Genomic DNA, 57,671 nt, shown 5'->3' on the forward strand with positions numbered 1-57,671 from the left:
AGCATTTCAGTTGTCGGTTCCATTTTCCAAGAGCAGATCCACAGCTAATCTAGGCTATAGCCAACAATCCAGTGGTGATTATTCTTATATCAACTATAACCGTAGTGCACCGTTGGATGGTGGTGTTGGTGTTGATTTAACTCGACGTTTTAATGAAAACAGTGATGACTTTAATCAGGCACGAGTCAGCTACCGTAACCAATATTTTAATACCGATGTCGGCATGTCGGGTAGCAATGATTACAACTATTGGTTTGGACTGTCAGGTTCGGTGGTGTTGATGTCAGGTAATGTCTTTGCTGCCAATCGATTGGGTGAGTCGTTTGCTTTGATTGATACCAATAAAGTTGCAGATGTCCCTGTGCATTATGAAAACAGCTTGGTGGGGCGGAGTAACGCGAAGGGCTATGTATTTGTACCGTCAGTGACCCCGTATTACGCGGCTAAATACAGTATTAACCCGATCGATTTACCTTCAAACTTTAATGCAACCCAAGTTGAAAATCGGATTGCGGCAAAACGCGGTTCAGGTGTGGTGATTGGCTTCCCAATCAAACAGTCTTATGCGGCCAATGTGTCTTTAGTGCAAAGCAATGGGCAAGCGATTCCTGTGGGTGCGGTGGTACATCGTGCGGATCAAGAATCGAGTTATGTGGGGATGGATGGGATTGCTTATCTTGAAGATCTGAGAGCAGAGAATAGCATTAGAGTGCAACTGCCAGATCAGAGCGTATGTGAAGCAAACTTTTCGTTGGATTTAAAACAAGCGCAACAACAGATTGCAGTGATTAAGTCGGTTGTTTGTCGTGAGGTGGCTAAACCATGATTACTTTAAAAAAAATAATACCCGCAGGTCTATTATTCTCTGGGTTGATATTGATTACAACTCAGAGTCAGGCTGATTGTAGTGTTAACTCAAGTGGTGATGTTTCCATTGGTAAGATTCCTTCAATCACCTTGACAGAAAGTGGAATACAGTCGAATCAGTTTAGTGCAGGTTTAAGGTGTCAGGCATTTCTGACCTTTGCAACATTAAATTATATAAAATATCGGGTCGATCAGATGCCAGTAAACTATATCAATAGTGTCACTGGTGAACGTCTTATTGTGAATTATTTAGATACCGCAGACAACCCAATTTCACTTGGTAAAGAAGTTGAATTGGGTGGATTTTCACTGATTAATTTATTTAGTGGTCCATCTGGCGCATTACAATTTAAGGCGAAAATTAATTCAGGTCAGGTTGTATCACCTGGGATATACCGAGCTGAATCACCATTTAAAGTCAAATGGTATTATTCTGTGCCAGCTATTGGAATTGGTCCAATTTCTCTCTATTTTCAAAGCCCTGGTTTGAAACTTAATTTTTTAGGGTTCTTGACTGACTGGGGGACTGGTAGTGATGCTTCATTAAGTTTGAGTGTTGAAGTTTTACCAGATTGTCGCATTTCGACTAATGATGTGAACTTTGGGACAGCTGCTTTTGCGTCGGAATTTCAACCAGTGAAAACCTCGATGGGAATACGTTGTTCAGTCAAGACCCCTTATAAAGTGAGCCTGAATGATGGTCTTTATCCACAAAATGGTAATCAACGTGCAATGAAGTCAGAAACGGGGAATAACTATATGAGTTATGAAATTTATAAAAACTCAACCACAGAACGTTGGGGAAGAAATAACGAGCAGTGGTCGAGTGATGTAGCGACTACAAATCCTGGTATTTATGATGCAAATACGCAGCAAGGTTATGCTTTCACGACAAAAATTCTCGATACAAACTCACTGAGTCTGCCTGCTGGTAAATATAGTGATACTGTAACTGTACAGGTCGAATTTTAAGAGATACTCACAATAACATCATGATTTTTTATCATGATGTTAATTATAAAAAAGAATACATATAATTAAATTATTAATTTACACTATTAAAAACACCTAAATTATATTTTTTTATTTATTTAAGTGGTTTTTTATATTAAAGGTTAGTGAAATAAATAATTATTTTTTTGAAAAAATTCTTACATCATATTATTTATTTTGTCGCTAATTTATTGTATTTGTTTATTAAATGATTTTTTTATTTCGTGTGCTTAAATTAATTCTGCTATTTTTTTATGTTTGTTAATAATTAATGTGATTTTATGTTTTTAAATGATTAATAGTGTTTAAAACACCAATATAATTTTCAACAGATGTTTTTTTTATTAGTGTAAGATTATAATAATTGTTTTTAATTATAAGAGGGTTATTTGTTGTGCGAGTCTATGCATATTTTAGAGTTGATGATTTGTCTATAAAAGACAGTAACTATGTCTCCTATATTTCAAACGCTGGTTATGAAATACCAAATAAGCGAGTAATTTTTGAAGAGGTCGAAGCAGGTATATCATTAAAATATAGAAATAAATTTATTAATTTAGTGAATTATGCGATGGAAAGCGGTGATTTATTGTTAATCAATGGAATTGATTCATTAGGTGGTAACTTTAACGAAGTATCTTCAAGTGTAAATTTGATTTTTAAAAAAAAATTCGATTAATCTGTTTAGATTTTTCTAAAAAATGAAATTGTGGGAGATCTTAAGAAATTATTTATGCATTTTTTAAAGTTATGTTCTGATTTTGAAGAAAAATCTAGTTTTTCTAAAAAGAGCATTATGAATAAAGCAAAAAAACGTGTTGGTCGTCCTGAGATTTTAACTGATAAGCAAAAGAAAGAAGCCTTGGATAAGTTTAAAAAAGGCCATACTGTTTATTCAATTGCTAAGCATTATTCAGTTACTCGAACAGTCATCCAACGTTTAATTTTAAAATCTTCTGATGTCATTAATAGTGATGAAAAGTAAATGAGGGGTGTGAAACTTCAAAAAAATCATATAAGTAGATTTGCAATTGCGCAAAAAAGATCTGATTTTAACAAAACAATTATTGTCCAATTGGTTTATGTGTTACGACAAGTAAATCCCAAAAAAGCAAAAAAATTGATGAGTCATTATAGTATTGAAATAAAGTCGATAAATGGTTTGATCAACTATAGGGTTCAAGGGATTAAACATGAGGGAAAATGATTATTTTTTTATATGGTTCTGATTTATATTTTTTGGATCTAAATAAGTCATTGTTTGATCATGAATTTTGATTTGTTTGTGGTGTGATAAAGTATATTGTTGTAGTTGATTTGTTTGTTGCCTAAAAATAAAATTTAAAATGTTTTTTTGATATCATATTGGTTTGTTTATTATTAATGTATTTTAAAGTTTATTTTAAATGAATCGATTTTCAATCAGTTTTTTCTAAAGTGAGGATTTTATTTTGTAATTTTTTAAATATTATTATTGAGTTATTGTATGTTTTTTAAATTAAATTTTTCTTGATTTAATGATTCGTAAAAGGAGGGTGGGTATTTATATTTTGAATTTGATGAATTGTATTTAAGGGGTTAAAGTATTTATTAGGTTTAAAATATTTTTATTAAAATAATATTTGTATGTGATTTAGAAAGTTACAAGCTCAATTTAAAACTTAAATGTCAAAACATTTGGGAAGTATTAAAAAATAGTGTTGAATACTTCCCAAATAGCCAGAGACGCTTTATAGATAAATAAACCGTCTAGATTTGAATCATCTTAATTTGAATAGTCTTAGTTTAAAGTCGGCATTGAAAATTGTTTGTTTTCTCGGATGTTAGCTGACGGCCAGCGTTGAGTAATTGTTTTTCGACGTGTATAAAAACGTACACCATCTGGACCATACGCATATAAATCACCAAAGAGTGAACGTTTCCAACCACCAAAACTATGATAAGCAACAGGTACAGGCAAAGGAACATTGATACCTACCATACCTACTTTAATATGGTCTGAGAAATAACGTGCTGCTTCTCCATCACGGGTATAGATGCATGTTCCATTACCATATTCATGATTATCAATCAGATCCATGGCTTGTTGCATGGTCTCTACCCGCATAATTTGTAAGACTGGGCCAAAAATTTCCTGTTGGTAGCTATGCATATTCGCGGTAACTTGATCAATTAAAGTGGGCCCCACAAAAAAACCATTTTGATAATCGCCAACGCTTGCTTGTCTGCCATCCACAACAATTTTTGCACCTTGTTGCTCCGCACTGTCAATAAAACCAATCACTTTAGCTTTATGTTCAGCCGTAATCACAGGTCCAAAATCATTATTTTTATCAGCATAATGCCCGAATTTTAATTTACTGATTTCATTTTGAAGTTTAACAATGACGGTATCTGCAATTTCGTCACCGACTGCAACCGCAACAGAAAGCGCCATACACCGTTCACCTGAGGAACCAAAAGCAGCACCAAGGAGGGAATTCACCACATTATCAACATCTGCATCGGGCATGATAATGGCGTGATTTTTTGCCCCACCTAAAGCTTGACAGCGTTTGCCGGCAGCTGTGGCCGTTTTATAAATATATTCAGCAATTGGTGTTGAGCCTACAAAACTAACCGCTTGAATACGCTGATCATTTAAAAGTGTATCTACTGCAACTTTATCGCCATTGACCAGATTAAAGACACCATCGGGAAGTCCAGCTTCTTTTAGTAATTGAGCAATATATAATGTTGAAGATGGATCACGCTCAGAAGGTTTTAAAATAAAGCAGTTGCCACAGACAATTGCCATTGGGAACATCCAAAGTGGCACCATCACAGGAAAGTTAAATGGGGTAATTCCTGCAACGACACCTAAAGGTTGAAATTCACTCCAAGAGTCAATATTCGGCCCAACATTTTTGGAGAATTCACCTTTTAAAAATTCGGGTGCACCGCAAGCATATTCAACATTTTCAATCCCGCGCTGTAATTCCCCAGCTGCATCATGGCAAATTTTACCGTGTTCTAAACCAATCAGCTCACAGATTTTATCGGCATTTTTTTCCAGCAACTCTTTAAACTTAAACATGACTCGCGCACGTTTGATCACTGGGGTATCACGCCATGCCGGAAAGGCATTTTCTGCTGCCGCTATTGCATCAAGTACCGTTTTTTGGCTGGCAATGGCCACTTGAGAATTTGATTCACCTGTTGCTGGATTAAATACTTTTTGGCTACGACTCGCTTCTGTTGAAAGTTGTCCATTAATAAAATGCCCGATTGTATTCATTGAGATCTCCTGATTTATTTTGGTTAAAAATTAAGACCATAATTGCTGATAAAGTTTTACGATTTCTTCTTTGGTTGGAAGACGAGGGTTATTACTTGGTGAGCCTGAAGCAAGTGCTTGTTCTGCCATAGTATTTACAACTTCGTCAAAATATTGCTTATCTGCTCCAAAAGCTTCTAAAGTTGGCACTTGAAGGGATGTATTAATGTCTTTTAATGCTTCAATTAACTTGGCATTGGCAGATTCAATAGAATCATTTTGCTGCGCTGCCCCCATGGCCTTGGCACAGTTCGCATATTTTTCAGGTTCAGCAGGTATTGAATATTCAATAATCATGGGCAATAACATGGCATTCGATAAACCATGCGGGACATGGAAAAACGCGCCAATAGGCCGACTCATGCCATGAACTAAGGCAACAGATGCATTATTAAAAGCCACACCAGCCAATGTTGCACCCAGCATCAATGCTTCTCGGGCAGCTTCATCATTTGGATCAAAATAGACTTTTTTAAGGTTTGGGCCAATTAAGCGCATGGCCTCTAATGCTTGAGTATCGCTATATAGATTGGCTTTTTTGCTGGTATAGGCTTCAATCGCATGGGTTAAAGCATCTATACCCGTATCTGCTGTGGTACGGGCAGGTAAACTTAACGTCAGTTCATAATCCACAATCGCAGCAATGGGCATAAAACCAGCACCGACACAGAGCATTTTTTCATTACTTTCATCATCGGTAATGATCGTGAATTTGGTTGCTTCAGAACCTGTACCTGCTGTTGTTGGAACAGCAATAATTGGTAAGCCTTGTTCATTGACTTGTCTAGGGAACTTATAATCTCGGATTTTTCCACCATAGCGACCTAAGATGCCAATGGCTTTTGCACTGTCAATCGGACTACCACCACCCACAGCAATAATTGAATCATATTGATGTGCTTGAATAAACTGAACCCCAGCTTCAATAGAACTTGAGGTGGGTTCTGGAATGGTTTGATCAAAAAAGTCTGCTTCAATATTTTCATGTTTAAGAATCTTTTGAATATCCGCGATATAGCCTAACTTCACCATCATTTGATCAGTGATGATCAGTGGTTTATTACAGCCTAAGCTTTTTAAAATGTGAGGAATTTTCTGTCGGGCATTTTTTCCGATTTCAAGAAATCTGGGCAATAAAATTGTATGTGACATAAGCGAACTCCATTTTAGTTTCATTCCATTTACATGCATTTTGTATTTAAAAAAAGACCAAGTTGCATGCTGTAAATTAGCTTTATAATATTTGTATATTGATATGTATCGTATCAATATAAAATTATATGTAAACAGGTTTTTTATGAATTTTATTTAAATAAAATTATTTATCTATAAATAACAATAATTTGATCTGTTTTTTAAAGTGAAAAAGAATTTTGTCTAGATTCCTCATTCAAAATTAGATATACATATATAACGATACATTATGTATCAATATAATTAAATAAATGGAGTTTAGAATGATAGGACTATTTGGAATAGTAGTGTCCTTGGTATTGCTCATGTATTTAGCTTACAAAGGTTTTAGTGTCATTATTTTGGCGCCTTTACTCGCACTGTTTGCGGTCATTTGGAGTGGGATGACGCATGAATTATTAGGGTTTTATTCGCAAGTATTTATGAGTGGTCTAGGTGGGTACATCATTAAATATTTTCCACTTTTTCTGTTAGGCGCTGTCTTTGGCAAACTCATGGATGACAGTGGATCAGCTCGCACAATCGCAATTTTTTTTGTTGAACGCTTAGGGCATCATCGCGCGATGTTATCGATTGTGATTTCCTGTGCAATCTTAACCTATGGTGGTGTTTCGCTTTTTGTGGTGGGCTTTGCTGTATTTCCAATTGCTTCGGCATTATTTAAAGAACTGGGTATTCCTAAACGACTCATTCCTGCGGCAATCATGCTGGGTGCATTAACCTTTACAATGACCGCATTGCCTGGTACGCCTGCGATTCAAAACGCAATTCCAATGCCATATTTTAAAACAGACCTATATGCTGCGCCTGTGCTTGGCATCATTGCCTCGATTTTTATGTTAATCACGGGGATGTGGTGGCTGAATAGAAGAGTTGAACATTCGATAAAACAAGGCGAAGGTTATGGTAATCATATTGAACATCATAAAGAAATTTTAACCCATTCAGATCCTAGCCTACTGATTGCAATGATCCCGATTGTATTGGTGATTTTATCGAATTTAATATTATCTAAAGTGATTTTTCCAAGTATGGATACTTCATATTTGGCCACGGCTCAATTTGGTCACACCAGTCTAAACTCTGTGATTGGTCTTTGGTCGATTATTACTGCATTGGTGATCGCATGTATTGCCATTATTGCGCTCAATTGGAAACGGATTAATGATATTCGAGACAGTATTCAAAATGGTGTTTCTTCTTCATTTTTACCTATTTTTAATACAGCCTCAGAAGTGGGATATGGGTCAGTTATTGCATCTTTAGCTGGTTTTGTTATTTTAAAAGATTTTTTAGTCGGTTTAGCGCCAAGTAATCCGCTGGTTTCAGAAGCAATTTTGGTCAATGTACTGGCTGGGATTACAGGTTCTGCGTCTGGAGGTTTGAGTATTGCATTGAATACGATGGGTGAAACCTATATGAATCTAGCACAAGATTTTGGCATTTCACCTGAATTAATGCACAGAGTTGCCTCTATGGCTTCAGGTTCTTTAGATTCTCTTCCACATAACGGCGCAGTGATTACAATTATTGCACTTTGTGGTCTTACGCATAAGCAATCTTATTATGACATGTTTGTGGTCGCAGTTATTTTTCCACTACTTGCGTTGATTGGAGTGATTACACTTGGAACATATTTTGGATCATTTTAAGACTTGAGTTTTTAAAGCTAGAGACTTGGGTATTCTAAGTCGCTAGCTTTTATTATTTAATCGATTGAATTTTTTATATAGATGTTTAAATCATTGGCTGCATCTCTTAATGCATCTTGATAGCTGATTAAGTCATCTAAGGATTTTCGAATACTTGGCGCATGGGTATATAAGCAGGCAATGATTTCACCATTGGGGTGGAGTATAGGCACTGAACAGGCCACCATCCCTGCGATAAACTCTTCATTATCGGTGCCTAAATTTGTCACGCCAATACGCTGAATTTCAGATTCCAGCAAATTAAGATCTGTAATGGTGTTTTTGGTGTACTGGGTGATTGGAATATTTTTTAGAATATTTTTCCTTTTTTCTGCGGATAAATGGCTTAAAAAAAGTTTGCCACTTGATGTACACCAGACAGGCACTGTTGAACCGACGGGTAAATATACCTGTAATGGCCAGTTTGTCTGTATACGGTCTACATACAACATATGATTATCTTGTAGGATTGCTATACCACAGGTTTCGCCAATCTTATTTGACAGTTTTTCTAAAATAGAAAACCGTTCAATTCTAAATTTTTCATTTTCCCAAACATTAAATAATAGTTGTTTGACTCTTCCACCCACCAACAAGCCACCATGTAAATCTACTTTGACATAACCTTCTTTTTCTAATAGTTGGATGAGTCGATGAATACTGGGCTTTGGAATATCAAGGGCTAAAGAGAGATCAAGTGGGGAAGGGGGATGTTTTGCTTCACTAATGGCTTCTAAAATCTCAAGTACTCGTGTGATCGATGAACCTTTATTTCGTTTTGTATCTTGTGTCATAAAATTTTCCAAAAGACCCTGCTTCATTCATACCCACTTGAGCTTATGGATATTAACATTTGAATGTTATAGGTATGAAATGTCAACAGATCCTAAATAAGCCTTTAAAATACTAACGTGATTTATTCCAACTCAAAATTTTAAATAATCCAAACATCACAATAATCCAGATTGGAATCAAAATGACCGATTCTTTAAAGTTTTGCACCCACATGATATATAGGATCATACTGATAAAAACTAAAACAATATAATTGCTTACGGGTGAAAACAATGAGGGAAATTTTACCCTTGTCCCTTCCAACTTTTTAGCACGTTTAAATTTTAAATGGGTAAAACTAATCAGTGCCCAGTTTAAAACCAGAGCAGCAACAGCCAAATACATCAGATGACTTAATGCTTCTTCAGGCACAAAATAATTTAGTAATACACAACCAAAAATCAGTATAGAAGAGAAGATCACCGCAGTGATTGGTACACCTTGTTTGCTGACTTTTGCAAACATCTTCGGTGCATTGCCTTGTACTGCAAGCCCATACAGCATACGACTATTGGCATACATACCACTGTTATATACCGAAAGTGCGGCAGTTAGAATAATAAAATTGAGTAAATGTGCTGCCCAACCTAAGCCCAGTTGGCTGAAAATCATTACAAAGGGACTTTTATCTAAACCGCCAAGATCAAGTTGATTCCATGGAATTAATGACATGATGATGGCAAGAGAAGCCACATAAAAAACCAAAATACGGAAAATCACGCGATTGACTGCTTGTGGTATGCTTTTTTCAGGGTTTTCTGCTTCGGCAGCCGTCATCCCAATCAATTCAATGCCGCCAAATGCAAACATTAAAAAGGCCAGCATATAAAATAGCCCTGAAAAACCATGTGGGAAAAATCCGCCATGTTGCCAGAGGTTTGCCACAGTTGCAGTTGAATCCGCACCTGCTGTGAGCAAAAGATATAAACCAAACACAATCATCGAAATCACAGCAACAACTTTGATAATGGCTAACCAAAATTCTGATTCACCATAAAATTTAACATTGCCTAGATTAAAACCAGTCACGATGACAAAGAAAAATAAAGCGGAGACCCAAGCGGGAATATGCGGCCACCAATAATGCACATATTTAGCCACCGCTGTAAGTTCAGTCATGGCGACTAAAATATACATTACCCAGTAATTCCAGCCAGATAAAAAGCCAGGAAATTTTCCCCAATATTTTTGTGAAAAATAACTGAATGAACCTGCAACAGGTTCTTCTACAATCATTTCACCCATTTGGCGCATGATTAAAAAGGCAATCAAACCGACAATGGCATAGCCTAAAATAATCGAAGGACCAGCAGATTGGATGACTTGTGCAGAACCTAAAAATAATCCTGTACCCACAGCGCCACCCATAGCGATCAATTGGATATGACGATTTTTAAGTCCACGTTTTAATTGGGAAGATGAGCGATTCAAAATATGCTGTGCTGAATAAAAGAAGCCATTGTAATAGATTGGCTATAGATAACCTAGTTTGAAAACGATGTTGTTGAGGCAATTTTAAAAGATATTGAACACTGGAATATTAGAACGCTTCCATCTATTAAAATATGGTCATGTTGAGTGAATCATATTGTTATTGAAAGAGCCTTCTCCCAGTGGGAGAAGGGACTTTCAATAGCAAAATGATTTACGCCATATAATCATTTTTTGATTTATGAAAGATCTATTGTTTACGCAAATTAAATTTAAACTTTGCAACTTAGGCTGGGCAGTGTAAGTACCTTTTCTTCATTGAATCCAACAAGGCGTAGCTATCGTGGCGTATAGGAGTATCCCTTGCTCAACATTAGCAAAAACAAAGTACTGCTTTGTTTGTAGTGCAAAGACAAGACCGTACAAGAGTAAGACATTCGGCTTCTTTCATTCGGCCTTTTTAAAACCGTAAATCAACATAAAAGCCCCTCATCCTAGCCTTCTCCCAGTGGGAGAAGGGACTTTCAATACCAAAATGAATTTGCTCCACATGATCATTTTTTGCTTTATTAAAGTTCTATTGCTTACACAAATGAATTAAAAATTTTCACTGCAATAGAATTACTTAAGCTGTTCTAAATTGATTAAGGCATTGCCAAAATATTTAAATGCATTCAGTGCGCCTTGAATAACTTCGTCTTTTTGGCTAGGGCTGAGCTCGGCTTGATCTAATGCTTGAACAAATCGTTTCCAAACCTTTGCTCGACCTTCAGGGTAAGCTGCCAAATTGCGCGCACCATTTTCAGCACTTAAGCCTAAACGTTGCTGCGCTTGTTTAAATAAAAATGCCGCGCCTAAAGTTGATCCTTCTGAAACATAAATCCAGCCTAAAGCAGCAGGGAACGTTACATTTAAACTTTCTAAAGTTTGGCCTTGGGGTTGAATGCCTAAATCTTGTAGATCTAACAGTGCTTGTGCAGAACGACCACGGATATCAAGGTCGGTAATATGTAAAGCCACTTGATCTAGTTGAAATAAATGCTCGATTTCAAGTTGAAAATAATACTGAGACAAGGTGAATAAAGCGTATTTTTCTAAACTTGAAAATACGTCTGCTTTTGCCATCAGCGTATGCATTCTTTCATGCTCATCTGCGGTCTGTAATTTGAGACGCATAGCTAAACTGAGTTCTTGTTGCGCATTGGCATTGGGTTCAGTGATCAGTGCTTGATTCATGTAATTCTCTTATTTAAAAAAGTCTATGAAAAAATGGGTTATATGAGAGATGACGAATGAACTGGATAAAAACCGCAACAGAGCTTACAAAAAAGTTCTTTAGGATAGCATTTACAAATCACAAAATGTAAACGATAATTATTATTGTTTAGAATTTTTATTTAATTTTATGATTCCAATTCTCCCCACACCATCGCGGCAACAAATCTTGCAAGAGATGTATTTGGATCACCATGATTGGCTGAAACAATGGTTGAACTCGCGTGTTAGATATCCTTTTACTGCCGCAGATCTGGTTCAAGATACTTTTGTCAAATTGCTGCAAACCAAACAGCTTTTTTCAATTCAAGAACCGCGCGCATATTTGGTCAATGTGGCAAAACATCTGCTGATTGATAAGCATCGTCGTTATATTTTAGAGCAAAATTATTTAGAAACACTCAAACAGCATACGGAAGATCAAGATCTTTTAGTCACTTCAAATCAAATTGAAGAGGCTGTACTTATTTTAGATTTTCTCACCATCGCTTTACAGGATACAACAGCACTGACTCGAAAAGCATTTATCATGTATTACTTTGAAGGCTATAGTCAGAGTGAAATTGCCACTGAGATTGGTAAATCATTACGCACGACACAGCTCTATTTAGCTGAATGCTTACAGTTATGTTATGAGGCGAAAAACAATTTGCTTGAGCTAGGGCTAAATGAACGCTAAACAGCTACAGAAAGAGATGGCTTTATGGATTGTTCGTTTAAATACCGATGATTTGCATGAACGTCAACAAGCACAAATTGAGTTTGAGGCATGGCGAAGCAAGTATCCTGAACATCATGATCAACTCGATCAAATGCTTAATTTTTCTGAAACGATGCAACAGTTTTCGACAACGCATGGCATATCCAGCCAAAACGTTCGAAATTCAATGAAAGTCAGCCAACAAAGTAAAAAACATATTTTACAACTGTTTAGCAAAGTATTGGTATTCTGTGTGAGTATCGGTGGTGTTGTTTATTTCACTGCTCATTCAACAATGATGTCTTACTACATGGCTGATTATAAAACTGAGATAGGGCAAATGCATTCCATTACCTTGGAAGATGGTTCCAAAGTGACTTTAGCTGCAAAATCTGCCATTAAACTTGATTTTACCGCTGAAAAAAGACAAATCAATTTAGTCCAAGGGGACATTTATATTGATGTTGCTAAAGACCCACAACGCCCTTTAATTGTTCATACAGCTCAAGCTGATTTTAAAGCGCTCGGTACACGATTTATCGTTTATCAGTACTCAAATAGTAGTGTGTTAAATATGTTGCATTCAAAGGTAGAAACTCACTCATTGGCTCAAAATTCTCAAGTAAAAGTGGTCAAACAAGGTGAAAAAATTAGCGCTGATCCACTTGGTTTAAGTCCGATTTCTGAGTTGGATATTGCATCTACCGAGTTTGCTTGGGATAAACATCAGATATTGGCAGATCAACTTCCTTTAGCTGATTTACTGACCAACTTGGGGCGTTATCATCATCAATATTTAATATTTAATCATTCGACCCTAAAAGATTATAAAGTCAGTGGGGTGATTAATGCGAAGCAGGATTTAGATCAAACGCTACGGTTATTGGTGACTCAATATCCAATTAAAATCACTAAGCTTGGTGATCATGTGATTTATATTACTTCAAAATGACAAAAATGTTATTTTGGTTGAATTAAAAATATATTAATAAAAATAATTTTATTTATTTTTCTCTCATTGTTGTATGTTAAAAATACTGTTTAAAACTAAAATAATGACTTAAATTTTACCATTTTATTTGTTTATAATATTGAATTTTAAAAATAAAATTTATACATGATTTTATGTAATGTATTTATATGATAAAAAGTTAATTTATAAACTATTGTGATGTTGATGTATTTTTGTAAGGATAAGGTTTTATTTTAAATTGGTCGAGATTTAAAATAAAAATAAATAGTGATTGGTTAAATTTTAAAATAATTTTACGTTTAAATTAAACGATATTTTAAAGTGAGTAGGGTTTTAAAATAAAAGGGATTTAAAATGAATAGATGCTTAAAACAAACAGTAACGCAGTTTACCTATGTTTAATAGTGTTTATTTATATCGAGATTTTCTTTTCTATAATGTGAATAAAATAATATTTATCGCAAATTATTGATTCAAACTTTATAAAGGGGTAATTCAATGCAGAAACTGACTTTAGCAACATTGAGTACTTTGGCTTTAACTTTAGCGTGTACCCAAGTTTTTGCGCTAGATGGAACCCTTACAGTCAATGGTGTTATCACTGATGAAACATGTACCTTAAAAGCTAGTCTTGATCCAATAACTGGCTTAAAAAATCTAACAGTTAACTTACCCACGCTGCCTAAATCGACATTTACGCCTACAAACCCAATACCAAGAGTGCGGTACGGTATTCATATGTTTTTAACCAATGCTACAGGTACAGCTAACTGTGATGCAGCAACAACTCAAGCCTTTAAGGATACACCTCAGTGTAACTTCACCAACAACTGACCTAGATGACACTGATAAAACTTTATTGGTTAATCAAGCCATAGGTACTATTACTGCAAATCCTGTTTTTATTCAACTATCCAATATGAATTTTGAACCTGTAGATCTTTCTGCACCTTGGGGAAAACAGGCGAAAAGTCCAATCCGTACTAGTGGAGGTAGAATATATCTACAATACTTTGTAGGACTCGCTTCCAAGACTGGAATTGTAAATGCTCAAAATGTGCAAGCGGTTGTCAATTATACATTGATGTATAACTAATTTTTTGTGTGTTGGTTTTAGTAGAGAAGCATAGGTTTATTGGTGATTGAGTAACTTAAAAAAATATAAAGCTTTATGGGGGTAATTCAATGCAGAAACTGACTTTAGCAACATTGAGTACTTTGGCTTTAACTTTAGCGTGTACCCAAGTTTTTGCGGTAGATGGCACCATTACAGTCAATGGTGTTATTACTGATGGAACATGTACATTACGAGCTGAAGAAAATAGCATTCTAAGTGGTCTAAAAGATCTAACGGTTAGCTTACCCACGCTACCTAAATCAACCTTTACACCGTCAAATCGAGAGCCATTTCTTATGGGCTTTAATATTTATTTAAGAGATGCGACGGGTTCAGACTTCTGCGACATAGCAACAAGAAGAGCATTTAGAGGTATATACCTCAGTGCGATTTCGCCAGATCACTTGGATACAACCGATAAAACTTTATTGCTCAACAAAGCCTCTGGTGCTTCTGTTGCGAATCCTGTTTTTATCCAATTTTATACGGTGGATTCAATGCCTGTGGATTTTTCTGCGTCTTGGGAAGCTCAGGCAAAAAGTACAGTTCAGCATCTTAGTAGTCATACATTTGTCTATTACCGTGTACAGTATGCTTCCAAAACAGGGATTGTAAATGCTCAAACTGTGCAAGCAAAGATAAATTATACATTGATGTATAACTAATTTTTTGTGTTGGTTTTAGCAGGGAAGTCAGTGTTTGCTGATGCTTTAGAAAGTTGAAATTTGAAAAAACTGCAATTCATTGCGGTTTTTTTGCTTCATCACTAGGCTGCTTTCATAAGTTCTTTTTAGAACCATAAATCAACATAAAATCCCCCTCATCCTAGCCTTCTCCCAACGGGAGAAGGGACTTTCAATACCAATATGATTCATTCCATAGGATCATTTTTTGATTTATAAAAGATATCTTATAAAAAGCAAAACGGTTTAATTGATATTCAGTGAATGCTGTTGATTGGCATCACTTTGGATGCGTATAGAAAATCTCAATAAGAAAGCTTGTTAATCCTCTGATCTGTATTGCTGAAATCGACAAAAATATTATTTTGGTCGATTTAAATTTATAGTGAGGAAAATGATTTTATTGATGTTGAGTCATATTTTGATATGTTGTAAATGGTGTTTAAAATTTAAATAAAATTAAATTTTTTATCATTTGTTTTATTTAAAATATTGAATTTTAATGTTTAATAAGTATTCATGATTTTTCGTAATGTATTTTCATGAGAAAAAGTCAACTTAAAAATATTGTGGTATAGATATGTTTTTGTCAGGATATGATTTTATTTTAAATTAGCGGAATTTTAAAATAAAAATAAATATTAAAATCGGCGAAACCTTGAAATAGGCAGCAGCTTAAAGTAAACAGCAACAGCGTTTATATCTTTAGATGTATCTATTTCCGTGGAAATTATCATGTCTCGTAATGTGAATAACAGAATCGTTAAATTATCGCATTTATTAAAGCTTCATAAGGCTGATTTAATGAATAAACTCACTTTACCCACATTGAGTGCTTTGGCCTTAAGTTTGATATGTAGCAATGTATTTGCTGTAGATGGCACCATTAGAGTCAATGGTGTTATCACGGATGGAACATGTATATTACAAGGTAGTAGTGGTGTAAGTGGTAATAAAGATTTAACGCTTACCTTACCCACTGTACCTAAATCAAAGTTTAATACAATGTCAGTGTACTTTATGATGGAATTAAGAAATGCTGATGGTACTGGTGCCTGTGATGCCGCAACAAGTTATGCTTTAAAAGGGATACATCTCAGTGCAATTTCACCAACTGACTTGGATGTAGATGATAAGACTTTATTGGTCAATAAAGCTGCAGATGTATCCATTAAAAATCCTATTTTTATTCAAATAAATACCGATACTGGTGTTGGTTCTGCTAGACAGGTAGATTTTTCTGCACCTTGGGGAACACAGGCAAAAAGCATTGTTTTTCATTTCGGTCTTCGTACATCCATTACTTACTATGTAAATTACGCTGCTAAGAATTGGATTGTCGATGCGCAAACTGTGCAAGCAAAGATAAATTATACCTTGCACTATAATTAAATTTGTGTTTGTTGACTGAAGTGAGGGAAGCTTCGGTTTGTTGAAGATTAAAACAACTTAAAAATGATTCAAGCTTTATGGGAATATTTCAATGAATAAACTCACTTTACCCACATTGAGTGCTTTGGCTTTAAGCTTGGTATGTACGCAAGTATTTGCTGTAGATGGAACCATTAGAGTCGATGGTGTTATTACTGACGGAACATGTACATTACAAGGTGGTAGTGGTGTAAGCGGTTTGAAAGATCTAACAGTTACCTTGCCCACTTTACCTAAATCTAGGTTTAGTCCTACAACTCAAATACCAACGCAGTTCGGCTATGCTATGTATTTAAAAAATGCGACGGGTACAGCTAACTGTGATGCAGCAACAAGTAAAGCCTTAAAAGGGGTACATCTGAGTGCAATTTCACCAGATGATTTGGATACAACGGATAAGAGTTTATTGGTCAATAAAGCCACAGGTGCCGGTGGTGCTTCTGCTACAAATCCAGTTTTTATTCGACTTTACACTCAAGCTTCTCGCATCATAGATCTTTCTGCACTCTGGGGAACTCAGGAGAGCAGTCAAGTTTTAAATTCTAGTGGTAATATTCAGATCATTTATAATATTGCGTATGTTTCCAAGACCGGGATTGTCGATGCTCAAAATGTGCAAGCAAAAATTAATTATACATTGATGTACAACTAATTTTTTGTGTAATGGTTTTAGTGGGGAAGCTTAGGTTTGCTGATACTTTAGAACGTTAAAATTTAAAAAAACTGCAATTGATTGCGGTTTTTTTGTTTCTGCTTCGTCATATAACTTAGAACACATGAAAACACAGATTATTTTAACTAAATGAAGTTAATGATTATCATTTAACCTTGGGTGGGTAGAAAATGTCTCAATCTTTATATCAGAATGCAATAAAGCCAGTTGCGTTGGCTGTTGCAATCGCACTGTCTATGAGTGCAATCAGTATACAAACGCATGCAAATAACGCTTCGCCTGTTGGCTTTTATCAAGTGCAAAGCGGTTCATTAACCCAAGCTTTAAATAGCTTGGCACAGCAAGCCAATGTATCCTTGTTGTTAGATCCTGCAAAAACCAATCGTTATCGGGTAAAGACGATGAAGGGTAAATATACCCTAGATCAAGCTTTTGCATTATTGGTGCTAAATACGCCATTCCAGATTCAAAAAACTTCGGCAGGTTATCTACTCATTGAAAAGCCTGTCACTACACAAGTACCTGTAGTCAATACAGCGAAAGCAGCAACGGATAAAACAACAACATCAACCACAAGTGCTGAAAACCAAATTTATCAGATGACCCCGATTGTGGTCGAGGCAGTAAAAAAAGATACGATACAATTTGGTCAGAGCGTACTCAATCAAAAGGCGATTGATCGTTATCAGGCTAATAATGTTGCGCAATTGCTCGATCATATGCCCAGTGTAGGTTCAGCAGGATCTCCACGTCCGGGAGGGCAAACGATTAATATTCTCGGCATGGGCGGTGTCGCTGATGTGCCAATCACCTTGGATGATTCTGTTAAAACATTTGATAAATATCGACAAGGTTCAGTCTTTATTGAACCTGAGATTTTAAAGAAAATTACGGTGGATAAAGGACCACATAATGTTGAAGTCGGAAATGGTGGTTTTGGGGGTAAGGTTACACTGGAAACTAAAGATGCCACTGACTTGCTGGATGATGGTAAAAATATTGGCGCATTTTTAAAATATTCACGTTTTTCCAACAACAGCCAAAATACTTATACAGGTGCAGTATATGGTAAAGCCGACAATGGGCTGGTCGATGGTCTGTTTTACTATACCAACCGAGACAGCGGAAATGTAAAGCGTCCTGATGGCAGTGAGTTTTTATATTCTGGGCAAGAGCAGGAAACCTATTTAGCCAAACTGAATGTTTATCCAGCCGATGGTCATAAAATTTCTTTAAATGCCATGCGTAGCGGACATGAAGGCTGGGAACCTTTTGCTGCCATGCGTGATCAAGATGCAGTGCCAACTGAAGCTGATATTGCCAAATATGGTTATGATGAGGCTTGGAAACGCCGTTTGGTCGACCGTGATCAGGAAGATACCAGCTATTCTGCAAGTTATGAATTCAATCCAGACGCTAACCCATATCTAAACTTAAAAGCTGTCGCATCTTATTCCAAAACCTATCAGCATGATCTACGCTTGCCAAGTGTGACAGGTTCAGCGGCACTGTTAGGTAATGAAAGCTGGGTAACCTATACCAATACAGCATTAAAAATGAGTAATATCAGTGATATTGCAACAAAACTGGGGACGCATAAATTAAAAGTCGGTGCGCAATACCAGAAAATGGAACAAAACTCGCTGATTTATGACAAGAATAATGCCAAAAAGCCCGATTATAATTTTGGTTATTATGAACCGAACTATATGCCTGCTGGTGATCAACAAATGCTGAGTGCATTTATTGAAGATCAATATCAGATTCACAATTTCGTCATTACCCCATCGCTACGTTATGATCATATTGAAAATAACGGCAAGCCAAATCGTGCATCACGATTTAATGATCCAGCGGCTGGGCATGATTATTCCAGTAAAACCTATACGGGCTGGTCTCCACGTTTAGCGATGTCTTGGAAACAGACCGACTACATGACATGGTTTGCTAACGTGAGTAAAACTTGGCGTGCGCCTCGTGTTGATGAGCAATATTATGTGCAATCCGCAGCGACCACTGTTCCATCGACCAGTCGTTATTTACTTCCTGAAAAAATGTTGGCGATTCGTGTCGGAAATGAGATGAATTTTGATGATGTATTCAGTGATGAAGATCATCTGCAAGTGCGTTTAACTTATCATCATAATCGCGGGGGTGATGAAATATTCCGCAATCGCTCAACATTTTGTAAAGCCCAAGCAGAAAACAATGTAAATACTGGAAAAGGCAGCGTAGCAGACTGTAAAGGCAATTATGATCGTGGTTTTTATCGGAATGTGACCGATTACACCATCAAAGCCTATGAAGCCGAAGCGTTTTATAACCAGCCGACTTGGTTTGCAGGTTTAACCTATGCTTATATTCGCGGACAACGTGATAATTCCCCGGTAAATCCGTGGTTTGATCAAAAAACATGGATGACCAATATTCCACCGAAAAAAGCCACAGCGACTTTAGGGGTGAATGTGCCTGAACATCACTTAACCATGGGATGGAGAGGGATATTTGTTGCTGCACAAGATCGAAGCCTTTCAGATAATGATAAGTCGATCGCGGCATCTTCATTTTCATTACCCAAAACCAAAGGCTATTCACTACATAGCGTTTATGCAGACTGGCAGCCAATTGGTGCAAAAGGCCCGACGTTGAATTTCTCGATTGATAATCTATTTAATCGTGATTACAAAATGTATTTGGGTGAGTATATGACAGGTACAGGACTGGATTATAAGGTGAGTATTTCGCAGAAATTCTAATGCGTTTAAATTCAATATTTGACATAGCAGTATGACATTAACGAGAAGTAAATTTGATTTAAGGATTAGGTTTTACTTCTCGCTTTTTTATAACCTATTTCCGCGCAATCAGTACATCAACCGGCGCAACAGGGAATTGCACATTCTCGATCGTTTCAATGTGCTGACAACCCAGTTGCTTTAAGCTGCGATAAATGTCGTCCTTTTGTGGAATGTAATTGCCTTGCATACGCATATTCAGATAATAGCTCTGAATATCTGCATCATATTGAGACGGGTCAATTTCGGCATGACAACAAATTAATACGCCATTGGGTGATAGAGCTGCAAGCAGTTTTTCTAAAATTAAAGCGTAATCATTGACAAAATGCAGTACAGATGAGCACCAAATAATATCGTATTGGGGTTGAGATTTTAAAGTTTGAAAGTCTAAGCTTTGCAAGTCCGCGGCTAAACAATGCAAGCGTTGATGTGCTGGATGGTTTGTTAAAGTAGGTCGAATTACCTCGATGACATGCGGAAGCTCTAAAAGGGTACATTCAAGTTGAGTATACTTTTTAGCCATATGCATCGCAACTCGCCCAGCGCCAGCACCGACGTCAAGAAAATGCCTTGCTGTTTTAAATTCACGGACTACATCAGAAAGCACATCTGCAATGTGAACTGTAACAGCGTTTTGTTCTTGGGCAATTTGTATTTGAGCCGCTTGTGCCCATGCAGATCCGATCGTTTCTGGTGTTCGAGATTGGGCTTGGAAATCACGAGAAAAAGATACAGAAAGTTGACCAGCAACAGACTGAATCACTTGTTGTCGATATAACAACGCATCAACACAATACTGATCTGATATTGGATCAACGTAGTCTTTAAGTGCTGGTTTAATACGATAAAGCATAGCCTGTCTGGTTGGGTCAAACTGGGTGTCTAACAGTTGTAAACTAGCCAATAGCTGTAACAGATAATCGGTATTTTGCGGATGCAAAGCATGTTTCTTTGCTAGGACTGTGGCATCTTCAAATTGAAATAATGATGCAAAGAGCTTTTTTTCAATTGAAAAATCTAAGGCTTGTGCCTGTATTTGTGACAGGTAAATTTGCCAAATCAAATGTAAAGGATGAGGTTGAGTCAGTATTTGTACAGCCTGATTTAGAGAAAAATTCATTAAAAGCACCTTTTAAAATTGCATATGGAATGCCGAGAACATTCAGTCTAGACATTCGATCCAAAGATACGATATGATGACTCAATAAATGAGAATGATTATTATTTATTATATGCGGATTATAGAAAATACTATGCGGAATGAAGTTTTCAGCTAGATGGAGTATTGAGTGATGACACAATTACATCATCGTGTACGGGTTGATGTAGAGCGTTCGGTTCAAGAGATTTCATCACGGCAACAACGTATTGGCTTGCCTGAAGATTTTGGTTATTGCTATGCAGACACTTTACAGATTGAAGCTGGCTTGCTGCTTAACCAATTACACTATTGTCCTCAATATGCATTAGAAGAAGAAACCCAAGCAACACACCCAAAACCCGTGATGGTATTGACCGTTGGCTTACAAGGGTGCTCAAAATATCAGAGTAAGAATACAGAACAGCTCAGTTTTAAAACTGACCATATCAGTATCAATACTTTTCCATCTATTGAAGGAATACGTCACTATCAAAAACAGCAGACGGTTTCTCAACTTCGCTTGATTATGACTTCGGAATTTTTGAGTAAATATTTAAGTTCACAACAGCTCAAGACCTTATTTTTCCCAAACCATATCCATCCAATCGCTTTTCAGCCTGTTTCAATGACCACTAAAGTCCATGCTTGCGCATTGGCACATTCACTCGTACAGCGCAACTACCAACCACAACATAGCTTACAACAACATATTCATGCACTGAGTTTGTTATCAGAACAGTTGCCGTTAATTGCGCCTGATGAATCAGTAGTCTCATCTGCAAACTTGAGTATGCAGGATGTGCAAAATTTGGAAAAAGCCAAAGCTTTAATGATCAATCAATTAGATCAAGCATTGACGATGCAGTATATCGCCAGTGTGATCGGTATGAATGTATATAAATTCAAAGCCTGTTTTATCAAGCTGTATGGGGTCAATCCGACTGAATATTTATTGCAATTGAGGATGCAACAAGCCCACAGCCTCCTTGAGTCAGGTTTGCACGTGGCTCAAGTAGCGTGGAAGGTGGGCTATCAATATCCCAATAATTTTACAGTTGCGTTTACTCGTTTTTATGGAAAATCACCCAAAGCATTATTTGCAAAAAATAAATCTAAATGACATGAGGAATATGTAATGAAAAAAATATCGCTTAACTTACAGGATGACATTGCCGACACGCTATTGATTACCTTATATGCCAAATCCGTTGAAACGCAGAAAAAAAATCCTTTAATTAATGACCAAACAGCCTGTGAGTTGGTGGAAAAAATTGATTATGATTTTTCAAAATATAAAAATAAGAAGGCCACGTCTGTTGGTGTTGCATTGCGTTCAACACATTTTGATCAGAAAGTTAAAGACTTTATTCAGCTTCATCATTATCTTAATCATCAGCCGATTATTGTATTTGTAGGCTGTGGTTTAGATAGCCGTATACAACGTATCGGTAAAAGTGCTGAACATGCTGAGTTTTATCAATTGGATATTGCTAAAGTGATTGAGCAACGTCAGCAACTTATTCCCGCGCATAAAAATGAACACTTTATTGCAAGTTCAATGTTATCGACCACATGGATGGATCAATTAAAAGAAACGCATCCCAATGGTCATTTTATGTTTGTGATCGAAGGGGTATTGATGTACTTCAATCAAGCACAAAATCAACAGGTGTTAACAGCTTTAGCTGAACGTTTTTCAGGTGCTGAACTGCATTTTGACATGCTCAATGCTTGGATGAGTATTAAGTCTGCTTTACACGATACTGTGAGTAAAACCAAAGCTACATTTAAGTTTGGTTTGGATGATGAAAAAGACATTGAAACATGGCATCCCAAACTTAAACATGTGCGGACTTATTTGTTTAATCAATTTAAAGGCTGGCATCGAATGGGGTTGATGCTCACGACACTAATGTCAATTGTGCCAAAACTGAAAACTTCTTCACGGATAGTCATGTTTAAAATTAGCTAGCGTTTTTTTAAATGTTACTCAATTAAGCCATAGATCAAATTTAAAAGTATCAGCGTTCTATAAAAATGGATTTGTATGATTATAAAGCTTGCAATGCCACACCTTACATTTAAAGTTTAAATAGATTTGTGTAGGCAATGCCTCACTTTTCGTAGGGGATGCCAAACCTTGCGCTGCAAACAAAGCAGTGCTTTGTTTTTGCTCATTTTGAGCGAGGGGTACGTCCTATACCCCCGCTCAACGGCGACATCCATGTCGCCACACGATAGAACCACCATGTATGATTAAACAATACAAACAAAACCGCAGATTAATTTATATGTATTAGGGGGTGATTAACTGTTCATTTCTAGGCAACGTAAGGTCTGTTCATTTGAATCATTTTTCTTGGCTGTGCGTCTGTTAAATCGCCCACTAGCTCCAAAAAACTTGGGCGCAAGACATAAGCCTCAAGTCTGTATGCCACCAGTCTTCCTATTGAAATAAAATACTGATTAAAACCAGCGTGAGTAACAGGATATAACCTCGCTCATGCATTTGATTAGATAATTTTCCGGTCCATTGTATTGCCAGTTTCATGCCTAAAAAGCCGCCTATAATCAATGCAATTAAAGCAGGGTAATAAAAATAACCAACAAAATGCGTTCCTAAATGTTGTGGTAGGATAATTTGCCCAATGATCAAGGTGATACAACCGGCTATGGCAACAGGCATACTCAAAGGATTTGCAAGGGCAACGGCTGAAGACATATCCAAACCACAGCGACGGAACAGAGGAACAGTCATCACACTGCCTCCGACACCCAACGCTGATGCAATCCCACCGATAAAGATGCCGCCTAAGCCTTGTTCTTTTTTGGTAAGTAATCTTATTGCTTGTGGATTTGAGTGGGGTTGTTTAAATTGACGAATCAGACAATCAAAAATTGTTATACACAAATAGAGCGCAAAAGCCCATTTTAACACGTGTGATGAAATATTCAGGGCAAGTAAAGTGCCTAAAATTGCGCCAGCAGCAATCCAATATGCGATTGGGAACAGGTACTGCTTGTGTATTTTTCGCTGTTTATATTGTTGATAAGTTGCCAAACCAGAGTTGATCACCATCAACAATAATGAGCTTGCAACCGCACTTTTAAAAGCTAAATCATAGGCCGTAGAATGAATTGGATATTGCATACGAATTGTCGAATAAACCAAAGGAACAACAACAAAGCCACCAGCAAAACCAAATAATATGGTGAGTATGCCACTGACAAATCCTGCAACCAATAAAATAAGATAGAGTTCCATACACAGAGATCTTTCAAAATAAATACCAGTTTAAGGATTTCTCGATTGGTAAAATTTGTTATATTCCGCATTTAATTACTCAAATCAGACATGGATATGAAACAAATCTTGATTCATAGTGTTGAGCATTTAAAACATAAAATGATTGCGATAGAAACGCAGTACGCTGAGTATTATGTGTTGAAGATGCACAGCCATAAACGAGCACAATTACTCTATGCTGCTCAGGGTGTGATGCATGTAGAAACACCACAAGGAAACTGGATCATTCCTCCAGAAAGGGCAGTTTGGATTCCACCACAAGTTCCGCATCAATTGACTTTGTTTAATGTTAAAACCTGTAGTTTGTATATTCTTCCTGAATACGTCCCGAGGCAGATTGAATGTTGCGAAGTGCTGTCAATTTCGCCTTTGCTTCGACAATTACTTTTAAAAGCACCAGCGTTAAATGAACCGCTTTCTAGACATGATGAGCTGATTCAAGAATTGATTTTAACTGAGCTGGGAATTTCCGAAAAAATTGAACTGCATTTACCTTTGCCGGAAAATAAAGCCATTTTAGAAATTTGCCAAAAGTTCTTAAAGCAGCCCAATATTCATTTATCACCCGAAGAAATTGCGACACAACTTTATATCAGCGAGCGGCATTTTAGTCGGCTGTTTAAAAGTGAAGTCGGGATGTCTTTTTCAAAATGGCGACAACATGCTTGTGTACTGTTAAGTCTGGAAAAATTGATCCAAAATCAGCCAATACAGCACATTGCTTATGATTTTGGCTTTAAAAATCCGGCTGCATTCACCACCATGTTTCATCGAGTTCTAGGTTTAAGCCCAACTCAATATATGAGTCATCTGCAAAATAAAACATCTAAATAAACACTATTATTAATTTTTGACCGATCGTTATAAAAGAATAAGCCTAACTTATCAATGATGTGATTGAGATAGTCGAATCATTAGAAAAATCATGTTTTATTTAAAGCGTGTTTCGTTTCAAACTTATATCATTAAAAGGAAAGCGTAAAAAAAAGTGATAAATATAAATGAAAATGATTATAATTATGCTTCAAGTTTTTAGGTCATTGTTTAATGCAATTTAATAAATCCTCCCTCGCATTTTCAGTTTTTGCCATCATGCTATCCACCGCTCATGCTGAGTCAGAATCAGATATAGCGCAAAACGCTGTAAGCAATAAATTGCCAACGATTACCGTACAAGCAGACAGTGATAAAAAAGCCTATGCAGCAAAAACAGCAAGTGCGGTATTGCGATCTAAAGCGCCTTTATTTGAAACAGCTCAGTCGATTAGTGCGATCACCAATCAGCAAATTGAACAAAAGCAAGCAAAAACAGTAGCCGAAGCTTTAGAAGGTGTGGCAGGTGTGACTTCTGGTCAATATGGGCGAAGAGGCTGGGATGACTTTATTATTCGTGGACAAATATCCAGTTCACAAACTTATATTGATGGGTTGCGTATTCAAGCATCAGATAATGTTTTAAGAGCGGAAGATATTTCTGGCTTAGAGTCTATTGAAGTGGTCAAAGGCCCAACCTCAGTTGGTTTTGGTTTGGCGCTGCCAGGCGGTTTAGTCAATTTAACCAGCAAACGACCGCAAGCAGAAACCGCTTATAAAGGCGCATTAAGTTATGGAAGCTATGGTTTAAAAGAAGGTACATTTGACCTGAACTACGCACCTGATAATCGTGCAAAAGGGGCTTTTCGTATTGTAGGACGGATCTCTGATCAAGATGACCCGACTGACCATGTTTATTTTAAAAATCAATATATCGCTCCATCTTACAATTTTGATTTAGGCGATAAAGATGATTTATCTGTCATTGCCAGCTATCAACATCGTGAATACATCCGTCAACAGGGCATCCCATATAGCAAAGGTGACTATAAAAAATACCCGTCAAGCTTATTCTTTGGAGAACCTGATCATGGTTATGATGTCGATGTTTATCGTCTAGGTGCAAATTATGCGCACTACTTTGATAATGCTTGGGTGTTTAAACAAAATTTTGCGGTCACCAAAACTGATACCCAAGGCAATCCGATATTGGCATCGGGTACAAATACGCTACCAACCATTAAACGTTCTGTAAATAATCAAGACAAACAAGATACTAACTATACCTTGGACAATAACTTACAACGTAATTTTGATTTTGGAAAGATCAACTATGATGTGATGGTCGGTGTCGATATGATGCGAGAGCGTAGTGATTACTATCGTAGAAACGATACCATCAATTCTTTTAATGCCGATCGTCCAGTCTATGGGATCACCAGTACCAAACTGGGGGCGCCAACGCAACAACTGACCTATAGCCAATATACTGGTTTATATCTACGCAATACAATTAAAGTAGATGATCACTGGATTATCGGATTGTCTGGTCGACACGATTGGACTCAGGTTGAAATTGACGATGTATTAAAAAATAGCAATAGCAAAAACTCAGACAATGCATTTACGGGTAGTGGATCGGTGATGTACCGTATCAATGATATGTTTGCAGCATATATTAGTTATTCAACCTCGTTTATGCCTGTAACAGATGCCGGTGAAAATGGTCGATTGTTGAATCCTGAAGAGGGTAAACAGGCCGAAGTTGGGGTCAAGTTACAAGCACTGGATCAGCGTTTACAAGGCTATATTGCGTATTATGATTTAACCCGTAAAAATGTAACTGAAGCAGATATTTCTGGAAACTTTTCAATCCAAACAGGCGAACAAGTCACCAAAGGTTTTGAAGCAGAAATTGCGGCGGCATTAACCGATCAATGGAATGCCACAGCAACTTATAGCTATATCCCAACAGCAAAAGTCACTGAAAGTGTGATTGCTAGTGATATTGGCAAACGTACCAATCATGTACCTAAAAATGCCAGTTCGTTATCTACCCAGTACTATTTTAGCCCAGATAAATTAGGTTGGAATATTGGTGCGGGGATTCGTTATCAAGGTTCTCGAACAGCACAACGTAGTACAGATTTTGTCTACTTACCAAGTTATGCCTTATTTGATGTAAATGCGGGTTATGAAGCCAAGAATTGGGGTGCAGGTTTAACAATTAAAAACTTATTTGATAGAGAGTATCTGGCAGGGACCACACCAAATGCACAATTGGTCAATTGGGGAGATCCTATGATGGTTCGTCTGAATGTGAAATTTAAATATTAACAGTAGCTTAGTTTAGATATAGTTTTCACTATTTGAATTTAATGCTAAGGCGGAAGTTTTATGGGTATTGGAGATGACAATACCCATTTTTTTCAGTATAAAAAAGTTAAATTTAAAATATTTTTATTTATCAATATATTAGCTATAGTGAAACCACCTAATTATTCATATAAGTGATTTCTATCAAGTCATTAATCATAAATAAAGCTTATATTTTTGTATGAACTTTTAGAAACTATTGATTATTAATTCGTTTTTTGTGCTTTTGAATCATAGATGGTGATCCTACCGTGTGGCGACAGGGATGTCGCCGTTGGGCGGGGGTACAGGACGTACCCCTCGCCAAACGGAAGATTTTTGTCATCTTTTCATCTTTGAAAAGTGAGGTGTCGCCTACGCAAAGGGATCTAAACCTAGAATGTAAGATGTGGCATTGTAAGCCTTTTTATAATCAATTAATTTATTTCTCCATGCAATTGATTTAATTGATATATTAATTAAAAGAAATTACATTAATGTGTCTGAGTTTTTTGACAGGTTCACTATAGTAAAGTGAATAACCATACGTATTGTGGTACAAAAAACCCGCCATTTGTAGGCGGGTTTCTTTTTTTAGATTATAAGCTGGGGTTGTTTGCCTAAGGCTTTTAATGCATCAACAACAGTATCAATTTTTGTTGAGTGATGTAGATCTACAATACGAGTAATCTCTTGTTTAGGTTTATGGAGCAATCTTGCGAGTTCTACTTGAGTTACTTTTTTCTCAAGCATTAAGTTTAAAAGTAAAACTTTAGACGCAATACTTATTGGAACTTCAATAAATACTTCGTCTTCTTCAAGCGTTTTACTCGGTAAAGGAATAGACCTTTGATCTTCAAAATAAAAGTCCATAGCGGTTATAAGTGCATCTTGAGCCATCTCTTTGGCTTCATCTAAAGTATCACCTTGGGTAATAGCTTCGGGAATATCTCTAAACTCTACAACATAACCACCATCTTCTAGATCTGGTTTAAGTTTAGCTGGATAAAACATGTATTAAATCTCCGAAATAATGTGAACAACAATTTCATCTTAAGAAAGGTTTGAGGGCGAACCCTCAAATTCCTAATTGCTTTCTTATTGCTTTTACCAGTCCTGTTTTTAACTCAGTATGGCGAGGTATAGTGCTTTGTTTCTCATTTAAATAAACCTTGGTGTGTTTACTACCTTCTACAAATGTTGCGCCCAAACCTTTTAACTCTTTGATGAAATCACTTCTCTTCACACTTAGCTCATTTTATTGAACATAAGTATATGGTAAACAAAAATGATGACCATGTAAACAAAAATGTTTACTGAACGGAGTTAAGCATTTTTATCAAGATTATTTAGAAAGCATTTTATGATTACAGCAATTCGATTTAAAACATTCTATAATTCAGGCCTATTTATTTTGCTGTATTTATCTAAATTTTTTTATGTCTCAGCTTTCCCAATACTTTGCTCAAAACCAATTTTGCTGTTTGGTGGAATATTTGCCTTCAAAGCAAGAGGTGCTGCCTGTAGCAACACAACTGGCGGGCTTTCCTGTATGTATGACTTTGTCAGATCGAGTACGTTCAGATGAAGATATTGCACCATTAATCGCCGCACAATCTTATCCGCAGCAGATTGAAAAAGTATTGCACTATGCAGGTAAAGGCCGAGATATTCATGATTTCAATTTGTTTTTAAAGCAAGCCAAACAACACGGACAGCAAAATTTATTGTTACTGACTGGCGATAAGTTAAAACAACATCATGATGGACAAGGTAGCCACGCTCGTACACGCTATTTAGAATCGGTGAATGCGGTCATCGCTGCCCAACAACAGGGAGGCTTTCATATTGGCGTTGCTTTGAATCCGTTTAAATATAGCCAAGCAGAAAAACAAGCGCAGTATTTAAAATTACATAAAAAACTACAAGCCGGCGCTGATTATATTATTACCCAGTTAGGCTTTGACCTCGTGGCACTTAAACAAGCACATGAGTTTTTAATTGAAGAAAACTATACACAAAAAATTCTTGCTTGTGTGATGCCGCTGACTTTAGCACGAGCGAAATTTATGCTGAAACATAACGTTGCAGGTATTGTGATTACACCACATATGCTTGAAGTGTTGGCTCAAGAACATGATTCTGATCAAACTGAAAATACTTATTTACGTTGTGCTTTGCAAATTTTGATTTGTCAGCATATTGGTTATGCTGGTGTGCATCTTTCTGCGTGCCATAAAGCCGATGAGCAAGCGATTTTAACTAGTTATATTGAACAGTATCGACATCTTGATCTTAAACAATGTCAACAATTATGGACTCAATTATGGCAGCTTAAAACGGGCAATGAATTACGCCCAGCTGCTGTAGAAAAGTCTAAGCTGAGTAATTTGCATCAGAAAGTGAAATATCAATTTTTAGATACCATTCACAGTACCATGTTTAATTCCAGTTTGGTCAAAGGGCTGGGTGCTTATATTTTTAGTGCGAATTTTTGGAATAAAGCCCTTGCAGCAAAATTACTATTACAAGCGGAATATTTGAGTAAGCACTTTATTGTCGGGTGTGAGAGCTGTGGTCAGTGTCGGCTGGCTGAAACCTTATATATTTGCCCTGAAACTTGCCCTAAAGGTCTGGCAAATGGTCCATGCGGTGGCACACATTTAGACCGTTGTGAATTTGGGGATCGAGAGTGTATACACTCTATCAAAGCTCGATTGGCTGAAGAGGTCGATCAAATTCAGATATTAAAAAAACAGCTGATTCCAACTGTACCGATAGAAGTACGTGGAACCAGCTCTTGGAAAAACTGGTATGTGAAGCAGTGATAAAGGGACGAGTTTGAATAAATTAATTTTCCTCGTCCATCGCATTGGTATAAAACTTTTCACCTAATTTGATTCGGTTACGACCGTTTTTCATACGCCAGCGATTGGTATCTCGCAGTGAATAAACACAGCCACAGTATTCTTGTTGGTAAAATTCTTCACGTTTGCTGATCTCGATCATACGATGTGCACCGCCACTTTTACGCCAGTTATAATCCCAATATTCAATTTGTGGATAATGTGCGGCAGCTCGGATTCCACAGCCGTTAATTTGTTGCATATCTTTCCAACGCGATATGCCCAATGAGCTGCTGATTAAACTAAATCCATGTTCGTGTGCGTAGAGTGCGGTTCTCTCAAAACGCATATCGAAACACATGGTACAGCGGATACCTTTTTCAGGCTCATTTTCCATACCTTTGGCACGTTCAAACCAATTGTCTGTATCGTAGTCACAGTCAATAAATGGAATATTATGCTTCTCAGCAAAGCGAATATTTTCTTCTTTGCGAATTAAATATTCTTTGACTGGATGAATATTTGGATTATAGAAAAAAATTGAAAAGTCGATGTCTGATTCAATTAAGGTTTCCATGACTTCGCCTGAGCACGGCGCGCAACATGAATGCAGCAACAATTTGTCGTGGCCTTGGGGGAGTGTGAGCTTTTGGCGTTCCAGAGTCATGTTAAACAATATAAAAAATGAATAATCTTCTATTCTAGAAGTTTTAACGTCTTGTGGTGCTTGAATTCACTGAAATGTTTTCAGTCTATGCTGAAAGTTTTTAAGGATGATATTTTAAATCACTAGATTTAGTTCATTCACAAGAAACTTATATAGGTGTATAGATGAAGTATTCAACTGTACAATTTATTCATTCAAAAATGGAGTGATTTAATTGTATGGATGAGTAAGAGCATCTTCAATATTTTGCGTATCATTTAAAAGTGAATAAAAATAACAAAATTGAAATTGAAGTGAAAATAATTAAACATAAACATCATCAATCCGTTATGCTATAGCCAGATCACCTTTAACATATTAATTTGGTAATGACGGAATGTTAGAACTTCGACATCTAAAAACACTTACTGCTTTACGTGAACATGGTTCATTGGTTGCAGCAGCAGGAGATTTGTGTTTAACGCCTTCTGCTTTATCACACCAGCTTCGAGAGTTAGATCAATGGTTTGGTGTCGAAGTGGTGAATCGCCGCTCACGCCCTGTGAGTTTTTCTAATGTTGGTCAACGATTACTGAAACTTGCTGATGATATTTTGCCACAAGTGCAAATTGCCCAGTCTGATATTACCCGTATTGTGCATGGGCAAACGGGACGAATCGTTTTCTCTTCTGAATGCCACAGTTGTTTTGATTGGCTTATGCCATTGCTGAATCAGTATCGTCAGCAATACCCAGATGTAGATTTGGATTTTGCCTCAGGATTTGAAGCCAATCCGCATGAGTTATTACAAACCGGTGAATTTGATTTGTTAATTACAGCAGATCCAATTGCGCTAAAAGGGGTAGAGTATTTTCCAATTTTTGAATATGAATCGCGATTGGTGCTCTCAATCACGCATCCTTTAGCACGAATGAAAGAAATTACGGTGCAAGAGTTGGCGGAAGAAACCTTGGTGACCTATCCAGTGGATAAGCATCGGCTGGATATCATGTCTAGATTATTTATTCCTGCCAATATTCAGCCAAAACATATTCGCACCACAGACTTAACCCAAATGTTGATTCAACTTGTGGCAAGTGGTCATGGTATCGCAGCACTGCCTGATTGGGTGGTTAATGAATATGAGCAAAAGGGCTGGGTGGTTTCTCGCCGTTTAGATTGTGTTGCGCCTGAAGGTTTACGTCGAACCTTATATGCAGGTTATCGTGTAGAAGAAAAAGAAAAAGATTATTTTGATGGCTTTCTTAAGCAATTGGATAAATTCTCGAAAAAAAGAGCAACGTATTACTAAAATGCATTATTAATGAGTCATCCTGTAGCACCTGCTTGCTGAGTACTATGAATCATTTTAACACGCGCTGACTCAGGCTGGTTTTGGCCTAAATGAGCGCGTGTTTTTTATCGTGTGTTTTGCTATACCTGAATTATCTTCTTAAGCTGAATATGAGCAAAAACAAAGCATGGCTTTGTTTGCAGCGTAAGGTTTGCCATGCCCTAAGTCAATCTATCGACGAGCCTAAATATTTTTGCGCCGTGTTGTTTCTTTGACACGTTTTTTTAAAAAGGATTTTATTAGAGATGGCTTTCAATTAGAGATTGTTTTATTTAGAACGGGTTTTTATTTAGCACATCGCTATTTTTTAGCCCATTAATAACTCATTTTTGCTTTCTATGTCCTGAAATGCACTCTTATCGCACAAAATTAGTATTACTAAAGCCTAAAAACGTAATACTCAATTGGCACATCCTTTGCATCAAATAAAATTATAAAAAGTGATCTAGGGTTCCGATACTTGTCTAAAAGAGTATGTCTGGACCGAGAGTTCGCGGTTCGAAAGAACTACACGGAGGGATAAAAGCCCGGGAGGAAGTCAATAAACTATCCGAACAGGAGTGGCTATGCATACGACAAATTATCATGATCAACAGGTCATTTGGTCTGAAAAATTACCCGGTGGACATCACTGGTCAGGTCGCATTCCCAAAGGAAGCGTACTTCAATTTAAAGCTTTATCTGCCGATGCCAATGTCTCTTTATTTTGTGTGAATGCCCATGATCGACTTGAGCGTTTTAATATGCCTGATAGTTTAAAAGGGCAACATACTGCTTTTTTAACCCAAGGTCATGTGTTGTATTCCGATTTGGGGCGGGTTATGGCCTCAATTATTTATGATGATCATGGCTGGAATGACGCTTTGTGTGGTCCAAGTCGTCCAGAACAAATCCAAGCTATTTTTGGAATAAAGACATTCCAAGATGCCCGAAATCAAATGATTCAAAATGGTTTAGATGGTTTGCTGGTTGAAATGAGTAAATATTCACTTGGACAAATTGATCTCAGCGCAACAGTGAATTTATTTTCAAAAGTGACCCCAGATGATGTGGGTGCATTGTCTTATATTGGCTCAGACAATACTGGGCAAATCATTGAACTGCGTTTTGAAATGGATTGTTTTGTATTCTTATCGGCTGCACCGCATGGTTTAGATCATTCAGCGCAATATGCTCCCGCTGATATAGAAATGGGTCTTTTTACCGCATTGCCCTTAACGGAAAACGATATTTGTCGAGACTCATGTCCGCAAAATCAACGTGCATTTGACAATAACCAGCGTTATTACGCGCTGAGTTCATCTAGTAACACACGCATTTAAGGACAATCATCATGAGCATTTTAACTTCAATCGAAAAGCCTATTTTAGATCAAGCCTTGTTAAATGAAGTTTGTCCTGCGGGTGAAGCATGGATGGGCGAAGTAAAAAAAGGCCAATATTTCCGTATTGTTGATTTAGAAGGCAATCAAGCCGTCGATACCTTATTTATCTCAGCAGAAAACCCAGCAGAACGTTATAGCGCAACAGATACTTTGGCCATTAATCAGCATGTTTACCTTGAAAAAGGGACAACCTTATACAGTAATTTAGGCCGCCCAATTGCAGTGATTGTCGATGATAACTGCGGTCGTCATGACACCTTAGGTGGTGCCTGTTCATGTGAAAGTAATACGGTTCGCTATGCACATGACACCTATCCGATGCACAGTTGCCGTAATAATTTTATGTATGCATTAGCCAAACATCCGATTGCACAAAAATATCAGTTAAACGTTCGGCACATCGGCCCCAATATTAATTTCTTTATGAATGTGCCTGTCAGCTCGGATGGCCATTTAACCTTTGCTGATGGTATTTCTGCCGCTGGCAAATATGTGGAAATTCAAGCTGAGATGGATTTAATCGTACTAATTTCAAATTGTCCGCAATTAAATAACCCATGTAATGGCTATAACCCAACGAAAATTCAATTGCTGGTACACAATGGTATGGGAGCATAAATATGTTTAAAAAAGTTCTTATTGCCAATCGTGGTGCAATCGCTTGTCGTGTGATTCGTACACTAAAAAAACTTGGCATTGCTTCTGTTGCTGTCTATTCAGAAGCTGATCAGGATTCTTTACATGTGACTTTAGCCGACGAGGCATTTTGTATTGGTGCTGCACCAGCACAACAAAGTTATTTAAATATTGAAAAAATTCTTGAAATTGCCAAGCAAACTGGCGCTGAAGCAATCCATCCGGGTTATGGTTTTTTGTCTGAAAACGCAGAGTTTTGTGACCTATGTGAAAATCAGGGCATTGCCTTTATTGGGCCAACCTCAAGCCAAATGCTGGACTTTGGTCTAAAACATACGGCCCGCGAACTGGCGATTAAAAGCCAAGTACCACTGTTGCCGGGAAGTTCTTTGCTTTCAGGCGAACCAGAAGCAATCACCGAAGCTGCACGTATTGGCTATCCTGTGATGTTAAAAAGTACTGCGGGTGGTGGTGGTATCGGTATGCGTTTGGTTTGGGATGAAGCGGAACTCAAAGACGCTTATCAAACCGTTTCGTATTTGGCCCAAGCCAACTTTAAAGATGCAGGCTTGTACTTAGAAAAATTTGTGCAGCATGCTCGACATATTGAAGTACAAATTTTTGGTGATGGAAAAGGGCAGGTATTGGCTTTAGGAGAACGCGACTGTTCTGTACAACGTCGTAATCAAAAAGTCATAGAAGAAACACCCGCACCGCATTTAACCGATGAGCAACGTGACTATATTCAAACTGTCGCAATTCAACTTATGCAATCTGTGAATTATCGTTCAGCAGGTACGGTTGAGTTTGTGATGGATACTGAAACCGAGCAATTCTATTTCTTAGAGGTGAATACCCGTCTACAAGTTGAGCATGGCGTAACGGAACAAGTCTATGCTGTAGATCTGGTTGAATGGATGGTGACTTTAGCCAGTGGCGATTGGTCAGCACCCACTGAAAAATTAGCGTCAAAAGGACATTCGATTCAAGTTCGTTTATATGCGGAAGACCCGATTAAACAATTTCAACCCAGTGCAGGCTTACTGACCTATGTGCAATTTGATCAAAATGCACGGGTCGAAACATGGGTTGAAACTGGTTCAAATGTATCTTCATTTTATGATCCTATGCTTGCCAAAATCATTGTGACGGCATCTGATCGACGGTCAGCGATTCAAGCCATGCAATCTAGTCTGGCAGATACACAGATTGCAGGAATCGAAACCAATCTGGAATACCTACAAAATATTATTGCGGGTGAGGTGTTTAATTCAGGGACACAAACCACACGCTTCTTAAACAGCTTTGTATGGAAAACCCAAAAAATTGAGGTTTTACAATCAGGCATTCAAACCGCAATTCAGGATATTACTGGTCGGTTAGGGTACTGGGATGTGGGTGTACCGCCATCCGGTGCAATTGATCCTTTAAGTTTAAATGTCGCCAACCAACTTTTAGGCAATCCATATAATACTTCTGGATTGGAATGTACCTTACAAGGGCCAAGTTTAAAGTTTCATTGTGATAGTCAAATTGTGATTACTGGTGGCGACATGCCATCTAAACTGGATGGCGTACTGGTTCCAATGTGGCAAACCGTAAATGTTAAAAAAGGTCAGGTGTTAAAGTGTGGAACAATGAGCACTGGATGCCGAAGCTATATTGGGATCAAAGGTGGTTTCCATGTTCCCGAATATTTAGGATCAAAAGCAACCTTTACTCTGGGACAGTTTGGTGGGCATGCAGGGCGTAATTTATTAATTGGCGATATGCTTGCGATTACTGAATATTCATCTGCTCTAAGCAAAAGTTTAGCCGCAGATCAAATCCCTAAATTTGCGCGTCATTGGGAAATTGCGGTGATGTATGGTCCGCATGGCGCACCAGATTTCTTTACCAAAAACGATATTAATAGATTCTTTAGCAACCAGTTTGAGATTCACTATAATTCGAGTCGTACCGGCATTCGCTTGATTGGCCCAAAACCTGAGTGGGCACGTGAAGATGGCGGTGAAGCAGGTCTACATCCGTCAAATATTCATGACAATGCTTATGCAATTGGTGCGATTGATTTTACAGGCGACATGCCGATCATCTTAGGGCCTGATGGTCCAAGCTTAGGTGGCTTTGTTTGTCCAGCTGTGGTGATTCATTCTGAACTTTGGAAAATTGGTCAGCTTAAAGCAGGTGATAAAGTTAAATTTATTCCTGTCAGTTATGCGCAAGCAAAAGCCTTGGATCACACATATCATCAAAGTCTTATCGCTTCTGACACAAATGAGGTGAATTTTAATCCTGTATTCCACGCGGAAAATGATACATTAGAAAATGCTGTTTTAGCCACACGCGTAGGACAAGCACATTTACCGAGTGTGACTTACCGACCTGCGGGGAATAGCTATTTATTAGTTGAATATGGTGATCTGGTTTTAGACTTGAATCTACGGTTCCGTATTCATGCTTTGATGCAATGGGTAAAAGAGCAGAATATCCATGGAATTATTGATCTGACACCGGGGATTCGTTCATTACAAATTCATTTTGATTCAATTCAAATCGATCAACTTGAGCTATTGGAAAAACTTCAACGAGCGGAAGCGGAACTACCCGATATTCACAATATGCAAGTGCCTTCACGGACCGTGTATTTACCACTGGCATGGGAAGATTCACAAACCCAATTGGCGACTGAGCGCTATACACAAATCGTCCGTCCTGATGCGCCGTGGTGCCCTGATAATATTGAGTTTATTCGTCGTATCAATGGCCTAGCATCAAAGCAAGCGGTAAAAGATGTGGTCTATAGTGCCAATTATCTGGTCATGGGATTGGGTGATGTCTATTTAGGTGCGCCCGTAGCCACACCACTTGATCCGCGTCAGCGTTTGGTCACAACAAAATATAACCCTGCAAGAACTTGGACACCAGAAAATGCTGTTGGTATCGGTGGGGCATATATGTGTGTTTATGGTATGGAAGGTCCCGGGGGCTATCAATTTGTGGGACGTACCACACAAATGTGGAGCCGTTATCGTAAAAATGCCAATTTTGAAGCTGGCAAGCCGTGGTTATTACGCTTCTTTGATCAGGTTAAATTCTATGAGGTTTCAGAAGCAGAATTACTACAAATGCGTGAAGATTTTAAAGCAGGGCGTTTGCAACTGCGTATTGAAGAGGGTGTGCTTAATCTTAAAGAATACAATGATTTCCTTGCTGCAAATCAAGACAGTATTCATGCTTTTAAACAGACGCAACAAGCCAACTTTGAAGCAGAGCGCCGTCGTTGGCATGCTGCAGGTTTACAAGAATATGTATCAGAAGGTTTAGATACTGTAGATGATGGCGAAGCAGTCAGTATCCCCGAAGGTGGTTGTGCAGTTGAATCACATATGCCTGGTTCAATCTGGAAAATCGAATGTGCTTCTGGAGATATTGTTGAAGAAGGTGCAACCCTTGCGGTGATTGAAGCGATGAAAATTGAAATTCCGATTGTTGCACCTGAACGGATGAAGGTGGAAGCCATCACCATTGAAAAAGGTCAGACGGTTAAGACTGGACAGGTGTTGTTTACCTTAGCACCTGTAGCCTGATAAAAATCAACACAGGAGCATCAGTGATGATGCTCCTTTTCTGTTTCAAACATAGATTTAATTTTTTCTATTTGCTTTACAGCCATAATCCTATCAAGTGTCATAAGTTAGAAAGACTTAGCCGATTAAAATTAAAATAAAAGAGGCTTTACTGTTAAACCTATATAACGCTTCGCGCTATGCTTGTGCATTTAATTTATTTTTGCCCAAAAATCATCCATAAATACATGCTAAAACCAGCAAAAACTTGGTTAAAAACTGGCACATTTTCTGCATTGTTATATCAGTAATACAAAAACCTAATTTGGTAATACTGAGATGGAGTTGTGCTATGAATCAGGTCAAAACAGCAGTCAAAAAAACACATCCGCTTAAAGCATTTTTTATAGATTTATTCAGTGTACGTGCAGGCGTATATATCAAACAAAACACTTCTGTCAACAAGGTAAAAGGATAAGTTTGTGGCTAAACAAAAGTTGGCTCGAATCAGCATTACTGTACCTGAAGCAACGCTAAATGCACTCGATCAGAAAATTGTTGATCAGCACTACGAAAGTCGTTCTCAAGCGATTGTTGACATGATCAATAAACACCTGATTGCGGAACAGGCACAGGCAAATGAAGTCATGGTCGGCACTTTGACCATTCTTTATGATGCAGGACAAATGCCACTTCGAAATCAACTGATTGATTTACAACAACAGTTTTTAACACAAGTGATCAGTTCACTGCATATTCAACTTGATCAACAAAAAATCTTACAAGTCATGCTGATGCAAGGGGCAAGTTCTGAGCTTTGGCATATAAGCCAACAATTTACAGCACTCAAGGGTGTGATCAAAGGGCATCTGGAGCTGATGGATGCTGTGATGCCACCAATTCTGCAAAATGATTAAATCGGGAGTAGGGGGATGCCAAGATCAGGTCTGCAATGTGATGCAACAGGAACTTCAATTAAAGTTGAAGTTTGGGATATTCCATTGGCAAATTTTGCGTCAATCGTTGTAGAGCTTCCAGCGCCGTTGGAAATCGGTAATTTACAACTTAAAGATGGCAGGCGTGCATATATACAGTCGCTAAATCAAATCAATACACAATTTAAAGGCGAGAAAACCGGGGGAGTTTCTGTATGATCCATAAATCTTTATTATCAGTATCACTATTATCTGCAATGTTGTTCGCTGGTTGTGATAACACGGCAAAAATTCCTGAAGCGAAAGAAGGTACTCAAGCTTCAGCAAATGCAAAACCAATCACCATTGGCTATAGTGATTGGCCGGGTTTTGTGGCGTGGCAGGTTGCGATTGAAAAAGGCTGGCTAAAAGAAGCTGGTCTCAATGTTGAGTTTAAATGGTTTGATTATTCAGCATCACTCTCAGCCTTTTCAGCCAATCAATTAGATGCAGTATTTGTCACCAATGGCGATAACTTGGTGACGGCATCAGGTGGTACCCAAGGCATGATGATTATGGCAACGGACTATTCTGCTGGCAATGATGTGATTATTGCCAAAGATGGGATCAATAGTATTCAGGATTTAAAAGGTAAATCTGTTGGTGTTGAAAAAGGTCTGGTCGATCACTTGCTTCTTGCAACAGCAATGTCAGATCAAAAAATTCCAATTAATGAAATCAAATTGGTTAATTCTGCCACCAATCAATTACCACAAGTTCTATCCAGCCCCGATGTTTCAGCGATTGCGGTATGGCAACCTGTAGCCAGTCAGGCATTAAAAGCGGTAGCTGGATCAAAAATCATTTATACCTCGAAGGATAAACCTGGCTTAATTTATGACACCCTGACCGTAAATATGAGTCATTTAACTGCACATAAAGATGAATGGAAAAAGATCCTTCAAGTGTGGGACAAGACGGTGAAATACATCAATGATTCTGCGACACATGCAGATGCTGTAAAAATTATGGCAATTCGTTCTGGGGTCGATCCAAAACAATACGAAACAATGGTGAATGGTACCCATTTACTTGATTTAGAAGCCAATCAAAAAGTCTTTAGCAAAGGCAATGGTTTTGATTCGATCTATGGCTCGTCTTATCACGTCAATAAATTCAACGTGGAAAATGGCATCTATAAAACCGAACAAAATGTCGATGGTCTGATTTATCCAACATTGTTACAAGAGTTGAAATAACGTTTTTTAAAAGAGTTAGATAGTTTGAAAAATAGCCTAAGCATGTCTCGGGCTATTTTATTTTAGGTGCAAAAATATTATATAGAGCTTAATCACATTAAAATATGATTATCCATTGATTATATTTCTGTGCTTTTTGAAAAAAGATGAATAATTAAAATTCCAATAATCATAAATACCAAACCGATGATTGCAGCTAAATCTAAGTGTTGTTTGTAGTAAAAGAAGCCGACTAAAGACACTAAAATAATACCTGCACCCGACCAAAGCGCATAAGTAATACCAACAGGAATCGTTTTCATGGTCAGTGATAAAAAATAAATGGCAACCGCATATCCGATCACGGTGATGATCGATGCAGACAACTGACTAAAACCATCAGATGCTTTCATGGCAGAAGTCGCGATGACTTCTGCCACAATGGCAATGATTAAATATAAAAAAGACATTGCTTGGAAATATTCCTTATAAGGCTATTTTTGCATGATGGAAAAGGTGATTTTCTTCATGATCAAACCAACTTTGGCTAGCAGTTGAAGTGCCCGTGAGTGTTGTAAAGCAAAAATCTGCTTGAAATACATCGAGTGTGAAATATAAACGGCACTGTTCACCATCGATAATTCGCTGTTGAACCAGTGTGTTGTGATCAAGCTGTTGGAAATTTTCAAGATCAATCTTGCTTCCAACTTTGTTGGTGACGGTACTAAGTTCGATGATCTGTTGATCAAAACTGATCGAAACCTCATAGTCTTGGATTGCTTCTAGACTGATCTGTTGCTGAGAAATAGCTTCTGTTAACGTCTCAGCGGATTTAAAAGCCTGTTGTATATCGGGATGTCGAGACTTGGCAAAGGCAATAAAATGATCACAAAGGATCAAGCCACCATCCGCAGGATAACTGGTATTTAACTCAGTATTTTCAATTTTAAATAAACGTAAGCCAAGATAAATGCCACGTATCGCTTGTTGACGCCAATCCTCAACATAAGCATGGCTGGGTGAAAACTCGAGTATGGCATTGCCAATTGAATATAATTTTGCAGGTTCGGGCCATTGCACATGATTTTGATAATTACTGCTGAGATGCCATGAAAGTAATTGATTTTGAGCATCCCAAAGAGTATCGCCAACCCAACCTTGTCGTTCTAAAACGGGTGTTAATCGAGGGTCTTTTAAGCGTAAATCAATGGTAAATGTCTTGGATTGAAACCAATAGACCAGGCTATTTTCATCAGTTAAACCATTGGCAAAGGTAATGCTCTTACGGCGAAAAGCACCCAATAAATATTGCGGCAATAAGCAGGTTGAATCATCCGTTGGCTTAAGTTGAGTACAGAGTTCTAATAAGTTCATTTCGACTCCTCATTTTGGCTTAAACCAAATGAATAAAGTGGGCGGGCATTTTCAAGTTGAATTTCGCCCCGTGCCACTTTTTCTTTGAGATACTGAAAGGTTTGTGCAGTTTGATTAAAAAGATGTTCACCACCTTTTAAAGGTGCATATTGTGCAGGCTGATCTTTGAGTAAAGGCTGAATTACATAGTCATAATCACAAGAGAAGAAAAACGGGAATGAATAGCGTTCTTCAGACACTTTTTTAACACGATGTTTGGTTGCTAAATATCGACCATTGGATAAAATTTCCATCATATCGCCAATATTCATAACCAAAGTATTTTCAAGAAGGGGGATATCAATCCATTGCCCCGTTTTATCAAGCACTTGTAATCCGGGCGCTGTGGGTAATAGCAAAGTGAAACATTCATAATCGGTATGCGCACCGATACCTTCTTTATCCTGAATTTCAGGATGGTAAGGATAATGAATCAGGCGAAGTTGACTGGGGGCTTTGGAAATATGTGCATCAAAATAATGCTCATCTAGACCGAGTGCCAGTGCAAAACTTTGGAAAATTTCATGCCCAATCGCTTTGATATGTTGATAATAGGCTGAGACATGCTGCTTAAATATCGGGTCCTCAGGCCACTGCGTTGGGCCAATCAAAGGGCGACGATCTGCTTGGCTCTGGTGATCATAATTGACATCATAGGCCTCTTTGAGATCATAACTTGTTTCGACAAAGCGTTCTTCACCGATCGGCACATAACCACTATGATTTTCTGATAAGCCAATATAATTCTGCATCTTAATGGCAGTATCTTGGGCAAAGTATTGCTGGGCAGTGTGATAAAGCTTTTGAAATAACTCAGGTTTAAATTGTTTTCCTGTTAAATATAAGAAACCAACATCTTTACATGCCTGATCTAAAGCGTGTGCGACTGTGAGTCGATCTTGAAGCTCAGGGCTGGAGAGTAGAGAAATGTCCACAAGCGGTAAAACATATGTGTTTGACATGAATATCACCAAGGTTGGCCGTCCAACAAAGAATTCAGCGATTTGGGTCGTCCCAAATGCTCAAAAAATCCGTCTGCTTATTTACCCGTACTAACTTGGGTCATACGCGGTATTTTGGGTAAGTCTTGTAGTGATGGATCTAGCTCATCTTCCTGAGCATGGACCAACTGATCCACTCGCGCTCTTAAATGTTGAAAAGCGGGTGTTGCCATAAGATCTAATGAACGTGGGCGCGGTAAATCTACTTCAATAATTTCTTTAATTTCACCGGGATTGGCTTTTAATGCAACAATACGATCAGCCAATAAAATGGCTTCATCCATATCATGCGTGACAAAAATAATGGTGATATCAATGTTTTGCCATAAATCCATTAAGTGTTTTTGCATCTTTTGGCGGGTATGCGGGTCAAGCGCACCAAAAGGTTCATCCATCAATAAGATTTTTGGTTCATTGACCAAAGCTCGTGCTATGGCAACACGCTGTTTCATTCCACCAGAAAGTTGATGTGGATATTGGTTTTCGTATTTATCTAAGCCAATAATATTGATCCATTCCCGTGCATTGGCTTCCGCAGTCATTTGGCTGGCACCTTTCATTCGTGGGCCGAACATGACATTTTCTTTAACCGTTTTCCAAGGAAATAGGGTATATCCCTGAAATACCATGCCACGTTCAGGGCTTGGGCCTGTAATAGCTTCGCCATCGACCAAGATCTCACCACTATGGTATGGATCTAAACCTGCAATCACTCGGCTTAAGGTTGATTTTCCGCAGCCTGATGGACCGATCACACAAATAAATTCACGCTTATGGATTTTAAGATCCAGTTGATTTAAAACGGTTCGTTCAGTTTTACCATGTTTAAATACTTGGCTCAGTCGTTTGGCCTCTAAGATGACAGGGCGTGCATAAATTTTTTGAAAATATTCAGCTGAATTAAAAGTTGAGTCATTCATTATTTTGCCCCTGCTTTCCATGCGAACATTCGCTCGCCCAATTTCATTAATAACACATCACAAACCAGCCCAATCACGCCGATAATCAAGATCGCGGCATAGACATTGTCAAAGTTTTGATAGCGTGCTTGTTGAGTAATAAACCATGTAATACCTGAGGTCGTACCAATCAGTTCAGAGACAATCAAATAGGTCCACGCCCAGCCCAGCAAGACACGTAAATCACGGTAAATATCTGGAAAAGCCGCAGGAATTACTACATTGAATAGGCTTTTAAGCTTATTGGTTCCAAGGGTATAGCCGGCTTCAATTAAGCCTTTATCGACCATACGTGTCGTATTGGCGATAATTAGGATTTGTTGAAATAGCGTTCCAATTACAATAATCGCAATCTTAGGCGCATCATTGATTCCGAGAATGGCAACAGCAAGCGCGCCAAATGCAGGTGCAGGTAAATAACGGAAAAACTCAACAAAAGGTTCTGTAAGCAGCGATATTTTTTGTGAGAAACCACAGAGGATCCCCAGCGGAATACCAAAAATTGAAGAGATTAAAAAAGCAGAAAAAACGATTTTAATACTGTGCCATAAGCTTTGATGAAACCATGGTGTATCTGGTTGCTCTGGGGGTGTGGTAAATGCAGTGACCAAGGCTTTAGCCACTTCATGTGGTGCAGGTAAGTAAATGGGATTAACTAAAATACCTTGTGGTGGTGCAGAATGGTGATCGACCGCATTTTGTGCCTCACTATAGAACACACTTTTTTCAACTCGGCTGCCAACTTGAAAATACGAGACACTACCAGAATCTGTAATTTGCACTTGAGGGTGCCAAATAAAAGGTAAATAACTGACCGCACACCACAGCAATATAGGGATCAGAAAAGAACACAAGCTTAGTAATAGCTTGTTCTTTTGACCAATTTCCTTTGCGACATAACCCATATTTACCGCCCTCATTTTAGCTTGAGTATTACGATTATTGAAAAACGTAATATTTATTAAGCAAAATAAGTGCCATGAATAAACAGGCGATTGGATTGATGCGAGTATTTCAGCAACTCATGAATATGAGTGATCAATGATCTCTATAAGTGACTGGTAAAGCGCTCAGTAGAAGCTCAATGAAAGGACAAGATAATCAAGAAATGGATAAAGCGGGGAATGATTAAAGAAGAAATAATCAAACAAGAAATAATGGGTGGTGAGTATTTGATTAAAAAGCTTAATACTTATGACAAGGATCTAAACTCAATCAATAGCATGATCAATTGAAAATTAAATCGTCGTTGTATCGAGGGGAATACAACGACATTTTAATCACGAAATACATATCAAATCATAAACTACAGTTGAATATTTAAGCAGATCCAATTTTATCATGTTGGCATCAGCTTAAAGTGGAAGAGGTTCTAAACCTTTAACAATATCACTAAATTCAGAACCATTTAACCAAAATGATTTCTTTAAAAATAATGTGGTCATGATACTTTCAGCGATATCGCTATTGGTATTTTCACAAAATAAACCATACTGGCTGCCTAACACATTATTGTCTTCAATCAAACGAATATAGTAAGCATGTTGTTCGTCTGCATAACCAAGAATTGCATCACGTTGAGTCGCCATTTTTATGTCTCCACATAGAAAATCAATCAATTAAGTGCTTAAGTGGGATCAGAGAACTTATTCAAAAATATCAATAAATTAACAAGATGTCTGTATTCTAAATTATTGATTTATGATAAGTATATTGATTATCTTTGTCGTCCTTGTTCAAATAGATGTATCAAAACTGATCGATAGAGTTATTGTTATTCAAAAAAAACTTGCCGTCAACTTGAATTTGTAACTTTTTCAAGCTATATTGATTTTACAGGCTTTTATGAAGCATATAGGATAAATAATGTCTAAGAAAGTAGAATTTGAACACGGAGGTGCGAGAGCCAATGCTGGGCGTAAGGCACAGTTTAGTGAGCCGACCAAAGTTATCCGTGTCCCAGAGTCACAAGTAGATTTTATCAAAAACTGGTTACTGAAAAATTTCAAAAACGGCCAGCTCAGTGATTTAAGCTCTAGTATGAATATCCAGACCATTCAGCCTAGAAATGATAAGGTCTATCAGATTCCACTTGCGACAGAACGAGTCGCTGCTGGCGTGCCATTTTCTGTTCAAGATAGCATAGAACAATCTTTGGATATGAATGAATATTTAATTCGAAATGAGAGTTCTACCTTTATTGTTAAAGCAAATTCGCTTTCAATGTTGGATGTCGGTATAGATATTGAAGATCCTTTGATTGTAGATCGTAGTATTTCTGCAAAATCTGGTGATATTGTGATTGCTCGTATTGATAATGATTTCACGGTGAAGCGCCTGATGATTGATAAACAGTTTGATCCACCGAAAGTTTGGTTAAAAGCTGAGAATCCAGAATTTAAAAATATTTATATTGAAGAAGGGCAGGAATTTGAAATCTGGGGTGTGGTAACCTATAACTTAAAACGCATGCGTTGATTGAAACTATATATGAGGATAATGCTGAAAGTCTTTTGTATTTTAAAGCAACATTCTTGTTGCTTTTTTTTAAGATACATTTAAGGGATTTAATCCAATATCCAAATTTTAATGGGTAGGTCTATGTTTATGATATCGAATTATTTTGAATAAAAGATTCATTTTATCAAGAGTCTTTTTAGTTTTATGTCAAAAATATGCTGATGTTATGTTTAGCATGTAAAGGATAGGATAAAAATCCTACCGTTTACATTGGTCATCAAAAGCCTTAAAAAAACCAACCTAAACATAACAAGTATTCGGCATATTTTTTGCTGTTATTAAATCAACTAATTAATAAAATGGTAAAACAATGAGCTATCGAATTTTTCCTTGTGTTACTCAGCAAGATGCTGAAATTGTCGTTTTATCTTCAGGTTTAGGCGGGCACGCCTCATTCTGGCAACCACAAATTGAAACATTAACCCAATATTTTCAAGTGCTTGTTTATGATCAAGAAGGTTGTCATGCGGATTCTGATGCATTGCCAACATCATACTCAATCAAAAATATGGCAAAACAAATTCTCGATATTCTGCAACAACAACAGATCAAACAATGCCATTTTATTGGACATGCTTTGGGCGCGGTCATAGGGGCAGAATTGGCGGTCTTGGTTCAGAACACAGATATATCATTAACCAGTCTTACTTTTATTAATGCTTGGGATGCACTTGATCCGCATACACAAAAGTGTTTTCAGGCACGTATTACTTTATTAGAAAATGTAGGTGTTGAAGCTTATATACGGGTACAAGCTTTATTCCTATATCCGCCTGCCTATATTTCAAAACATATTCAAAAAATTCAGGATATTGAAAATTCAGGATTCGATGATTTCCCACCCATCAACAATGTATTGGTACGTATGAATGCATTGATGAATTTTAAAATTTTACCTGAACATGTTGCAGCTTTGGCAAAAACGGATGTGTATTATATTGCCAACAAAGATGATTTTTTAGTGCCTTATCAAAAGAGTATCGATCTTAAAAAAGTATTGGGGCATGGGGTATTAACACTGTTGGAAACAGGAGCACATGCATCCTCTGTAACAGAAAGTAAGACAGTCAACCAGATTTTAATTCAAAATTTAGTAGAAGAGGTTTTATGACCAGAACCTAAATATGAATATAAATCAATTGTGCTTAGCAGCCATAACTATAATGGCTAGTTAGATAAAATAATCGGCACTGAGCAGATTTATGATGTAGTAAAAATGGGGCCTACTTCTGCCAATCGTTGTCCTGCACGATTTATATTTTTGACGACATCTGAGGCCAAAGTAGGATAAAAGCCAGCGCTTTCTTTAGGAAATGAAATATAGAAAAAAACATGACGGCTGCAAATATGATTATTAATATTGGTTATGGTGGTCATAAAAAATATATGCAAGATAGCTTCGATTAGCTGTTGAGGGTGCTTGTAAAATATTATAAATATTGATTTTGTTATGGTTTTAATTGCGGTTTTAATTTTGATTTTTAATAGGTTATTTATTTTATTAAAATACTGGTTGATTAAACGAAAATTGTTATGCTATCAAACCGCATTTTTATGCGGTTTTTTATTTTTTGTTAAATCCGATTTAGAAATTTCAATGATCTAAAATGATGCATTTATGCACTATTTTAGTTTAATTTTTTACTTAAGAAATTCATAAATTTTACCAAAAGGTAAAATAAAAAATAATAATTAAAATTTTAACAATAAAAACAATACATTAAATTTAGTGGCATGCACTATGCATTATTAATAATTATAAGTTGAGTGAAATTTTAAGTTTTTGATCAGATGTTTTTTAGAATATTTTTTGTCCAGTGAGGTTTAGCTATGAAAATTGGTGTGTTTTGTCCGATTGGAAATAATGGCTGGTTGCTTTCAGAAAATGCACCGCAATATAAGCCAACATTTGAGTTAAATAAACAGATTGTACAGCGTGCAGAACATTATGGTTTTGATTTTGCATTGTCCATGATTAAACTGCGTGGTTTTGGTGGTAAAACTGAATTTTGGGATTATAACTTAGAAACGTTTACATTAATGGCAGGTTTGGCCGCAGTCACCAGTAAAATTAAAATTTTTGCGACAGCCGCGACTTTGGTGATGCCGCCAGCCATCGTGGCACGTATGGCGTCAACGATTGATTCAATTTCAAATGGACGTTTTGGGCTAAATGTTGTGACGGGATGGCAACCACCAGAATATACCCAAATGGGACTATGGCCAGGGAATGATTATTTCTCTAAACGTTATGATTATTTATCTGAATATGTCGAAATTTTACGTGAGCTTTGGGCAACTGGAGCATCTGATTTTAAAGGCGAGTTCTTCCAAATGGAGGATTGCCAAGTAAAGCCAATGCCACAAGCAGATATGAAAATTATTTGTGCAGGCCAGTCTGATGCGGGCTTAGCGTTCTCTGCAAAATATGCAGATTATAATTTTGTCTTTGGTAAAGGGTTAAATACACCAACCGCCTACGCTGAAATCAATGACCGTTTAAAAGTACATACCGACCAAACTGGAAGAGATGTACAAACTTATGTTTTGTTTATGGTGATTGCCGCAGAGACAGATCAACACGCCATGGCGAAATGGGAGAACTATAACCAAGGCGCAGATCTAGAGGCGATTAATTGGTTAATGAACCAAGGTGGCAAAGATCAAACATCGGGTACAGATACCAATATTCGTCAAATGGCTTCAAGTGTTTCACCCGTCAATATCAATATGGGAACAATTGTCGGTTCTTATGAAAATGTGGCCAAGATGCTGGATCAAATTTCTACAATTCAAGGTACTGAAGGGATTCTTTTAACTTTTGATGATTTTATACAAGGGGTTGAGGATTTTGGACAACGTATTCAGCCCTTGATGACTTGCCGTCAGGAGGTTGTTGCAAGCTATCAATCAGCTCAACCCATTTTGGAGAAAAGCGCATGAGTATGATGAATGACGCTAAAGCTGTAGAACATCTGGTCTGTACAGATTTTACCGCACATGCAGGAACGGGCAGAGTTTTAAAAGCAGAACCAGAATCAATTCAGCTTGCACCAGAACAAACGGCGCTTATTGTGATTGATATGCAAAATGCCTATACCTCAATTGGTGGTTATTTAGATTTGGCTGGTTTTGATGTTTCAGCCACTCAACCTGTGGTTGCCAATATTAAAAAAAGCATTGATGCAGCACATACCGCGGGCATCCAAGTGATCTATTTCCAAAACGGATGGGATGAGCAATATATAGAAGCAGGTGGCCTAGGTTCTCCTAACTTTCATAAATCCAATGCCTTAAAAACCATGCGTAAAAACCCTGACTTACAAGGCAAGTTATTGGCAAAAGGGGGTTGGGATTTTGCATTAATTGATGAGTTAAGGCCTCAAGCTCAAGACATTGTGATCGAGAAACCACGCTATAGCGGCTTTTTTAATACGGCGCTGGACAGCATTTTACGTGCTCGTGGGATCCGAAATTTAGTTTTCGTTGGGATTGCCACCAATGTTTGTGTGGAATCAACCCTCAGAGATGGTTTTTTCTTGGAATACTTTGGTGTGGCGCTTAAAGATGCGTGTTATCAAGCGGGTCCTCCAGCAGCGCAAGAGGCAGCCTTATATAACATTCAAACTTTTTTTGGATGGGTGTCTGACACGGCGTCATTTATAAAGACATTTAATACTCAACAGGCACAGCCAAATCACCTCACTTTCAGTCGAACGGCTTAATGGTTTTCAACAGGCTATGTGTCTTGTGTCTTCTCTAGTATTGAAGTCTATGGTGAAGATGCTTTCAGGAAAAATAAAGGAATTTAAAATGTCGAAACAAGTTGTGATCCCAGCAGGTACGGCTAAGCCTCTTGCACCTTATGTGCCAGCAACCAAAGCAGACAATATTGTTTATGTCTCAGGTACGTTGGCTTTTGATGAAAATAATGATGTGGTCTGTGTCGGTGATGCCGCAGGGCAAACCCGGCATATTTTAGAAACCATTAAAAGCGTCATCGAAACTGCAGGTGGGACAATGGATGATATTACCTTTAACTCAATATTTGTCAAAGATTGGGCGGATTATGCCGCAGTAAATGTGGTCTATGCTGAATATTTTCCCAATGATAAACCCGCTCGATATTGTGTACAGGTCGGACTGGTTAAACCTGAAGCCTTAGTAGAAATTGCATCTGTAGCACATGTGGGATAAAGCATGTCTAGATTTGTCTATGCGTTTTAATCATTTTTTTCAAAAATAATTTTAACCTCGATGAACATTTGCGCATTGGGGTGGGAGCGTCATGATGCAAATGATCAAACAGGAAAGTGCACTTGCTGGTGAAATAATTGAGTTTAACACGCCGTGTGAAGCCAATGTCCATTTAGAAATCGATCAAGCTATTTTTAGACAAGGTATGTCTAATCTAGGTGCTGCGGTCAATGTGATCACCACCAAAGGTAATGCAGGGCAGGCAGGTTTTACTGCATCTGCAGTGTGTAGTGTAACGGATTCACCTCCAACCTTATTGGTATGTCTCAATCGGGCTGCTTCGGTATATCACACTTTTTCTGAAAATAAAGTTTTATGTGTCAATACATTGGGTTCAAATCAAGCCGAATTGTCGAATCTCTTTGGTGGCAAAACACCAATGCAACAGAGATTTGCACAAGGTGAATGGAGTGAACTGGTGACAGGTTCTCCCGTGTTAGATAACGCCCTAATTTCATTTGATTGTGAAGTGGTATCCAGTCAAGTGGTCGGCAGTCATGATGTATTGTTTTGTCAGGTCAAAGCAATTCGTCACAACCCAAGTTTAAATGCGCTTCTATATTTCAAACGCAGTTACTGTGAACCTCAAAATGTATGTTGATCTCTCAATATGGGGAATTAGAAAATGGCGACAAAAGAACCATGGTTTACATCATTTAAACCATACACAGGAAATTTAGATCAAACCCCTGTGCAAATTGATGAATATTTACCTGCTGGAAAAAGTATTGTTTTGGGCTTGCAACATGCTTTTGCAATGTTTGGTGCAACGGTTCTTGCCCCTTTGCTAATGGGCTTTGATCCCAATTTAACCATATTTATCACGGGTATTGGCACGATTCTATTCTTCTTGATGACAGGTGGAAGAATGCCAAGTTATCTCGGATCTAGTTTTGCATTTATTGGTGCTGTCGCTGCTGCAACAGGCTATGCTGGAGTGGGATCAAATCCGAATATTGCCTTGGCTTTGGGGGGGACCATCGCTTGTGGCTTAGTGTATGCCGCGATTGGTTTAATTGTCATGAAGACTGGAACAGGTTGGATTGAAAAGTTGATGCCACCGATTGTTACGGGTGCAATTGTGATGATCATTGGACTAAATTTGGCACCCGTCACCATTAAAAGTGTTTCAGCAAATTCATTTGATACTTGGATGGCAATTCTAACCATTCTGTGTATCAGTGCGATTGCTGTATTTACCCGAGGCATGATGCGTCGCTTATTATTGTTGTTGGGTTTGGTCTGTGCATATGTCTTATATTTTATCCTTGCCAATGTAATGGGCTTTGGCAAAGCTATCGATTTTGCAGTCATTAGCAATGCTGCATGGTTAGGCCTACCACATTTTGTTGCACCTACGTTTAATGCCAATGCCATGCTGTTAATTGCGCCCGTGGCAATAATTCTGGTCGCTGAAAATTTAGGTCACTTTAAAGCAGTATCTGCAATGACAGGCCGTGATTTATCACCTTATATGGGACGTGCTTTTTTTGCCGATGGTGTATGTACCAGTTTATCAGCTTCTGTTGGTGGGACAGGCATGACCACCTATGCTGAAAATATTGGGGTTATGGCCGTCACTAAAATTTATTCAACTACTGTCTTTGTGATTGCTGGGATCTTTGCCATTTTGTTGGGCTTATCACCTAAATTTGGAGCTGTAATTAGTACTATTCCTGTTGCACTTTTAGGTGGTGCTTCAATTGTGGTGTTTGGTTTAATCACAGTGGCTGGTGCAAAGATTTGGATTGATAACAAAATTGATTTCACTAAAAACAGTAGCTTAATTATTGCTGCGGTCAGCTTGATCATGGGAGCAGGTAATTTTAGTGTACATATTGGTTCATTTGATCTTGGTGGAATCGGTACAGCAACTTTGGCCGCAATTTTATTAAATCTATTTTTAAATCGTGGAGAAAAACAGCCTGATGAGATCAAGCTAGAATCAAGTGATGCTGAAAAGTCCTTATCGCAGTCTTCTTAAGGCAAAGGGATAAGATTGTGACTTCAAATGATTAAACAGCAGATTTTACCGTGAAAAGCGTGGCATTCATTGGTTGTGGGGAATGGGATTACATATGACATCTCATTGAGCAAAAGTTTGTACACGAGTGAAATATGCAATCGTGATTTTGCAAAGGTCAATCACATGCACAAAAATTGGGACGCTTGCAGTGAGTTTGTAAGAAGTGCCACAAGCAGATGTGATTTTTCCTTGTTTGACTATAAGCACGAGAACAGAATATAGGGCGTGAATTCAAGCTTTCATATTGCAATTTTAAAGCGATTGTAGGGGAAATTCTTATCCATATTTATGGATGAAATTTATACAGATATTGTGGTTTTTTATAGTGATGCCCTATGCGACAAATTTTGTCGCATAGGGCATTTCTCTATCTAGTATTTAATTCTCCAATAAATATAATAGAACCTGTAAGCACGATGAGATTTAAAATATGAAAGACTGGATTAAGATACGCGAAATTCTAAAAAATATTCAAAATCGACAAAATAAAAATCAGGCTATTTACTTAGTCGGTATGGTTGATTTAAACGAATTGGATATTTCATGGTTGATTGATGAAGACTACATTGAAATTGATGATGCTATTTCTTACTTAGATAATAGGGATATTGTTTTTATTAAGGATTTAACTTTTAAGGGTAAAAAATTGCTCTATCAGCTCAGTATTTAAATCTATTCTTATAACAACCAATGAAGGCGTTTTATAAAAATAATGAAGAATTAAAATAAATAATAATTTAATTTTTTATTTTAACAAGAATAAACGAAATATAAAGCTTTATTATAATAATTTGATAAATATAAATAATAATAAAAAACATGATAATTAATAATTTTAATCCAAATCAATATTCAATTATTGGTTTGGATTTTTTATATTCTGTATCCCCAAAATTGATGCTTTAGTTGCCATTCACGAATTAAAACTTGTTAATTTGTTGAACACTCGCTAAAAGTAATGATGTTTATACATTGGCAATAAAAAGGATTTTAGGATGAAACGTCCAAAGCATATTGATAAGGCTGAATGGGAAGCACGTTGTCAGTTGGCAGCCCTTTATCGCTTGATTGCTCACTATAGAATGACCGATTTGATTGATACCCATATCAGTTTACGGGTCCCGCATGAGCCTGATCATTTTCTGATTAACCGCTATGGGGTGACATTTGATCAGATGAAAGCATCAGATTTGGTGAAGATTGATCATGAAGGGAATATCGTGGCCGATTATGATCAAGGGAAGATGGTCAATGTCGCAGGCTTCGTCATTCATTCTGCCTTACACCATGCCAAAGATGATATTCACTGTGTTATTCATACCCATACGGCAGACGGGATTGCGGTGTCTGCACAAGAAAAAGGTTTATTGCCTTTATCGCAACATGCACTGAAGTTTTATAATAATATTGCTTATCATGAATATGAGGGCATCGCGTTTTCCACCGCAGAGCGAGAGCGTTTGGTTGAGGATTTGGGCAATTACCGTTGCATGATTTTACGTAATCATGGTTTGCTCGCCACTGGTAATAGTATCGCAAGAGCATTTCACGAAATTTACTTTTTAGAACGCGCTTGTCAAGTTCAGATCAAAGCCATGAGTAGCTCAAAACTGCATTATCCGAGTAAGCAAATATGTGAATATACGGTGAAGCAATTTGAAAGTGATGCTGCTGAACCAATTATTCAGGCCGCTTGGAATGCTGCTCTATCATTGATTAAAGATCAGAAAAAAGATTATTGTGCTTAAACACTGCTGCTAACTTATTCAACAAGCTCGACATAAAAAAAACCTCCATATATTGCATACGGAGGTTTTTTATTGCATAAGGATTAGCTGTTTAAATCAAACCAAATAAACTGGCTATCTTCATGTGCAGTGAGTGTTGAATCTTCGTCAAATAAATAAGCATCACCTGCTTTAACGACTTGACCCGCAATATCAATTTCACCGTCGATCACATGTACATAGTTAAATTTTTGGGTTGCTTTCACTTCAAGTGTGTGACCTTTTTCCAAATATGCCGCTTTAATTTCAGCATCTTGACGAATATGCATCGGCGCATTGTCATTTGGCCCCACAATCAATTGCCATTCATTAGGTGATTTTTTAGGATCACGTTCAATTTGTTGATAATTTGGTTCAGCATCTTGAACATTTGGAATCACCCAAATTTGTAGCATATGAACGGCTTCATCACCTTGGTTGATTTCACTGTGTTGTACACCTGTACCCGCACTCATCAATTGCCATTCACCCGCATGGATATGACGTTCATTTCCCATGCTGTCTTTGTGTGAAATGGTACCTTTGAGCACACAGGTCAAAATTTCCATATTGTCATGTGGATGAGTACCAAAACCTTTATGTGCTGCAATGGTATCATCATTGATTACACGTAAAGAACCAACACCCATATATTTAGGATCGTACCAACTACCAAAAGAAAAACTATGTTTGGTGTCTAACCAACCCATTTTTACGTGACCACGGTTTTCGCTGTGATGTAAAAAAGTATTCATCTCAAGTCTCCAATTCTTTATTTTTTAACATGAGTGAATATTAATATTTAAGTAATTGGGATGAAATGGCAAAATAGCAACATGTTGTTTTGTTTTTAGAACGATAAGTTTTTTATCTTTTGCAATAAAAAAACCAGCGTATTCACACTGGTTTTCATTTCATCAAGTATAAGATTATTCTAGGAATTTAACCGTTACACCCGATTTAACTTTTTTACCTAAATCATTAGCATCCCAGTTGGTCAAACGAATACAACCATGTGAAGCTGTTTTCGAAATTGCAGATGGGTTTGGCGTACCATGAATACCAAATGATTTCTTACTCAAGCCAATCCAGATATTCCCTACAGGGGCATTTGGACCAGGTGGTAATGATAATGGTTTTAAGTTTTTGCCTTGTACAAAGTTACTTGGCGAGTAACTATACCAAGGGTTGCGTGCAACACCGGTAACTTTATACGTTCCTGTTGGCGAGGGCGTATCAGAACTACCAATCGTGGCAGGGAATGAGCCTACCATTTGGTTTTGCGCATTAAATAAATACAATTGTTTCGCGCCTTTATGCGCCACAATTAAATGGATATTTTCAGGCAATTCGTTACGGATATTGGTGACAACGATCTTTTCACCAACTTTGTTAAATGTTGCTTTAGGATTAAGTTTCTTTAAGAACTCTTCATCCATATGGAATTTTTCACCCAGCATTTCGGTGACACGGGTGTAATACAAACCTGGCATTTTTGCTTGTAAAGCATAATCACGTGGAATTGATTTTGCATAAGGACCTTTTAGATCTTCAGCAGTTATCGTGTATTCTACAAAAGCAGGTTTATTGCCTTGTTGAGAAATTAATGCATCCCAAGTTTCTTTGGTCAGCTCACCCGTTGGTTTAATGCCATTCATTTGTTGGAATGAAGCAATGGCTTTCAGCGTATTCATACCGCTTGAACCATCAATTGCACCAGGTGAAGCATGTGCATTATTTAACATGACATGGGCACGAGCATAGACAGGGAATTGACCCTTGCCAATATTTTCGTACCATTCTGCATTGTTGATTCCATCTAAAGTCCAAGATGCTTTAGGCGCGTTGGGATTGCTTGCCGTTTTTGCAGTCGTGGTCTGTGGAGCCGATGGGGCAATAGCAGTACCTGAGTTTTTATCCTCAGTTTTTTCTAAATTTTGTAGCGTGTTTGCAGCTTTGTCTAAGTCTTGTTGCTCTTGCTGGCTTATCTGTGTTTCTACACTTGAAGCAGAACTGTCAATAGCAAGTGGATCAATAGGATCTTCAACGGGAGCAGCAACTTTTTTAGGCGTTAGAGGTTGCTCAGCTGTAGATGCAGCAAAAGCTGTACCTGTTAATAAACAGCTTAAACTCAAAGCAAGAATTGAGCGAACGAACATGTAGATCAACCTTAAGAATTATTCATAATTTATGACTAAAAATCTGTGTAAGTATTGCAGAAATTATAAGGTGTTGCAGTATTTGTTTTGTGTTAATCATTTTTTTCTATAGACATTTTCTCTGTCAGCTGGTTTTGTTTTATTTTCGTATACCAAACGAAATTTAAATCAAAGTTATAAAATCGGGTCTGTTGACAATTCGTCTACGTTTGCGACTACGTGTGTTTTTTAGGCGATACTAGGCACGGAGTATGAAATTTAGTCATTCTAAATGATGAGAAACATCGTTTCGCAAGGTAACAACGTAGCGGCAAAAAACACGCTAGTCCCCAAGGGTTGTGGCTAAAATTATCTCAGCCTACGTTATGAAACTCGAAAATAGTCTCGCTATTCTCTTCGTTTCATGCCTTGCCTGCTCAATTTTAACCTACAACGCAAGCCATTTATGAAATGTCAACAGACCCTAAACTTTATTGAGAAAAATTTTCTAGAAATGGTTATGTTGCAGGCCTTTTTGCTATGATGGGGCGAATTTAATTTTTGATTGGGAAAGTAAATGACGACCTTAAAAAATGATCGTTTTCTACGTGCCTTATTGCGTGAACCTGTAGATACGACTCCAGTTTGGATGATGCGTCAGGCTGGACGTTATTTACCAGAATATCGTGAAACACGTGCGAAAGCAGGTGATTTTCTTTCTCTTTGTAAAAATACAGAATTTGCTTGTGAAGTGACTATACAGCCTTTGCGCCGTTATGAGCTTGATGCCGCAATTCTATTTTCAGACATTTTGACTGTTCCCGATGCTTTAGGTTTAGGGCTTTATTTCGAAACAGGTGAAGGCCCTAAATTCCATAAAACAGTTCGTACTGAACAGGATGTGGCAAATTTACCCAAATTCGATGCCAAATCTGATCTGGCTTATGTGATGAATGCGGTTTCAACCATTCGTTCGGCTTTGGGTGGTCAAGTGCCTTTAATTGGTTTTTCGGGAAGTCCGTGGACCTTGGCAACCTACATGGTGGAAGGTGGTTCAAGCAAAGACTTCCGTTTTACCAAACAGATGATGTATGCACAACCTGAAGTTTTACATGCTTTATTAGATCGTTTAGCCGATGCTGTAATTGACTATTTAAATGCTCAAATTGAGGCTGGTGCTCAAGCTGTACAAATTTTTGATAGCTGGGGTGGCGCATTAGCGCATCGTGAATATCTAGAATTTTCACTCAAATATATGCAGAAAATTGTTGCAGGACTAAAACGAGAGCATGAAGGGCGTAAAGTACCTGTGATCTTATTTACCAAAGGCGGTGGTCAATGGTTAGAGCCAATGATTGCTACAGGTGCAGATGCATTTGGTTTAGATTGGACAACCCCATTAAACGTGGCTC

The 57,671-nt window shown here is 37.6% G+C and carries 48 protein-coding genes, 5 pseudogenes and 1 riboswitch (1 of these 54 running past the window's edge); of the genes and pseudogenes, 35 read left to right on the top strand and 18 right to left on the bottom strand.

Annotated elements, in window-relative coordinates:
* The 3 genes and pseudogenes from FY049_RS17525 to FY049_RS17535 all read left to right on the top strand — a co-directional run.
* A partial coding sequence (locus tag FY049_RS17525; RefSeq protein ID WP_446084070.1) for a fimbria/pilus outer membrane usher protein occupies positions 1–826 on the top strand: 826 nt, incomplete at its 5' end.
* Positions 823–1,839, top strand: a complete 1,017-nt coding sequence (locus FY049_RS17530; RefSeq protein WP_224963927.1) for a Csu type fimbrial protein — start codon at positions 823–825, stop codon at positions 1,837–1,839. The genes FY049_RS17525 and FY049_RS17530, both read left to right, overlap by 4 nt.
* Before the next feature lie 415 nt (positions 1,840–2,254).
* Positions 2,255–2,845 (top strand): annotated as a pseudogene (locus tag FY049_RS17535) (recombinase family protein).
* Positions 2,846–3,640: 795 nt separating this feature from the next.
* Here FY049_RS17535 and FY049_RS17540 read toward each other — a convergent pair.
* Both FY049_RS17540 and FY049_RS17545 read right to left on the bottom strand, forming a co-directional pair.
* Positions 3,641–5,137 (bottom strand): CoA-acylating methylmalonate-semialdehyde dehydrogenase, encoded by a 1,497-nt coding sequence (locus FY049_RS17540; protein ID WP_327857394.1) that lies wholly within the window; start codon positions 5,135–5,137, stop codon positions 3,641–3,643.
* A 30-nt stretch (positions 5,138–5,167) separates the two neighbouring features.
* Complete coding sequence (locus tag FY049_RS17545) at positions 5,168–6,328, bottom strand: iron-containing alcohol dehydrogenase (RefSeq protein WP_224963925.1); 1,161 nt, start codon at positions 6,326–6,328, stop codon at positions 5,168–5,170.
* Between the two features lie 305 nt (positions 6,329–6,633).
* On the opposite strand from FY049_RS17545, the gene FY049_RS17550 reads away from it, so the two are divergent.
* The gene (locus FY049_RS17550; protein WP_224963924.1) at positions 6,634–8,022 is read left to right on the top strand and encodes a GntP family permease; all 1,389 of its coding nucleotides are present in this window, start codon (positions 6,634–6,636) and stop codon (positions 8,020–8,022) included.
* Positions 8,023–8,078: 56 nt separating this feature from the next.
* Here FY049_RS17550 and FY049_RS17555 read toward each other — a convergent pair whose 3' ends face one another.
* From FY049_RS17555 to FY049_RS17565, 3 genes are all read right to left on the bottom strand, one after another.
* A complete protein-coding gene (locus FY049_RS17555; protein WP_224963923.1) occupies positions 8,079–8,855 on the bottom strand; it encodes an IclR family transcriptional regulator in 777 nt (258 codons plus the stop codon).
* A 112-nt stretch (positions 8,856–8,967) separates the two neighbouring features.
* The gene (locus FY049_RS17560) at positions 8,968–10,326 is read right to left on the bottom strand and encodes an amino acid permease (RefSeq protein WP_081407405.1); all 1,359 of its coding nucleotides are present in this window, start codon (positions 10,324–10,326) and stop codon (positions 8,968–8,970) included.
* Positions 10,327–10,947: 621 nt separating this feature from the next.
* Positions 10,948–11,562 carry a biliverdin-producing heme oxygenase gene (locus tag FY049_RS17565; RefSeq protein WP_446084071.1) on the bottom strand — a complete coding sequence of 205 codons (615 nt, stop codon included), beginning with the start codon at positions 11,560–11,562 and terminating at the stop codon, positions 10,948–10,950.
* 169 nt (positions 11,563–11,731) lie between these two features.
* Between FY049_RS17565 and FY049_RS17570 the strand changes: the two genes are divergently transcribed.
* The 7 genes and pseudogenes from FY049_RS17570 to FY049_RS17600 all read left to right on the top strand — a co-directional run bounded on the left by FY049_RS17570 (position 11,732) and on the right by FY049_RS17600 (position 19,934).
* Positions 11,732–12,280: a sigma-70 family RNA polymerase sigma factor gene (locus tag FY049_RS17570; protein ID WP_446084072.1), complete on the top strand. Its 549-nt coding sequence runs from the start codon at positions 11,732–11,734 to the stop codon at positions 12,278–12,280.
* Positions 12,270–13,253 (top strand): FecR family protein, encoded by a 984-nt coding sequence (locus FY049_RS17575; RefSeq protein ID WP_446084073.1) that lies wholly within the window; start codon positions 12,270–12,272, stop codon positions 13,251–13,253. Before FY049_RS17570 ends, FY049_RS17575 begins: the two co-directional genes overlap by 11 nt.
* Positions 13,254–13,772: 519 nt before the next feature.
* Positions 13,773–14,370: pseudogene (locus tag FY049_RS17580) on the top strand (fimbrial protein).
* Between the two features lie 89 nt (positions 14,371–14,459).
* Positions 14,460–15,056 carry a fimbrial protein gene (locus FY049_RS17585; RefSeq protein WP_446084074.1) on the top strand — a complete coding sequence of 199 codons (597 nt, stop codon included), beginning with the start codon at positions 14,460–14,462 and terminating at the stop codon, positions 15,054–15,056.
* An 822-nt stretch (positions 15,057–15,878) separates the two neighbouring features.
* On the top strand, positions 15,879–16,466 hold the full coding sequence (locus FY049_RS17590) for a fimbrial protein (RefSeq protein ID WP_262782344.1): 588 nt from the start codon (positions 15,879–15,881) through the stop codon (positions 16,464–16,466).
* A gap of 91 nt (positions 16,467–16,557) precedes the next feature.
* Positions 16,558–17,157: a fimbrial protein gene (locus FY049_RS17595; protein ID WP_446084075.1), complete on the top strand. Its 600-nt coding sequence runs from the start codon at positions 16,558–16,560 to the stop codon at positions 17,155–17,157.
* Between the two features lie 191 nt (positions 17,158–17,348).
* A complete protein-coding gene (locus FY049_RS17600) occupies positions 17,349–19,934 on the top strand; it encodes a TonB-dependent hemoglobin/transferrin/lactoferrin family receptor (RefSeq protein WP_446084076.1) in 2,586 nt (861 codons plus the stop codon).
* Positions 19,935–20,028: 94 nt separating this feature from the next.
* Here FY049_RS17600 and FY049_RS17605 read toward each other — a convergent pair whose 3' ends face one another.
* Positions 20,029–21,096, bottom strand: coding sequence for a class I SAM-dependent methyltransferase (locus FY049_RS17605; protein WP_446084077.1), 1,068 nt, complete (start codon positions 21,094–21,096; stop codon positions 20,029–20,031).
* A gap of 172 nt (positions 21,097–21,268) precedes the next feature.
* On the opposite strand from FY049_RS17605, the gene FY049_RS17610 reads away from it, so the two are divergent.
* Both FY049_RS17610 and FY049_RS17615 read left to right on the top strand, forming a co-directional pair.
* A complete protein-coding gene (locus tag FY049_RS17610; protein WP_224963901.1) occupies positions 21,269–22,237 on the top strand; it encodes a helix-turn-helix domain-containing protein in 969 nt (322 codons plus the stop codon).
* Positions 22,238–22,252: 15 nt separating this feature from the next.
* Positions 22,253–23,089: a class I SAM-dependent methyltransferase gene (locus FY049_RS17615; RefSeq protein ID WP_446084078.1), complete on the top strand. Its 837-nt coding sequence runs from the start codon at positions 22,253–22,255 to the stop codon at positions 23,087–23,089.
* A 474-nt stretch (positions 23,090–23,563) separates the two neighbouring features.
* Here FY049_RS17615 and FY049_RS17620 read toward each other — a convergent pair whose 3' ends face one another.
* Positions 23,564–24,382, bottom strand: a complete 819-nt coding sequence (locus FY049_RS17620; RefSeq protein ID WP_446084079.1) for a sulfite exporter TauE/SafE family protein — start codon at positions 24,380–24,382, stop codon at positions 23,564–23,566.
* 96 nt (positions 24,383–24,478) lie between these two features.
* Here FY049_RS17620 and FY049_RS17625 point away from each other — a divergent pair, with 96 nt between their 5' ends.
* Positions 24,479–25,258: an AraC family transcriptional regulator gene (locus tag FY049_RS17625; protein WP_446084080.1), complete on the top strand. Its 780-nt coding sequence runs from the start codon at positions 24,479–24,481 to the stop codon at positions 25,256–25,258.
* A gap of 213 nt (positions 25,259–25,471) precedes the next feature.
* Complete coding sequence (locus FY049_RS17630; protein ID WP_446084081.1) at positions 25,472–27,574, top strand: TonB-dependent siderophore receptor; 2,103 nt, start codon at positions 25,472–25,474, stop codon at positions 27,572–27,574.
* Positions 27,575–28,186: 612 nt separating this feature from the next.
* On the opposite strand, the gene FY049_RS17635 is transcribed toward FY049_RS17630, so the two are convergent.
* The gene (locus tag FY049_RS17635) at positions 28,187–28,606 is read right to left on the bottom strand and encodes a type II toxin-antitoxin system HicB family antitoxin (protein ID WP_056517888.1); all 420 of its coding nucleotides are present in this window, start codon (positions 28,604–28,606) and stop codon (positions 28,187–28,189) included.
* Positions 28,607–28,670: 64 nt separating this feature from the next.
* On the bottom strand, positions 28,671–28,838 hold the full coding sequence (locus FY049_RS17640; RefSeq protein ID WP_016539635.1) for a type II toxin-antitoxin system HicA family toxin: 168 nt from the start codon (positions 28,836–28,838) through the stop codon (positions 28,671–28,673).
* Positions 28,839–29,031: 193 nt separating this feature from the next.
* On the opposite strand from FY049_RS17640, the gene FY049_RS17645 reads away from it, so the two are divergent.
* Positions 29,032–30,420: a methylenetetrahydrofolate reductase C-terminal domain-containing protein gene (locus FY049_RS17645; protein WP_446084082.1), complete on the top strand. Its 1,389-nt coding sequence runs from the start codon at positions 29,032–29,034 to the stop codon at positions 30,418–30,420.
* Positions 30,421–30,442: 22 nt separating this feature from the next.
* Here FY049_RS17645 and FY049_RS17650 read toward each other — a convergent pair whose 3' ends face one another.
* On the bottom strand, positions 30,443–31,105 hold the full coding sequence (locus tag FY049_RS17650; RefSeq protein ID WP_446084083.1) for an epoxyqueuosine reductase QueH: 663 nt from the start codon (positions 31,103–31,105) through the stop codon (positions 30,443–30,445).
* Between the two features lie 376 nt (positions 31,106–31,481).
* Here FY049_RS17650 and FY049_RS17655 point away from each other — a divergent pair, with 376 nt between their 5' ends.
* The 8 genes and pseudogenes from FY049_RS17655 (at position 31,482) to FY049_RS17690 (ending at position 40,200) form a co-directional block, all read left to right on the top strand.
* On the top strand, positions 31,482–32,396 hold the full coding sequence (locus tag FY049_RS17655; protein WP_004724679.1) for a LysR family transcriptional regulator: 915 nt from the start codon (positions 31,482–31,484) through the stop codon (positions 32,394–32,396).
* Between the two features lie 476 nt (positions 32,397–32,872).
* Positions 32,873–32,974, top strand: a riboswitch (guanidine-I (ykkC/yxkD leader).
* Between the two features lie 30 nt (positions 32,975–33,004).
* Entirely contained in the window at positions 33,005–33,760 is a 756-nt protein-coding gene (locus FY049_RS17660) for an urea amidolyase associated protein UAAP1 (RefSeq protein ID WP_446084084.1), read from the top strand.
* A gap of 11 nt (positions 33,761–33,771) precedes the next feature.
* Positions 33,772–34,440 carry an urea amidolyase associated protein UAAP2 gene (locus FY049_RS17665; protein WP_446084085.1) on the top strand — a complete coding sequence of 223 codons (669 nt, stop codon included), beginning with the start codon at positions 33,772–33,774 and terminating at the stop codon, positions 34,438–34,440.
* 2 nt (positions 34,441–34,442) lie between these two features.
* Positions 34,443–38,048, top strand: coding sequence for an urea carboxylase (gene uca, locus FY049_RS17670; RefSeq protein WP_446084086.1), 3,606 nt, complete (start codon positions 34,443–34,445; stop codon positions 38,046–38,048).
* Positions 38,049–38,379: 331 nt separating this feature from the next.
* Entirely contained in the window at positions 38,380–38,505 is a 126-nt protein-coding gene (locus FY049_RS17675) for a hypothetical protein (protein ID WP_264753257.1), read from the top strand.
* 4 nt (positions 38,506–38,509) lie between these two features.
* Positions 38,510–38,944, top strand: a complete 435-nt coding sequence (locus tag FY049_RS17680; protein ID WP_056517878.1) for a CopG family ribbon-helix-helix protein — start codon at positions 38,510–38,512, stop codon at positions 38,942–38,944.
* 18 nt (positions 38,945–38,962) lie between these two features.
* A pseudogene (locus tag FY049_RS17685) lies at positions 38,963–39,181 on the top strand (allophanate hydrolase-related protein); the annotation flags it as partial.
* Positions 39,178–40,200, top strand: a complete 1,023-nt coding sequence (locus tag FY049_RS17690) for an ABC transporter substrate-binding protein (protein WP_446084087.1) — start codon at positions 39,178–39,180, stop codon at positions 40,198–40,200. The pseudogene FY049_RS17685 and the gene FY049_RS17690, both read left to right, overlap by 4 nt.
* Before the next feature lie 119 nt (positions 40,201–40,319).
* Here FY049_RS17690 and FY049_RS17695 read toward each other — a convergent pair whose 3' ends face one another.
* The 6 genes from FY049_RS17695 to FY049_RS17720 all read right to left on the bottom strand — a co-directional run bounded on the left by FY049_RS17695 (position 40,320) and on the right by FY049_RS17720 (position 45,141).
* Positions 40,320–40,649: a DMT family transporter gene (locus FY049_RS17695; RefSeq protein ID WP_004724663.1), complete on the bottom strand. Its 330-nt coding sequence runs from the start codon at positions 40,647–40,649 to the stop codon at positions 40,320–40,322.
* 16 nt (positions 40,650–40,665) lie between these two features.
* Positions 40,666–41,553 (bottom strand): hypothetical protein, encoded by an 888-nt coding sequence (locus FY049_RS17700; RefSeq protein ID WP_154130471.1) that lies wholly within the window; start codon positions 41,551–41,553, stop codon positions 40,666–40,668.
* Positions 41,550–42,554 carry an isopenicillin N synthase family dioxygenase gene (locus FY049_RS17705; RefSeq protein WP_105714092.1) on the bottom strand — a complete coding sequence of 335 codons (1,005 nt, stop codon included), beginning with the start codon at positions 42,552–42,554 and terminating at the stop codon, positions 41,550–41,552. The genes FY049_RS17700 and FY049_RS17705 overlap by 4 nt, the downstream gene beginning before the upstream one ends.
* A gap of 77 nt (positions 42,555–42,631) precedes the next feature.
* A complete protein-coding gene (locus FY049_RS17710) occupies positions 42,632–43,513 on the bottom strand; it encodes an ABC transporter ATP-binding protein (protein ID WP_004724656.1) in 882 nt (293 codons plus the stop codon).
* Positions 43,513–44,457 (bottom strand): ABC transporter permease, encoded by a 945-nt coding sequence (locus tag FY049_RS17715; RefSeq protein WP_004724654.1) that lies wholly within the window; start codon positions 44,455–44,457, stop codon positions 43,513–43,515. The genes FY049_RS17710 and FY049_RS17715 overlap by 1 nt, the downstream gene beginning before the upstream one ends.
* 450 nt (positions 44,458–44,907) lie before the next feature.
* On the bottom strand, positions 44,908–45,141 hold the full coding sequence (locus FY049_RS17720) for a hypothetical protein (RefSeq protein WP_004724652.1): 234 nt from the start codon (positions 45,139–45,141) through the stop codon (positions 44,908–44,910).
* Positions 45,142–45,418: 277 nt separating this feature from the next.
* Between FY049_RS17720 and FY049_RS17725 the strand changes: the two genes are divergently transcribed.
* The 10 genes and pseudogenes from FY049_RS17725 to FY049_RS17770 all read left to right on the top strand — a co-directional run bounded on the left by FY049_RS17725 (position 45,419) and on the right by FY049_RS17770 (position 54,103).
* Complete coding sequence (locus tag FY049_RS17725; protein ID WP_419305822.1) at positions 45,419–46,030, top strand: LexA family protein; 612 nt, start codon at positions 45,419–45,421, stop codon at positions 46,028–46,030.
* A 352-nt stretch (positions 46,031–46,382) separates the two neighbouring features.
* Positions 46,383–47,183: a pyrimidine utilization protein D gene (rutD, locus tag FY049_RS17730; RefSeq protein WP_105714093.1), complete on the top strand. Its 801-nt coding sequence runs from the start codon at positions 46,383–46,385 to the stop codon at positions 47,181–47,183.
* A gap of 84 nt (positions 47,184–47,267) precedes the next feature.
* A pseudogene (locus tag FY049_RS17735) lies at positions 47,268–47,360 on the top strand (malonic semialdehyde reductase); the annotation flags it as partial.
* 542 nt (positions 47,361–47,902) lie between these two features.
* Positions 47,903–49,015: a pyrimidine utilization protein A gene (gene rutA / locus FY049_RS17740; RefSeq protein WP_151956753.1), complete on the top strand. Its 1,113-nt coding sequence runs from the start codon at positions 47,903–47,905 to the stop codon at positions 49,013–49,015.
* Positions 49,016–49,020: 5 nt separating this feature from the next.
* Positions 49,021–49,797, top strand: a complete 777-nt coding sequence (gene rutB / locus FY049_RS17745; protein WP_446084125.1) for a pyrimidine utilization protein B — start codon at positions 49,021–49,023, stop codon at positions 49,795–49,797.
* Positions 49,798–49,885: 88 nt separating this feature from the next.
* Entirely contained in the window at positions 49,886–50,269 is a 384-nt protein-coding gene (gene rutC, locus FY049_RS17750) for a pyrimidine utilization protein C (protein ID WP_209827044.1), read from the top strand.
* Between the two features lie 181 nt (positions 50,270–50,450).
* Positions 50,451–50,930: pseudogene (rutF, locus tag FY049_RS17755) on the top strand (NADH-dependent FMN reductase RutF); the annotation flags it as partial.
* Positions 50,931–50,954: 24 nt separating this feature from the next.
* The gene (rutG, locus tag FY049_RS17760; protein ID WP_056517858.1) at positions 50,955–52,313 is read left to right on the top strand and encodes a pyrimidine utilization transport protein G; all 1,359 of its coding nucleotides are present in this window, start codon (positions 50,955–50,957) and stop codon (positions 52,311–52,313) included.
* A 472-nt stretch (positions 52,314–52,785) separates the two neighbouring features.
* A complete protein-coding gene (locus FY049_RS17765) occupies positions 52,786–53,025 on the top strand; it encodes a hypothetical protein (RefSeq protein ID WP_004724636.1) in 240 nt (79 codons plus the stop codon).
* Positions 53,026–53,350: 325 nt separating this feature from the next.
* Entirely contained in the window at positions 53,351–54,103 is a 753-nt protein-coding gene (locus FY049_RS17770) for a class II aldolase/adducin family protein (protein WP_056517856.1), read from the top strand.
* 83 nt (positions 54,104–54,186) lie between these two features.
* Here FY049_RS17770 and FY049_RS17775 read toward each other — a convergent pair whose 3' ends face one another.
* Together FY049_RS17775 and FY049_RS17780 are read right to left on the bottom strand one after the other, a co-directional pair.
* The gene (locus FY049_RS17775; RefSeq protein WP_151956756.1) at positions 54,187–54,876 is read right to left on the bottom strand and encodes a pirin family protein; all 690 of its coding nucleotides are present in this window, start codon (positions 54,874–54,876) and stop codon (positions 54,187–54,189) included.
* Between the two features lie 174 nt (positions 54,877–55,050).
* Positions 55,051–56,280 (bottom strand): L,D-transpeptidase family protein, encoded by a 1,230-nt coding sequence (locus tag FY049_RS17780; RefSeq protein WP_004724632.1) that lies wholly within the window; start codon positions 56,278–56,280, stop codon positions 55,051–55,053.
* Positions 56,281–56,836: 556 nt separating this feature from the next.
* Between FY049_RS17780 and hemE the strand changes: the two genes are divergently transcribed.
* Positions 56,837–57,671 carry the 5' portion of a uroporphyrinogen decarboxylase gene (hemE, locus tag FY049_RS17785; RefSeq protein WP_446084088.1) on the top strand. The gene runs 239 nt beyond the window's last position, so only the first 835 of its 1,074 coding nucleotides appear in the window; the start codon lies at positions 56,837–56,839; its stop codon lies off the right edge, out of view.

Source organism: Acinetobacter sp. 1125_18A, assembly GCF_052824985.1.

What these genes read in the sequence shown, in the direction of transcription:
- FY049_RS17530 (WP_224963927.1), top strand. Translation starts at nt 823, where the DNA reads ATGATTACTTTAAAAAAAATAATACCCGCAGGTCTATTATTCTCTGGG.
- FY049_RS17540 (WP_327857394.1), bottom strand. Translation starts at nt 5,137, where the DNA reads ATGAATACAATCGGGCATTTTATTAATGGACAACTTTCAACAGAAGCG.
- FY049_RS17545 (WP_224963925.1), bottom strand. Translation starts at nt 6,328, where the DNA reads ATGTCACATACAATTTTATTGCCCAGATTTCTTGAAATCGGAAAAAAT.
- FY049_RS17550 (WP_224963924.1), top strand. Translation starts at nt 6,634, where the DNA reads ATGATAGGACTATTTGGAATAGTAGTGTCCTTGGTATTGCTCATGTAT.
- FY049_RS17555 (WP_224963923.1), bottom strand. Translation starts at nt 8,855, where the DNA reads ATGACACAAGATACAAAACGAAATAAAGGTTCATCGATCACACGAGTA.
- FY049_RS17565 (WP_446084071.1), bottom strand. Translation starts at nt 11,562, where the DNA reads ATGAATCAAGCACTGATCACTGAACCCAATGCCAATGCGCAACAAGAA.
- FY049_RS17570 (WP_446084072.1), top strand. Translation starts at nt 11,732, where the DNA reads ATGATTCCAATTCTCCCCACACCATCGCGGCAACAAATCTTGCAAGAG.
- FY049_RS17575 (WP_446084073.1), top strand. Translation starts at nt 12,270, where the DNA reads ATGAACGCTAAACAGCTACAGAAAGAGATGGCTTTATGGATTGTTCGT.
- FY049_RS17585 (WP_446084074.1), top strand. Translation starts at nt 14,460, where the DNA reads ATGCAGAAACTGACTTTAGCAACATTGAGTACTTTGGCTTTAACTTTA.
- FY049_RS17590 (WP_262782344.1), top strand. Translation starts at nt 15,879, where the DNA reads ATGAATAAACTCACTTTACCCACATTGAGTGCTTTGGCCTTAAGTTTG.
- FY049_RS17595 (WP_446084075.1), top strand. Translation starts at nt 16,558, where the DNA reads ATGAATAAACTCACTTTACCCACATTGAGTGCTTTGGCTTTAAGCTTG.
- FY049_RS17600 (WP_446084076.1), top strand. Translation starts at nt 17,349, where the DNA reads ATGTCTCAATCTTTATATCAGAATGCAATAAAGCCAGTTGCGTTGGCT.
- FY049_RS17605 (WP_446084077.1), bottom strand. Translation starts at nt 21,096, where the DNA reads ATGAATTTTTCTCTAAATCAGGCTGTACAAATACTGACTCAACCTCAT.
- FY049_RS17610 (WP_224963901.1), top strand. Translation starts at nt 21,269, where the DNA reads ATGACACAATTACATCATCGTGTACGGGTTGATGTAGAGCGTTCGGTT.
- FY049_RS17615 (WP_446084078.1), top strand. Translation starts at nt 22,253, where the DNA reads ATGAAAAAAATATCGCTTAACTTACAGGATGACATTGCCGACACGCTA.
- FY049_RS17620 (WP_446084079.1), bottom strand. Translation starts at nt 24,382, where the DNA reads ATGGAACTCTATCTTATTTTATTGGTTGCAGGATTTGTCAGTGGCATA.
- FY049_RS17625 (WP_446084080.1), top strand. Translation starts at nt 24,479, where the DNA reads ATGAAACAAATCTTGATTCATAGTGTTGAGCATTTAAAACATAAAATG.
- FY049_RS17630 (WP_446084081.1), top strand. Translation starts at nt 25,472, where the DNA reads ATGCAATTTAATAAATCCTCCCTCGCATTTTCAGTTTTTGCCATCATG.
- FY049_RS17635 (WP_056517888.1), bottom strand. Translation starts at nt 28,606, where the DNA reads ATGTTTTATCCAGCTAAACTTAAACCAGATCTAGAAGATGGTGGTTAT.
- FY049_RS17645 (WP_446084082.1), top strand. Translation starts at nt 29,032, where the DNA reads ATGTCTCAGCTTTCCCAATACTTTGCTCAAAACCAATTTTGCTGTTTG.
- FY049_RS17650 (WP_446084083.1), bottom strand. Translation starts at nt 31,105, where the DNA reads ATGACTCTGGAACGCCAAAAGCTCACACTCCCCCAAGGCCACGACAAA.
- FY049_RS17655 (WP_004724679.1), top strand. Translation starts at nt 31,482, where the DNA reads ATGTTAGAACTTCGACATCTAAAAACACTTACTGCTTTACGTGAACAT.
- FY049_RS17660 (WP_446084084.1), top strand. Translation starts at nt 33,005, where the DNA reads ATGCATACGACAAATTATCATGATCAACAGGTCATTTGGTCTGAAAAA.
- FY049_RS17665 (WP_446084085.1), top strand. Translation starts at nt 33,772, where the DNA reads ATGAGCATTTTAACTTCAATCGAAAAGCCTATTTTAGATCAAGCCTTG.
- uca (WP_446084086.1), top strand. Translation starts at nt 34,443, where the DNA reads ATGTTTAAAAAAGTTCTTATTGCCAATCGTGGTGCAATCGCTTGTCGT.
- FY049_RS17675 (WP_264753257.1), top strand. Translation starts at nt 38,380, where the DNA reads ATGAATCAGGTCAAAACAGCAGTCAAAAAAACACATCCGCTTAAAGCA.
- FY049_RS17690 (WP_446084087.1), top strand. Translation starts at nt 39,178, where the DNA reads ATGATCCATAAATCTTTATTATCAGTATCACTATTATCTGCAATGTTG.
- FY049_RS17695 (WP_004724663.1), bottom strand. Translation starts at nt 40,649, where the DNA reads ATGTCTTTTTTATATTTAATCATTGCCATTGTGGCAGAAGTCATCGCG.
- FY049_RS17700 (WP_154130471.1), bottom strand. Translation starts at nt 41,553, where the DNA reads ATGAACTTATTAGAACTCTGTACTCAACTTAAGCCAACGGATGATTCA.
- FY049_RS17705 (WP_105714092.1), bottom strand. Translation starts at nt 42,554, where the DNA reads ATGTCAAACACATATGTTTTACCGCTTGTGGACATTTCTCTACTCTCC.
- FY049_RS17710 (WP_004724656.1), bottom strand. Translation starts at nt 43,513, where the DNA reads ATGAATGACTCAACTTTTAATTCAGCTGAATATTTTCAAAAAATTTAT.
- FY049_RS17715 (WP_004724654.1), bottom strand. Translation starts at nt 44,457, where the DNA reads ATGGGTTATGTCGCAAAGGAAATTGGTCAAAAGAACAAGCTATTACTA.
- FY049_RS17720 (WP_004724652.1), bottom strand. Translation starts at nt 45,141, where the DNA reads ATGGCGACTCAACGTGATGCAATTCTTGGTTATGCAGACGAACAACAT.
- FY049_RS17725 (WP_419305822.1), top strand. Translation starts at nt 45,419, where the DNA reads ATGTCTAAGAAAGTAGAATTTGAACACGGAGGTGCGAGAGCCAATGCT.
- rutD (WP_105714093.1), top strand. Translation starts at nt 46,383, where the DNA reads ATGAGCTATCGAATTTTTCCTTGTGTTACTCAGCAAGATGCTGAAATT.
- rutA (WP_151956753.1), top strand. Translation starts at nt 47,903, where the DNA reads ATGAAAATTGGTGTGTTTTGTCCGATTGGAAATAATGGCTGGTTGCTT.
- rutB (WP_446084125.1), top strand. Translation starts at nt 49,021, where the DNA reads ATGAATGACGCTAAAGCTGTAGAACATCTGGTCTGTACAGATTTTACC.
- rutC (WP_209827044.1), top strand. Translation starts at nt 49,886, where the DNA reads ATGTCGAAACAAGTTGTGATCCCAGCAGGTACGGCTAAGCCTCTTGCA.
- rutG (WP_056517858.1), top strand. Translation starts at nt 50,955, where the DNA reads ATGGCGACAAAAGAACCATGGTTTACATCATTTAAACCATACACAGGA.
- FY049_RS17765 (WP_004724636.1), top strand. Translation starts at nt 52,786, where the DNA reads ATGAAAGACTGGATTAAGATACGCGAAATTCTAAAAAATATTCAAAAT.
- FY049_RS17770 (WP_056517856.1), top strand. Translation starts at nt 53,351, where the DNA reads ATGAAACGTCCAAAGCATATTGATAAGGCTGAATGGGAAGCACGTTGT.
- FY049_RS17775 (WP_151956756.1), bottom strand. Translation starts at nt 54,876, where the DNA reads ATGAATACTTTTTTACATCACAGCGAAAACCGTGGTCACGTAAAAATG.
- FY049_RS17780 (WP_004724632.1), bottom strand. Translation starts at nt 56,280, where the DNA reads ATGTTCGTTCGCTCAATTCTTGCTTTGAGTTTAAGCTGTTTATTAACA.